This is a genomic window from [Rhizobium] kunmingense (assembly GCF_977018605.1).
Map to the genome: position 1 here is coordinate 3,171,593 of NZ_CDRNXG010000001.1, position 55,269 is coordinate 3,226,861.

The following is a 55,269-nucleotide window of genomic DNA, read 5'->3' on the forward strand; positions in this document are numbered from 1 at the left end:
CGCGCTCGCTTTCGCCTTCCCCGTCCATATCGCCGTCGTCGTCACGCTGATGATGAGCAAGGAGGCCGGCGGCCACCTTCTGGCGCTCAACGTGCTGGCGCTCACTCTGGTCCTCTACAAGAGCAGCATGAAGGGCCAGTCGATCGTCATCGGCAATATCGAGGCGCAGGTGCGCGCCACGGCGCTGGCCGAATCGCTGAAACAGGCCAATGCCGACATCCTCGACGCCAACCAGAGCCTCGAACTGCTCGCCAATCGCGACCCGCTCACCGGGCTTGCCAACCGCGCCGCCTTCAATGCCTCGCTGTCGACCGGGATAGAAGCCGCCCGCCAGAGGCAGGAACGCCTGGCCCTGCTGATCCTCGATCTCGACCGCTTCAAGACCGTCAACGACACGTTCGGCCATTCCGCCGGCGACGAGCTGCTGCTGCAGGCAAGCCACCGGCTGCGCGAGGCGATCGGCGACAGCGGCCTGATCGCGCGCCTCGGCGGCGACGAATTCGCCGTCGTCATCGGCGGCGCCGCCGCCGGTCTCGACGGACGCCGGCTCGCCTCGGCGATCATCGAGCGCTGCCGCGCACCCTTCGTCATCCACGGCCGCCCGGTCACCTCCGGCGTCTCGGTCGGCATCGGCATCTGGCCGGAACATGCGGCCAGCGCCGCCGACCTCTTCGTCTCCGCCGACATGGCGCTCTACCGCGCCAAGGACGAGGGCCGCGGCCTGTGGCGCGAATTCGACCCGTCGCTCAGGACCCGCGCCGAACGCCGCCATCAGATCGAGCAGGATCTCGCCGATGCGATCGCCGCCGGCGCCGTCACCACCGTCTTCCAGCCGCAGGTCGAGCTGAATGGCAACACCGTCATCGGCTTCGAGACACTGGTGCGCTGGCAGCACCCGCAGCTAGGGCCGATCGCCCCACCGGAGATCGTTGCTGCCGCCCATACGGCCAATCTGTCGGAAGCGCTCACCGCCAGCATCGCTACCGGCGCCTGCCGCCTGCTGACGACGCTCCCCTCCCTCGGCCTCCCCGACGCCACGGTTGCGGTCAACGTCTCGCCACGCGAATTCGAACTCTATTCGGTCGCCGATACGCTCGACCGCATCACCCGCGCCCATGGCATCGAGCCCGGCCTCTTCGAGATCGAGATCACCGAGGAGGCGATCCTCGACACGCTGATCGCCGGCGAGCAGCTCAAGCATATCGAACGATCCGGCTACAAGCTCGCCGTCGACGATTTCGGCGCCGGTCACTCGTCGCTCGCCTACCTCGTCACGCTCAAGGTCGACCGGCTGAAGCTCGACCGCCGCTTCGTCGCCGGCATCGAGAAGAGTTTCCAGAACCAGGAAATCGTCGGCGCCATGGCCGGCCTCGGCAAGGCGCTGTCGATGGATATCGTCGCCGAGGGCGTCGAAACCGCCGAGGAGGCGACGACGCTGCGTTCGCTCGGCTGCCCCGCCGCCCAGGGCTATTTCCTCGGCCGCCCGATGCCCGTCGAGGCGATCGCCGGCTGGCTCGTCACCCGGATGCTCACCCCGGCGGCCTGACCCGCATCGACACCAGATCGCCGTTTCCCTTTTGTACTCGTTTTCCGCCGCCGCCCCCTTCACATCCCGGCGGACTCTCTCCATATTCGCCGCATGGCCAGATCCCCGAAGAAATCCTCCTCCGAAAGCTCAAGCGGTTTCGGTGAATCCCCGCAATCCGCCTTCGAAGGCGCCCCACTTGAAGGCAGCGTCGCCGACTGGGTGAAGCAGCTGGAGGCGGAAGCGGAAGCATCCGGCGTCGAGACCCAGCGCGAGATCGCCTCCAAGGCCGGCAAGCACCGCAAGAAGATCGAGATCGCCGCCCGCGAGGAAGCCATCAAGGCCGCCGCCAAGGACAAGCCGAAACCGGCCCAGAAGGCGGGACAGAAAACCGCCAAGAACACCACCGCGTCGAAAACATCGCGCGGCGTCTCCATCGGCGCCTCATCGGACCCCAAGACGCGCGCCGCCGCCGGCCTCAATCCGGTCGCCGGCATGGATGTCTCGCTGGAAGAGGCGGAACATCTCGCCACCGGTGCCGTCACCGCCACGGTCGAGGCCCTCTCCGCCCTGATCGAAAGCGGCAACCCGCTGTTCAAGGACGGAAAACTGTGGACGCCGCACCGGCCGCAGCGCCCGGAAAAATCCGAGGGCGGCGTCACCATCCGCATGGATTCCGAATACCAGCCCGCCGGCGACCAGCCGACCGCCATCGCCGATCTCGTCGAGGGCATCAACAACAACGAGCGTTCCCAGGTCCTGCTCGGCGTCACCGGCTCGGGCAAGACCTTCACCATGGCCAAGGTGATCGAGGAGACCCAGCGCCCCGCCGTCATCCTCGCGCCCAACAAGACGCTGGCGGCGCAGCTCTATTCCGAGTTCAAGAATTTCTTTCCGGACAACGCCGTCGAATATTTCGTCTCCTATTACGACTATTACCAGCCGGAAGCCTATGTGCCGCGCTCCGACACGTTCATCGAGAAGGAAAGCTCGATCAACGAACAGATCGACCGCATGCGCCACTCCGCCACCCGCTCGCTTTTGGAACGCGACGACTGCATCATCGTCGCCTCGGTCTCCTGCATCTATGGTATCGGCTCGGTCGAAACCTACACCGCCATGACCTTCCAGATGGAGGTCGGCGACCGCCTCGACCAGCGCCAGCTTCTCGCCGACCTCGTGGCGCAGCAATACAAACGCCAGGACATCAATTTTATCCGCGGTTCGTTCCGGGTCCGCGGCGACACGATCGAAATCTTCCCCGCCCACCTGGAAGATGCCGCATGGCGCATCTCGATGTTCGGCGACGAGATCGACAGCATTACCGAGTTCGACCCGCTCACCGGCCACAAGACCGGCGACCTGAAGTCGGTCAAAATCTACGCCAACTCGCACTATGTCACGCCACGCCCCACCCTCAACGGCGCCATCAAATCCATCAAGGAAGAGCTTAAGATCCGCCTTGCAGAGCTGGAAAAGGGCGGCCGCCTTCTGGAAGCGCAGCGCCTCGAACAGCGCACCCGCTACGATATCGAAATGCTCGAAGCCACCGGCTCCTGCGCCGGCATCGAGAACTATTCGCGTTATCTCACCGGCCGCAATCCCGGCGAACCGCCACCGACCCTGTTCGAATATATTCCCGACAACGCTCTTCTGTTCATCGACGAAAGCCACGTCTCCGTCAGCCAGATCGGCGGCATGTATCGCGGCGACTTTCGGCGCAAGGCGACGCTCGCCGAATACGGTTTCCGCCTGCCGTCGTGCATGGACAACCGCCCGCTGCGCTTCGAGGAATGGGACGCGATGCGCCCGCTCACCGTTGCGGTCTCGGCCACGCCCGGTAATTGGGAAATGGAACAGTCCGGCGGCGTGTTTGCCGAACAGGTCATCCGCCCCACGGGCCTGATCGATCCGCCGGTGGAAGTGCGCTCCGCCCGCTCCCAGGTCGACGACGTTTTGGGCGAAATCCGGGAAACCGCGCAAAAAGGCTACCGCACGCTCTGCACGGTCCTCACCAAGCGCATGGCCGAAGATCTTACCGAATATCTACACGAACAGGGTGTCCGCGTCCGCTACATGCACAGTGACATCGACACGCTGGAACGCATCGAGATCATCCGCGACCTGCGCCTCGGCGCCTTCGACGTGCTGGTCGGCATCAACCTGCTGCGCGAGGGTCTCGACATTCCCGAATGCGGTTTCGTCGCCATCCTCGACGCCGACAAGGAAGGTTTTTTGCGCTCGGAAACGTCGCTGATCCAGACCATCGGGCGTGCGGCGCGTAACGTCGACGGCAAGGTCATTCTTTACGCCGACAAGATCACCGGCTCGATGCAGCGGGCGATGGACGAAACCGCCCGCCGCCGCGAAAAGCAGGTCGCCTATAACACCGAACACGGCATCACGCCGGAATCGGTGAAAGCCCGCATCTCCGACATCCTCGACAGTGTCTACGAACGCGACCACGTCCGCGCCGACATTTCCGGCGCTTCGGGCAAGGGTTTTGCAGATGGCGGCCACCTCGTCGGCAACAATCTCCAGAGCCACCTCAACGCGCTGGAAAAATCCATGCGCGATGCCGCCGCCGATCTCGACTTCGAAAAGGCCGCCCGCCTGCGCGACGAAATCAAACGCCTCAAGGCCGCAGAGCTTGCAACCATGGACGACCCGATCGCACGAGACGAGGCGAAGAGCCAGGAAGGTGTAGGAAAGAACGGCAAGCGCGCGGCAAACGCGACGCCTACCTCTCCCCTTGAGGGAGAGGATAGTTCGCCCCGCGAGGCGCAGCCGAGTGGATCGGCGAACTTGGCGAGGGGAGCAGACGCGTCCTTTGAAGACGCGGCCAACTCCCTCTTCCGCCGCAACACGCTCGACGAAATGACGGTCGGCCGCACGGAAAAGCCGGTCACCGGCAAGCTGCCCGAAAAGCCGGCCACCGAGCCGGGAAAGCGCTTCTCACCGCTGCTGGAAGGCCAACCGGAACGCGCCGACCGCGACGATCCCCGCCCGATCGTCCGCGGCAAAGTCGGCGCAGGGTCCTACGAGGATGCCGGGGAGCAGAAGCGCAAGGGACGGACGAAGGGGAAGACCGGGCGGCCTGGGCGGTGACGTCACGGGCAGTATAGTTAGAGGCACAAAGGGAATCTGCTCAATTGCTTAAACTTACGAAATGACTCACAAAAAATCTAAGTCGCGCCTTTTTCACGATATTTCGTGCCTTTTCCACGAGTATTCGGAACCTTCTCAATAACTCCGGCAGTAATCATCGAGTGAAAAAGTTTTCTAATAACACTGTCAGACTGCACGTTACAAACCGTACGGGCGGTCGTGTTATTTATTTGCTTATTCTTCTCTAGATATTTTAAAATAAGCTCTTCCTTAGACGCAAGCGGCTCATGCTTTAGACGCACAATGACACTGCCTTCAGTTTCGCTGATCTCCGGCTTACCCAAATTAAGCATCTGCATAGAGCGGAAGGCAGTATTAAGGCCTTCACCTACATCTTTATTAGGAGGGGATGGGAACTTTGCGATCATTCTGACAATTTTTTTATTCCTAGCAAACCTCTGCTTCAGAATATTCTTAACCGTAATTGGCCCAGCCAAACGCCCCGGGCTCTCGACTTCTATTCTATTATCAAAAACACGAATATGGACATAATCATTAATACTATAATCGCGATGAAGAAGAGCATTGCATATCACTTCATGTATCGCTTCTTCCGGATATTTTATGGTGGCCAAACCACCGTCACCCATCATGGGTATTTCCTCAACTTTTTCTTTTGTTTTCAAAACAGCTTTATATATGAGATCATAAATAGGACCCTCGATTGTAGCAGGCTGCCCCTCAAGATCCTCGCGGTCCCCCTCACTCGCCAGAGTTCTATAGCGATAAAGTTTTACAGCCGCCTGCGGCAAAAGCGACTGGGGATTTTCGTCAAAGAGCAATAATGCACACGCCCTAAGACGATCATTGGAGGCAAGCCGCTCCTTTCTAAGAAGATCTTCAAGTGTAGCGTGGGGCACCACGTGAGCCAAAAAATTCTTTGTTAGCGGTGCGTCAGCAATCTCACTAGGCTCCGCCTCTACTGAAGAGTCTTCAAAGCTACGAACTCCCTTTTCCAAAAGCAAAGACTGGCGATCCTGAGGTGTCTTCAGTTCTCTGTAAGCCGCGTTCTGCCGCTTGAAGATTTTCCCGTCAGAAGACTCAACCACAAATGGCGTCTTTTGCACTATGACATGAAGGCAGAGCCCTCCACTTGGGAACTTCAAATACTCCAAATACAAATACTCAACACCATCAGAAAAACGTTTATAAAGCTCCTGAACTAGGCCATTCGCCTCTTCCTGATTTTCAAAAAGGTTTTGCAGCCTCTGGCTTTCCGCTTTATCCCGAATTCCGATATAAAGGTCGCCTCCATCGGCATTTGCAAAAGCACTTAATGTTTTTGTACACTTTGCAATATTAGATTTATCTTTGAAATCACAAAATTGATCTTCATCTTTAGAAAGAAGAGCATCAACTCCATCCGAATTCAACTCTATTACTTACCACATCATATCAAACATCACACCTAAAATTTTTAGCCCAACAGTCACGAAATACCGTAGATCCGACACCAAGTCCAAAGAAACATTTTTCAATATATATTCTGTTTTACAATGACTTAACAGCCTCGTTCGGATGTCTTTTTCATCTCTCTGTTAATCGAACTACATTCTCGCTGATCAGAGCCCCACTAGCGCGTAATGATATTGGATTGATTTCATGCACCTGGTGATACGCAAATACCGAACGAAATACGGCTCACATAGTTTCCGAGATTGCGCCGCCCTCCGAAAATCCGCACATCGATTCAATGAAATCAATGCGTTGCGAGCAGTCTCATCCCCGTCCTTCTAACCTGTGCCTATAATGCCCCCGTTCCGTCGCGGATACACCGGAAGGCGTTCCGGCGAGGCGGGGCCGGCGCTGGTGGTGGGGAGAGGACGTAAATCTCAACCATCGGGGTCCGCGGAAAATGGTCTCCCTCCGGCGACACGGGGGAAGCGGGAACGACGATGGTCATGTCACCCGCTTCTGATGCCCGAACAGCGCGTCGGATGTGCCTGTGCGGCACACAGGGTGGCCCTGGGATGTGGTTTCGCCGGGCGTCATGCCCATCCGTGAAAGCGGAACACCCGGCGGCGGCGAAGTTCTGGTTCTGGCGGCCAGGTCGTGCCGTCGGTGCCGGCTCACGCCAGACGAACACCACGCTCCAAGGCCAAGGCAGAGAGACCGGAGTCGCGGATAAAAACCGCCGAACGGGGCGCTGAGAGGTGCCACATAAAACCAACTTACGAGGCAGCTGTCAGCGCCCCGTCCGTTCGTTGAAAATTCTCGAGATCGCCAAGGGGGCAGCATGTCCGCAGATAAGCGCATACCCGAAACCGGAGCCAGAATCTGGTCGATGACTTGGCGGATGAGCTGGTCGATGACCGGGCCCAAGACCGGGCCGATGATCAGCCCCGCGCCCGAAACGAAGAGCGGCGCCGGGAGCCTGCCGAAGATCGACAACCAGCTGGCCACCCGCACGGCCGAAGCCATGGCGCTGCCGCTGATGGTCTGCCGCCGTCGCTCGTGCCGCCGCGGCCAGAGCTGCCGCTGGCGCTTCATCGCCACGGGCGAACCCTGCTGCCTGCAAAACCTCACCGCCGCCCAGCGCGACGTCTTCAACGAACTCTACCGCATGGCGAATTACGCCCGCTATTGCCTCGACACCCATGCCGAGGAATTCGATACGCCGAACGGCGAGCGCCGCATAAGCGACGAGACTGCCATCGCCATCGCCCGCAACCATTCCGGCCGCTGGAACCCCGCCCGCTGGGACGCCGCCCGCCGCGCCCGCCAAAAGCGCCTGCCGCCCGTGGAGGGGTAAATGGATCGGCTCGCCGATTTTCACGCGGATAGGCCGGCGGGCTTATCCGCCAACCGGCCGGTGACATGCCCTGAGGGCTGGTGGTGCAGGGCCTAACGCGTGGGGTACTGCGTGGGCTGCTGTGAGGAGCGGGCGAACGCCCGCCCCTATCCTCGTTTACGGAACGGTGGGACGCGGCGGTTGCCGGAGAGGACTTCCACCTCGCCGGCGCTTTTCGGTTTGCCGAGCAGAAACCCCTGCAATTGCTCGATACCATCCTCGATCACCATCCGGTGCTGGCCGAAGGTCTCTATGCCTTCGGCGACGACCGGCAGTTCGAGGCTCTTGCCGAGCCCGATGATCGCCTTGACGATGGCGCGGGCGCTGTCGCTTTCCTCCATCTGCCAGATGAAGCTGCGATCAATCTTGATCTTGTCGAAGGGGAAGGCCTGCAGGTTGGAGAGCGACGAATATCCGGTACCGAAATCGTCGATCACCACATGCACGCCGAGCGCCTTCAGCTTCTGCAGCATGGCCAGCACCGTGTCGCGGTTTTCGAGAAGCGCGGTCTCGGTGATTTCCAGCTCCAGCCGCTGCGGTTCCAGGCCGCTGTCGGTCAGCGCCGCTGCCACCGTGCCGACGAGGTCGGGGAAACGGAACTGCACGGCCGAGACGTTGACCGCCACGGCCAGTCCGTCATCCCACTGCACCGCCGTCTTGCAGGCCTCGCGAAGCGCCCATTCGCCGAGCGTGACGATGATGCCGGTCTCCTCGGCAACGGGGATGAAGCTTGCCGGCGAGACCTGGCCGAGTTCCGGATGCTTCCAGCGCATCAGCGCCTCATAGCCGGTGCAGATGCCGTTCGAGGCGTCGAAGAGCGGCTGGAAGACGAGCGAAAGCTGATCGCGCAGCACCGCGTGGCGCAGCTCGCTTTCAATCAGCCGGCGCTGGCGCAGTTCGGCATCCATGTCGGCGGAATAGAAGGCGGCCGTGCCGCGACCGCTGAACTTGGCATTGTAGAGCGCCATGTCGGCGGCATTGCGCAGGTCGTCGGCGGTGCGGCCATCCTCCGGGAAGATCGACACGCCGATCGACACGCCGACGGCCTTGGGGTCGAAGTTGACGTTCATCTCCTGCCGGAACGTGTCAAGGATGCGGTCGGCGAGAAGATAGGCCGCCGTCGGCTGATCGAGACCGGGCTGGAGGATGATGAACTCGTCGCCGCCGATGCGTGCCGGCGTATCGGACGGGCCGATGCAGCGGCGCAGGATATCGGCGACCTTCATCAACACCCGGTCGCCTTCCGCATGACCGAAGACGTCGTTGACCGCCTTGAAGCGGTCGAGGTCGAGCGCCAGTACCGCCAGCCGCTCGTCGGAACTGGTGGCAAGGTCGATGGCGGTTTGCAGCTTTTCGGAAAACATCGTGCGGTTCGGCAGGTCGGTCAGCGCGTCGTGGCGCGCCATGTGCTCGACCCGCATTTCGGCGATGCGCTTCTCGGTGAGGTCGCGGACGGCGAGAACCTGGCACTGGCGACCACGGTATTCGATGGTGTGGACCGCCACTTCGAGGAAGGTTTCGCCCCGCCCCGGTTTCAGCGGACCGCTGATCAGCGGAGCGGCCTCCACGGCGCGGGTGCGCTCCTCGTCGATCAGTGAGATCCCGTCGGCGGCAACCAAAAGGCTGTCGGGCGAGCGGCCGATGACATCGCGGTCGCGCAGGCCGAGCATGCTGGCAAAGCGGGCGTTCGCCTCGATGATCACACCCTCGCGCACGACGGCCAGACCCTCGAGCGTCGCATTGGCAAAGCCACGCAGGTCGGTGAGATAGCGGTCGAGGAAGCTTGCCGTGACGCCCGCCAGAATGATCATGCCGGTGACGATCGACACCGCCCAGACCATCCACAGCCGGCCGCTGTCACCATCGAGCGACACTTCCGGCATGGACGGATCGGGCACGAGCGTGGTGGCCGACATGGCGGAGAAATGCAGGAGGCAGATCGACAGCACGCTCGCCGCGACCGCCGCCCACAGCCCGCGCCGGCCCTTGCGGCGCAGCGACATGCGGAAGGCAAAGGTCAGCAGGCCGATCGACAGGACGGCGGCGAGCGGGATGACGCCGATTTCGTAGCGAATAGCCGCAGCCGCGCGGATCGCCGCCGTGCCGGTGAAATGCATGGCCGCGATCGTCAGCGTCGCGGCAACGCCCGCCAGGACTTCGCCCCAGCGGCCGCCGTCTTCGAGAATTCTGAGGCTCGCCCAGAAGCCGGCGACGGCGATCACGGCGGAAAGAAGGGTGCGGAACAGCTCGAACTCTATGGCGACCGTGCCTTCATAGGCGAGCATGGCGACGAAATGCGTCGCCCAGACCGAAAGGCCACCGGTGACGGCCGCCACGACCAGCCAGAAATTCCGCCGCTTTTCCGTGCACTCCACCGCGCGGCGGTGAATGAGGAAGAAAGCCAGCATGCCGACGACACATATGCCGGCGGCGAGAGCAACCAGGGCGTGGTCATGCTGGACAGCCACGCATTCCAGAACCTTGAACATCAGACGCTACCACATTCGCGCGATGACGGAATTCACCGCGATACCGTCTGGAACATTACGGGTACGCTATTTAAGAAATATCTAATACGAAGCAACGCCAGCGTGTCGTGTTTCGATACACGCAATCAACCCCTCAGTTCATGGGGGTTATCCGGTCGCCCGCTCCACCTGGCGGCCCGCTTCACCATCAAGATCGACGGCGGCGAAGGCGGCGGTGATGATCTCGGTGCCGGCGCCGGGTTTGGTTGCCTCCGACGAGAGGATCTGCCGGAAGCGGCGGGCGCCGGCATAACCCTGGAAAAGCCCGACCATATGGCGGGTGACGTGATGCAGGCGTCCACCGGAGGCGATCACCTCTTCGGCATAGGCGATCATCGTGTCGCGCAGGGCAAGCCAGTCGAATTCCGGCGCCTGCGCCTCGCGGCCGGCGGCACTGTCCAGCATCGCGTCGACGCCGGTCAGCAGGCCGGCATTCTGGTAGGCGGCGCGGCCGAGCATGACACCATCCATCACGGTCAGATGCTCTCTTGCCTGATCGAGATCGGCAATGCCGCCATTGATACCTAGAAAGACATCGGGGTTTTCACGCTTCATCCGGTAGACGAGATCGTAATCGAGCGGCGGGACTTCGCGGTTCTCCTTCGGGCTCAAGCCCTGCAGCCATGCCTTGCGGGCGTGGACCCAGATCGCATCCGCCCCTGCCCCGACCATGCGGATGAGAAAATCCGGCAGCACCTCGCTCGGGTCCTGGTCATCGACGCCGATGCGGCATTTGACCGTGACCGGGACGGACGAAACCTTCTTCATCGCGGCAATCAGATCGGCCACATGGCCGGGATCGCGCATCAGGCAGGCGCCGAACGTGCCGGACTGGACGCGGTCCGAGGGGCAGCCGACATTCAAGCCGATCTCGTCATAGCCGTAATCGGCGGCAATGCGGATCGCCTCGGTGAGCTTTGCGGCATCCGAACCGCCAAGCTGGAGCGCGACGGGATGTTCCTGCGGCGAAAAGCCGAGAAGCCGCTCGCGCGGCCCATGGATGATCGCATCGGCGACGACCATTTCGGTATAGAGAAGCGCACGCGACGAAAGCTGACGGTGGAGGTACCTGCACCTCGAATCCGTCCAGTCGATCATGGGGGCCACGGCGAAGATTTTTTCGCCCGACGTTCTGGCCTTTTCGTAAAAATTCACGTCATTCGCTCCGCGTCGCATCCCTTTATCCGAACAAGGTCCGGCATGATCGCCTGCGTTTATGGCGCGCGACAGGCCGGCGGGGATTTCGTGCATCAATCATCTACGGCCGATATCGGGCAATCGGCCGCCTGGGCCTTGGCCCTTCGGCGGTCCTATACAGCGCAGGGTGTAAAAAAGATAGGTACGGGCCCCGGCACCGACCTTATCGCCGACGGGTGGCGGAAAACCAAGGAACCGGATCGAAGCTTTGCCGTTGATGGATGCAATCCGATGAAACAAGGAACCACCATGGCCCGCGACCTCACCTCCGATATCGACCGTCTCTCCAGCCAGATCGCCGATCTTCGCGCATCCCTTGCCAAGCAGGCCAGCGCGTCGGCCGACGACGCATCCCGCTATATCGTTCCGCGCGCACGGCAGGTGGCCCGCCAGTTCCGCGATGGCGGGCATGATCTTTCCGATGTGGTTCGCCGCAACCCCGGCACGACCACCGGTGCGGTGGTCGGCGCTCTGGCGCTGACGGCGCTGGTGGCGTTTCTGGTATCGAAGTCCGAACGGGGCTGACGATACTTTTATACGCAGAATAGTCTTTTATGCAGGAAGGGCGGCCTAATGGGCCGCTTTCGTCGGTCCGGGCATTCGCGCCCGGTCTGCCCCGGAAAACATGGCGTCAATGAACAGAGGGTTCGTCCTCGCCTTCTTCAAGAAAGCTCTCAAGCCCGTCCTTTTCGGCCGTCGCCAGGAATTCTTCCCAGGCATCCTTGTCGGTCGCAAAGCCCGATTCCCACGTGGTGACGACCTCGGTCTGGCTGATCACTTCCAGCGTCCAGTCCTCGTTAGTGCCGGCATTACGATAGATATCGACCAGAATGGTAATGCCCTCGTCTTCGAACTCGCCGGAAAATTCGGAATGTTCGAGTTCCGGCTCCTTGGTCTTCTTCGGCTTGTTCTGGTTCGGCTTTGGCGGCTTGGACATGAAATCCGGTCCTTCGATGCTCTTCGTCTGATCTGGTCATGGGGTCCGGTCTAGTCATTGGCCGGAATTGGCGGCCAAGGCAAGCCGGGCGTGCCGGCATCCAATATTTCTGCGGCAGATCTTAACCGTTGCGAGAAACAGGCTAGGCTTGACGGCAAATTTGTTGGACAAAGCCTCCGGCATTTCAGTGAATTGAGGATTTTCCATGCGCGCTACCGTGATCCCTGCCCCAGAACCCGTGCTGCTCGATGTTGTCGGCGCGACCGAACAGTTTCCGGTGCGCCGGGTCTACTGCGTCGGCCGCAACTATGCCGACCACGCGATCGAGATGGGGCACGATCCCTCGCGCGAGCCGCCCTTCTTCTTCCAGAAGAACGCCGACAACGTCTATAACGGCGAGACCTTCCCATATCCGCCGCTGTCGTCCAACGTCCATTTCGAGGTGGAACTGGTGATCGCCATGGCGTCCGGCGGCTCCGACATCGCGCCGGAAGAGGCGCTTTCGAAGGTCTATGGTTATGCCGTCGGCATCGATTTCACCCGCCGCGACCTGCAGGACCAGATGAAGAAGATGGGCCGGTCGTGGGAAGTCGCCAAGGCATTCGAGAAATCCGCACCGGTGACGGCCCTCGTCCCGGCGGCGGCGATCGGCCATCCGCAGGACGGGTCGATCTGGCTCGACGTCAACGGCGTTCGCAAGCAGGACGGCGATCTCAACCAGATGATCTGGAAACTGCCGGAAATCATCGCCGAAGTCTCCAAGCTGTTCGAGATCGCACCGGGCGACATCATCATGACCGGCACGCCGGCCGGCGTCGGTGCCATCGTCAAGGGTGACAAGGTCACTTGCGGCGTGGCGGGTGTCGGCGAGCTTTCGCTGACGGTCGCGTAATCGGACTTCCGGGGAGCTGGCGCGATGCCGATCTATGAACTCGGCGATTTCTCGCCCTCACTCCCCGATCCCGGCCGCTACTGGGTGGCGCCGGATGCGAATGTCATCGGCAAGGTGACGCTCGGCGAGGATGTCGGGATCTGGTTCGGCGCGACCTTACGCGGCGACAACGAGCCGATCACGATCGGGGCGCGCTCCAATATCCAGGAAGGCGTGATGGTGCATACCGATCCCGCCTTCCCGGTTTCGATCGGGGCGGACTGCACGATCGGGCATCATGCGATCGTGCATGGCTGTACGATCGGCGACAATTCTCTGGTCGGCATGGGAGCGACGATCCTGAACGGAGCGAAGATCGGCAGGAACTGCCTGATCGGCGCGAATGCGCTGGTGACCGAGGGCAAGGAGTTTCCCGACAATTCGCTGATCGTCGGATCGCCGGCAAAGGCGATCCGGGTTCTCGACGACGAGGCGGCGGCGAAGCTGACCGCATCGGCCGCGCGCTACGTGGAAAACTGGAAACGATTTTCGCACGATCTCAGAGAGATATAGAGCGCTGCTTGACTTCGCCGGCACAGCCGGTTTTCGGCTGTGCCGGAAGCGCTCACATCACGCGGCGCATTTCTCGCACAGGCCGCGGATCTCGATCGTCGTCTTCGACGGCTTGAAGCCCTTCGACTTTGCCCAGTCACCGAGATTGTGATCGACCTTGTGGTCGTGGAATTCGAGAACCTGATTGCAGCTTTCGCAGATGGCGAAGGCAACCGTGCCATGACCATGGCCATGGGCGCCACCGCAACATTCATGCTCGCGGTGGGCACAGGCGACAAAGGCATTGAGACTTTCCAGCCGGTGTACCATGCCGAATTCGGTCAGCTTGTCGAGCGCTCGATAGACCTGAAGCGGCGCGCGAAACCCATGGTCGCGCAGCTTGTCGAGGATCGTGTAGGCACTCATCGGGCCTTCGGACTTCTCCAGAACATCGAAGACCAGCGTCTGGTTCTTGGTCAGGGCCGGATTGACGATCGGGGCGTTCATCCTCGTACTCCCTTGTTGGCTGCGCGTTCGGCGGTGTTGCGGCCGAAGGCTGGAATGAGACTTACGATGAAAAGCAGGAGTGCCGCGACGACGATGGACGGGCCGGACGGCGTGTCATAGGTGAGCGAGCCGAACAAGCCACCGACGACGGCGAGCGCGCCGATCAGCCCGGCGAAGACCGCCATCCATTCGGGGCTGAGCGAAAAGCGGCGCGCTGTGGCGGCGGGGATGATCAGCAGCGAGGTGATCAGCATGATGCCGACGATCTTCATCGCAATCGCGATGACGAGCGCCATCAGCAGCATGAAGAAGAGTTTTGTCCGCGCCGGGTTCATGCCTTCGGCCTCGGCCACGTCCTCGCTGACGGTGGAGGCGATCAGCGGCCTCCAGAGCCAGGCGATGGCCGCGACCACCACCGCGCCGCCGCCCCAGATGAGGGCGATGTCGGACGGTGTGACGGCGAGGATATCGCCGAAAAGGAAGGCGATCAGATCGATGCGGACCCAGGTCATGAAGGCGACGAGTACGAGGCCGATGGCCAGTGCCGAATGCGACAGGATACCGAGCAGCGCATCCGCCGACAGCGACTGACGGCGTTGCAGCAGAAGCAGCATGACGGACACGAGGACGGCGACCCCGAAGACCGAAAGGAGAAGGTTGACCTCGAAGAACAGCGACAGAGCCACGCCGAGCAACGCCGAATGGGCCATGGTGTCGCCGAAATAGGCCATGCGCCGCCAGACGACGAAACAGCCGAGCGGACCGGCGGTGAATGCGACGCCTATGCCGGCGATGAGGGCGCGGGTGAAGAAGTCGTCAAGCATGGCGGCTGCCCTCGCCTTCATGTGCGGCATGACCATGGTGGACATGGTCGCGATGGTCATGGTGGGCGTGATCATGACCATCGTCGTGGCCATGGGAATGGCCTTGGTCATGATCATGGCTGTGGCCGTGGTGGTGACCGTCATCCTTGTGACAGTGGTCGGTGACAGAGCCATCGGCGTGGCGCACGCGGCCATCGGGCAGATGGGTGTGGTCGTGCTGATGGTTATAGACCGCAAGCGCGCGGGCATTGCCGCCGAAGAGTTTGGCGTAGTCCGAGCTTTGGCTGACCACTTCCGGCGTGCCGCGGCAGCAGACATGGCCGTTGAGGCAGATCACCGTGTCAGTGCCGGCCATGACCATGTGCAGGTCATGCGAGATCATCAGGATACCGCAGCCGGTAGCATTGCGGATGGTGCGGATGAGATCGTAGAGCGCCGCCTCGCCGGCGAAATCGACGCCCTGGACCGGCTCGTCGAGCACCAGAAGATCGGGCTTTCGGCCGATGGCGCGGGCCAGCAGCGCACGCTGGAACTCGCCGCCGGACAGATGGCGGACCTCGGAGCCGGCCAGATGCGGGATGCCGGTCGCTTCCAGCGCAGCCATGATCTCCGGCTCCTTCAGCGGGCCGGTCAGCGTCATCAGCCGGCGCACGGTGAGCGGCATGGTCCAGTCGATCGCCAGTTTCTGCGGCACATAGCCGATGCGCAGCGTTCTGGCACGATCGACAGTGCCTTCGTCTGCCTTCAGCACGCCGATCGCCATTTTCGCGGTGGTCGACTTGCCGGCGCCGTTGGGGCCGATCAGCGTCACGACCTCGCCACGGGCGATATCGAAATCGACGCCGCGGACGAGCCAGCGGCCATCGCGGCGAATGCCGGCATTGCGCAAGGATACGAGAGTTTCGGCGCCCTTCCCCTTATCGGGCCCCTGAATGGGCCGGGGTTCGGCAGCGCGGCTGTTCATCAGCATGATCGGCGAATTTTCCTGTTGTCACCCGTCATGCCACACGTTATAGCATAACGCAATTGATGTAATAACATTACGTCTATCAGACAAGGAAGCCTGTCCATGAAATTTGCCGCTGCCCTCCTCCTCTCCTCGGCTGCGATGATCGCCGCTCCGAGCGCCTACGCCGCAGCACCCGAAGTCGTCGTCTCGATCAAGCCGATCCACTCGCTGGTCGCGGCGATCATGAAAGGCGTGGCCGAGCCGAAGCTGATCGTCGATGGCGCGGCCTCGCCGCACACTTTCACCATGAAGCCGTCTAACGCCCGCGCGCTGGAAGGCGCCGACATGGTGTTCTGGGTCGGCCATGGAATGGAGGCGTTCCTGGAGAAGCCGCTGGAGGCGCTGGCATCCAAGGCCACCGTCGTGACGCTGGAAGACGCGCCCGGACTGGAGAAACTGCCGTTCCGCGAGGGCGGCGCATTCGAGGCACACGACCATGGAGATCACGATCACGCCCATGAAGGTGGCGATCATGAGGGCCACGATCATGCCGGCGACGATCATGCGGACGGCGAAAAACACGCTGGGCACGAAGGCCATGATCACGACGAACAGGCTCACGAGGAGCAGGGGCACGAGGGGCATGATCACGGTGCATTCGACACGCATCTGTGGCTCGACCCGATGAATGCCAAGGCATTTGCGGCCGAGATCGAAAAGCAGCTGGTGCAGGCGGATGCGGAAAATGCAGCAACTTACCAGAAGAACGCCGCCGAACTGATGCAGCAGATCGACGCGATGGATGCGGAGATCAAGGCCGAGCTGGAACCGGTGAAGGACAAGCCTTTCGTCGTCTTCCACGACGCCTACCAGTATTTCGAGCACCATTACGGCGTGAAGGTCGCAGGCTCGATCACGGTCAGCCCGGAGACAATGCCGGGCGCGGAACGGGTCAAGCAGATCCACGACAAGGTGACCGAGCTTGGCGCCACCTGCGTGTTCGCCGAACCGCAGTTCGAGCCGAAGCTGGTCAATGTAGTGACCGAAGGCACGCCGGCGAAATCGGCGACGCTCGACCCGGAGGCGGCGACGATTGCCGCCGGCCCGGATCTCTATTTCACCCTGATGCGCGGCCTTTCGACCTCGATGAAGACCTGCCTGTCGCAGTAAGAAACGGATCGATTGGAAAGGGTGAGGACGGAACACCCTCGCGGCCTTTTCCATGACAGCAAACCGGCGGATGTTGGAGACAACATCCGCCGGTTTTGTTTTTCGAGCTACAGGGCCGGGTTAGCGGCCGGCGACGATGCTGGCGATGACGCCGGAGGCAATGCCGACCAGCAGGAAGTCGTTATCGACCTTGACCCAGCGCTGGCCGCGCGGCGGAGCGGACAGGCGGTAGCGGCGATAGTCGCGGATCTCGGCCATGCGGCGGCGCTCGGCGGCCGACATGCGATGGCCCTTGGCCCAGCGATGCTTGTGGACCACGACCCGCTTGTTGACGTGGACTTCCTTGTTGACCCGCTTGTCGACGTGGCGATCTACATGGCGTTCGACCTGACGGCCGCGATCGCGGTCGCGGTCGTGGCGCCAGTCCTGCGCCTGCGCGGCGGTTGCGATCGGGCCAGCCAGAACGGTGGCGGCAAGCATGGCAATGACGAACTTCTTCATGAGCGTTTCCTCGCTTTGAACACGCCCCGAAACTAGTGTTCGCGCGATGAATGCCAAATGAATGCAAGATTAAATATGCGTAATTATACGAGTGACTTGGGAGGCTTCGCTGACATAGATTGTTAACGAATTACGCGCGCCTCCCATATCTCCTCACCGCAGCTTTCGAGGCAGTTACGCCGGTGTCGGGCGTCCGTCACTTGTTGCGCGAAGGCCCTGCCCGTTCGGCAGACGCCGCCCAGATGTTGATATCGGCGTCCTTGGCGAAGCGGTCGATCTCGGCGAGTTCCTCCGCCGTGAAATCACGCCTGTCGAGTGCCTTGACGCAATCCTCCACCTGTTCGGGGCGGCTTGCGCCGATCAGGGCGGTCGTCACGCGGTTGCCGCGCAGAACCCAGGCTAGCGCCATCTGCGCCAGGGTCTGGCCGCGGCGTTCGGCGATCGCGTTGAGGCCCCTGAGGTTGTCGATATTGCTGTCGGTGAGGAAGGCGGGGCGCAGCGACTTGCCCTGGGCGGCGCGGCTGTCATCCGGGACGCCGCCGAGATATTTTGAAGTCAGCATGCCCTGCGCCAGCGGCGAAAAGACGATCGAGCCGATACCGAGGTCTTCGAGCGTGTCGAGCAGCCCGTCTTCCTCCACCCAGCGGTTGATCATCGAATAGCTCGGCTGATGGATGAGGACCGGGGTGCCGAGCCGCTTGAGGATTTCGGCGGCCTCTCGGGTGCGCTTCGAATTGTAGGAGGATAGACCGATGTAAAGCGCCCTGCCCGAGCGGACGATGTGATCGAGCGCGCCGCAGGTTTCCTCGAGCGGCGTATCGGGGTCGAAGCGGTGCGAGTAGAAGATGTCGACATAGTCCAGCCCCATGCGCTTGAGGCTCTGGTCGCAGGAGGCGATCAGGTACTTGCGGCTACCCCATTCACCGTAAGGCCCGGGCCACATGTTGTACCCGGCCTTGGACGAAATGATCAGCTCGTCGCGCAGTCCATGAAATTCCTCGCGCAGGATCTGGCCGAAAGCGAGTTCCGCCGAGCCGGGCTTGGGGCCGTAATTGTTGGCGAGGTCGAAATGGGTGATGCCGAGATCGAAGGCTTTCGTGCAGATATCGACCTTGCGCTGATGCGGCGTGTCGTCGCCGAAATTGTGCCACAGGCCGAGCGAGATCGCCGGCAGCTTGAGGCCGGATCTGCCGCAGCGATTGTAAGTCATGCTGTCGTAGCGACTGCCCGACGGATGCCATGATGTGGAAAACGCCATGCTGAAAAATCCTCCGAATGAAACGGGCGCCGACCTCTTCTCCGGCGCCGACAGTCTTTGTAACGGCTCGGAGGCGAAGCGCCAGTACATCTTTGGCGCAGGGTTCAGTTTGGCAGGGCGATGACACGATTGCCTCCCCGTCCACGTCTTGCGCATGTCTCTTCGAAGGCAGCTGGAGGCAAACACGAAAAAGCCCGGCGTAAAGCCGGGCTTTCGTTGTCTACTATTCTTACGCCCGGATCAGGCGAAGTCGGCGAGGCCGCTGCCCCAGGGGCCGTGGTGCTTGTCGACGCCATCCAGGCGATCGAAGCCGTGGGCGCCGAAGAAGTCGCGCTGGGCCTGGATCAGGTTGGCCGTGCCGCGACCGCGACGATAGGCGTCGAAATAGGTCAGCGCCGAGGTGAGTGCCGGAGCCGGCAGGCCGTTCAGCGCCGCGTAGGAAACGATGCGACGCAGCGCGCCATCGGTTTCCTTGACCATCTGCGAGAAGGCCGGGGTGACGATGAGGTTGGCGACATCCGGGTCCTTGCTGAAGGCCGAGGTGATCTCGTCGAGGAACTGCGAACGGATGATGCAGCCGGCGCGCCAGATCTTGGCGATCGTTGGCATAGGCAGGTTCCAGCCGTATTCCTTCGAGGCGGCCGACATGACGGCAAAGCCCTGCGCATAGGCACCGATCTTGGCGGCGAGAAGCGCCAGTTCCAGGTCGGCTAGGAAGGCCATGCCGTCCTTCGGCTTTTCGACCAGAGCCGGCTTGCCGAGGATCTTTTCGGCGGCTTCACGCTCGGATTTCAGCGAGGAGATGACGCGGCCGGCGACGGCTGCCTCGATCGCGGTCGCGGCAACGCCCATGTTCTGGGCCTCGATGACCGACCACTTGCCGGTGCCCTTCTGGCCGGCCGAGTCAACGATGATGTCGACCATCGGCTTCTTGGTGATCGGATCGACCGCCTTCAGCACCTTTTCGGAGATTTCCATCAGGTAGGAATCGAGACGGCCCTCGTTCCAGCGGCCGAAGACCTGTCCGATTTCGGCAGCGCTCATGCCCAAACCGTCGCGCAGGATGCCGTAGATTTCGGCGATCATCTGCATGTCGGCGTATTCGATGCCGTTGTGGATGGTCTTGACGAAGTGGCCGGCGCCGTTTTCGCCGAGCCAGTCGACGCAGGGCTCGCCGTTGAACTTGGCAGAGATGGAGGTCAGAACCTTCTCGACGCGCTTCCAGCTTTCTTCGGTGCCGCCGACCATGATCGAGGGACCGTGGCGCGCGCCTTCCTCACCGCCGGACACGCCCATGCCGATGAAGGTCAGGTCGCTGCCTTCGAGGCTTTCGAAGCGGCGCATCGTATCGCGGAAGTTTGCATTGCCGGCGTCGATCATGATGTCGCCGGATTCCAGGTAAGGCTTCAACAGCTCCATCTGCTGGTCGACCGGTTCGCCGGCCTTGATCATGATGATGATCGGGCGCGGCGGGCGGATGGACTTGATGAAGTCTTCGAGCGTCTCGCAGGGAATGATCTGGCTCTGGAGATCGCCCGCTTCCGCGTAGAATTTCTTCGTCACTTCGGGCGTGCGGTTGAAGACCGCGATCTTGTTGCCCTTTTCGGCGATGTTGAGCGAAAGGTTGGCGCCCATGACGCCAAGACCGATTAGGCCGATTTCTGCCTGTTCCACGGGATAGCCTCCAATTTGGTTGGAGCTTCTTTTGGCATCCGGGCGGCGAAGGGGCAAGGGACCGATTGCCCAAATCGGCTATATTAGCCGATTGCATGCCGCGTCAGTCGGGGCGATCGCCGCCATCGTCGATGATGCGCCATGCGGCGCCATCGAGATCGTCGTACTGGCCGTTCTTCAGCGACCAGAGGAAGGCCGCCAGGCCGAGACCTCCGAGGAATAGGGCAACCGGAATAAGGTAGATGAGCATGTTCATGCGGCGCGTGCCTCCGGCTCGGTGGTGCGCGCGGAGGCACTGCCCTGCGACATTATGCCTTCCCGGCCGACACGGTTCAGCCGCAGCGCATTGGCGACGACGATGATCGACGAGGTGGACATGGCGACCGCCGCGATCAGCGGTGTCGCATAGCCGGCAAGCGCGATCGGCACGGCGATGATGTTGTAACCTATGGCGAGAGCGAAATTCTCGCGGATCAGCCTGCCGGCGCGGCGGGAAATCTCGATGGCCGAGGTCACGGAATTCAGGCTTTCGTGCATGAAGACGAAATCGGCCGCCTGACGACCGATATCTGCAGCAGTGGCCGGCGCCATCGAGACATGGGCAGCGGCGAGCGCCGGCGCGTCGTTTATGCCGTCGCCGACCATCAGCACCTTGCGGCCTTCACCTGCCGAAGCGGCGCAGTGATCCGCCTTGCCCTTGGGCGAGACTTCGGCCTTCCAGTGGTCGATGCCGAGCTGTTCGGCCAACGTCCTGACGGGAGCTGCCCGGTCGCCGGAGACGACGCCGATCTCGACGCCCTCGTCCTTCAACGCCGCAATCGTCGATGCGGCGTCCTGACGGGGTGCATCCTCGAAGCGGATGACGGCCACCTCGTGGCCATCGCGGGAAAGGACGACTTCGAGGCTGTTATCGTCGGCCGTAGCCTCCTCGCAGCAGGCGAAGCGGCGGTTGCCGAGACGATAGAGACCTTCCGGGCGGCGCGCTTCCAATCCGCTTCCGGGGATTTCGATGACATTGTCGAAGGACGGGAACGGACCGGTGGCGGCCGCGCAGACGGCGCGCGACAAAGGATGGCGGGAATGGGCGGCAAGGCCTGCGGCGAGCGACAGGACGGGGCCTGGGATATCGGCGCCATTGGTGATGCGTGGACGGCCGAGCGTCAGGGTGCCGGTCTTGTCGAAGAGAACGCTATCGATCTGCGCCAGTCGTTCCATCGCCGAGCCATCCTTGACCATGATGCCGTTCTTGAACAGCCGACCGGCGGCAACGACCTGGACGACGGGAACGGCAAGGCCGAGCGCGCAGGGGCAGGTAATGATCAGGACCGCGATGGCGATCAGCATGGCGCGCTTCCAGTCGCCGCCGGCAAGCCCCCAGGCGAGGAAAGCGGTCAGGGCAAGCAGGTGGACGGCCGGCGAATAGTATTGCGCGGCGCGGTCTGCGAGGCGGCGGTAACCGGCCTTGGCGCCCTCGGCGACTTCCATCAGCGAAATGACCTCGGCGAGAAAGCTGTCTTTCGCGGCAGCCGTAACGCGGATGGTCAGTGCGCCGGTGAGGCTGAGCGTGCCGGCATGGACGCGCGATCCGGGGGCGACCGCCTGTGGTACGCTTTCGCCGTTGACGATCGAGACGTCGAGATCGCTCGCGCCCCATTCCACCGTGCCGTCGACGGGAATACGTTCGCCCATGGCGATCGCCACGCGGTCTCCGGGCTTCACATCCTCGACGGGACGGTATTCGCGGCCGCCATCCGCTGCCACGATCATGGCACCGCGCGGTGACAGACGGGCAAGCCCGCTGATCGCCGCCCTCGCCCGATCGCGCATGACATGGTCGAGCGTGCGGCCGATGAGCAGGAAGAAGAGCAGCGAAACGGTCGCATCGAACCAGGCATGTTCGCCGTGATGCATCGTCTCCCACAGCGAGACCACGTAGGAGAGCGTGATGGCGAGCGCGATCGGCACATCCATGTTGGTGCGGCCGCGCTTCAATGCGGCCCAGGCGGAGGCATAAAAGAAGCGGCCGCCATAGATCAGCGCCGGCGCGGCGATCAGGGCGGAAATCCAGTGAAACAGATCGCGCGTGGCGGAATCGGCACCGGACCAGACGGAAACCGAGAGCAGCATGATGTTGGCGGCCGCGAAACCGCAGAGGGCAACCGCGCGGATCAGATCGCGCTGCAGCCTGTCGCCGTCATCGAGCGCGGCGTCGAAGAGATAGGCGTCGTAACCGGTGGCGGAGGCGATCTTTTCGACGAACTCTCCAGGATCGACGGTCGGCGTATCGGCGGCTTGCCTCCAGACGATCGAGACGCGTTTGGTGGAGAGGTTGACACGGGCCTTTTCGATGACCGGGAGCGCCTTAAGAGCGGTTTCGACCGAGGTGATGCAGGCGCCGCAATGGACGCCGGGGACGCTCAGGTCGATCTGCCGTCGGCCCTCGCCGAGGTCGCGGCTGGCGAGCATCATTTCTTCCGAGGAGGGCGCGGTGCGGAGGATTTCGCCTTCCGATCCGGGGGCACAGCAGCTCATTTGACGGCTCCATGAACCGAGACGCGCTCGGCGTGATGAAGGATGCGTTCGCCGCCGCGTTCGGCGACCGTCTCGACGATCCAGTGGCCGGGAAGGATAGCGCGACCGAGTGCGAAGACGCCCTCGCCCTCCCGCGTCAGTTCAGCGGAAAAATCCTGCTTTTCGCCGACCGGGCGCTTGAAATTGACTGTCAGGCGATCGGCCGGTGCCGGCCGGCCGTCGACATCGAGGATCTCGTAGCGGATGCCGGTGGCGGTAACGGCGAGTTTTCCGGAAATGCCGGTGGCCGCGAGCGCACGGGCTTCTGCCACCTTGCCGTTGAACTGCTGGCTGGCGACATAGGTGTTTTCGACAACCAGCCCGCTCCAGGTGGTGACGGCGTTATAGGCCATGTAGAAATTGACCGAGATGATGGTGGCGAAGAAGAGCACCATGACGCCCGCCATGTGCCATCCGGTGAAGACGAATCCCTTTTGCGATGTCGTGGTCATTTCCTGCCTCCCGGTGTGAAGAAATTGGCCGAGTAACTGTTGCTCTCGTGGCTTGCGCGGTCCTCGGCGATAAATCGGAACGTGGTGTCGTCGCGCGCGGCTTCGCGCGGCAGCGTGACATAGGCTTTCAGCGCCATCGTCCTGTCCGGCGGCACCTCGATCGCGAATGTGCGGGCCGGCACGTCGCTTACGCCGATGATCTTCATCGTCGCCTCAGGCACGCCATCGAGCGACAGCATGATGGTGCGCGGTTCGGGGATCATGTTGAGAAGGCGGATCGTGTAGCCGTTGCGGATCGAGCTGTCCGATTCCAGGACGAATTGCGGATTGCGGTCATGGATGACGTTGATTTCCAGCCGGTCCCTCGACAGGAGCGCCACGACGAGGGCCGCACCGACGGCCGACCAGATGCCCATGTAGAGAAGCGTGCGCAGGCGAATGAGGATCCTCCAGTCGAAATGGCGGACCTGATCGACGAAGCCGCCTTCGGGTTTGCGCACCCGTGCTGGGCTGATCGGTGCGGTGCCGCCGCCGGTGGCGAGCGCCATATTGACGTCGTATTCCTCCAGCGTCGCATAGGCGATCAGGCCGCGTTCCCGGCCAAGCTTGTCCATGACGCCATCGCAGGCATCGATACAGAGCGCACAGGTGATGCAGGCCATCTGCTGGCCTTCGCGAATGTCGATGCCCATGGGACAGACCGCGACGCAGGCGTTGCAATCGACGCAATCGCCGACCATTTGGCCAGCCGCGAGCGCCTTCTTGGCGTGGCGGCTGCGCGGTTCACCGCGCCAGTCGTTATAGGTGACCGTCAGCGAGTGCTCGTCGAGCATGGCGCCCTGGATGCGTGGCCAGGGACACATGTAGATGCAGACCTGCTCGCGCATAAGGCCGCCGAGCAGGTAGGTGGTGGCGGTCAGCACGGCGACGGTGGAATAGGCGACGAGCGCCGCCTGCCCGGTGACGAAGTCGAAGGCGAGCGACGGGGCATCGGCAAAGTAGAAGATCCATGCACCGCCGGTGGCGATGGCAATCGCGATCCAGATTGCGTGCTTGGCGACGCGCTTGATGATCTTGTCGACGGTCCAGGGAGCTGCATCGAGCTTGATGCGAGCATTGCGATCCCCCTCGACGAAGCGTTCCACGGCGAGGAAGAGATCGACCCAGACCGTCTGGGGACAGGCATAACCGCACCAGGCGCGTCCGACGGCGGATGTCAGCAGGAAGAGGCCAAAGCCGGCCATGACGAGCAGGCCGGCTACGAAGAAGAATTCCTGCGGCCAGATCTCGATGAAGAAGAAATAGAAACGCCGGGCCGACAGATCGATCAGCACCGCCTGATCCGGCGCGAAGGGGCCACGGTCCCAGCGGATCCACGGCGTCAGGTAATAGATGCCGAGCGTCACGGCCATGATCAGCCATTTGAGATTACGGAAGCGACCTTGCGTGCGCTTGGGAAAGATCTTCTTCCGCTTTTCGTAGAGCGGCTCACGCGGCTGGCCGGGCGGGTGGACCGCCTTGACATCGATACGTTCGACAGATGCGCCGGCGGGGGCGACGCTTTCGGCGGTGTAGAGATTCATGGAACCTTCCTTTATCGGACATCTTGTCCCACCGGGCGCGGCCTGCTTCCTTGACTTAAGTCAAGCGTGTGGCGCGAGGTCGCAACGGTTCGGTACGCACCGGGAAAACACGAGGGAGAGACATGATGACGACGATGCCGGCACGCATCATCCACACGACGATCGCACGGCCATGGCGCGAGGTTTATGCCTTTGCCTCGAAGCCTCAAAACATGCCGCTGTGGGCGGCGGGGCTTGCCGCCGGGCTGACGCAGGATGGTGACGACTGGGTCGGCGATGGCGGGCCGATCGGTGCAATCCGGGTACGGTTTGCGCCGCTTAACGATCACGGCGTGATCGACCATACCGTGACGCTTCAGACCGGGGCGCAGTTCGAGAACGCTTTGCGCGTGGTGCCGAATGGCGACGGCGCGGAGGTTCTATTCGTGCTGCTGCGGCACGAGGGCGTCGAGGACAGCGCCTACGAGGCGGATGCGGCGGCGATTGCCAAGGATCTTGCAACGCTGAAAGGCCTGATCGAGCGGTGATTCTGGCTTGTGGGCCACGGATGTGATAGCTTGTATGCTTGGGTCTGGAGCGCTGCGATGGGCATTCACAAGCTGGAAATCGAGCTGAGCGACGAGTTGCTTAGGAAGGTCGAGCGAATTTCTGAGAAAACCAACTCTTCAACTTCGGAAATCGTCGTTGAAGCCATCGAGAACCTGGTTGAAGATCGAGCTAGCGCGGTAGCCGATATAGCTAAACGTCGCGCGGCGATGAACGGCATATTCGAGCGTGTCTCCAAGTCCGCCCCCGGCCTATCGAAAGAAGAAATAGACCAGCAAATCAGAGACTTCCGAGCTGATCGTGAGCACATCTGACCGCATTTACATCGACAGCAACATTCTCATCTACGCCATAGAGGCCGACGAAAGCGTTGCGGCTTCGGCGAGGGATACTCTGCATCTTCACAACGATAAAGGCGATCGCCTGTATACGAGTGAGATAACGCTCGGAGAATGTCTGCGTGGCGCCCACCGTAAAGGTGTCGTATATATCGACGCTTATATGGATATGCTGATCAATGAGGGCATGTTTACTCTTGAGCCAGTCTCCTTAGACATCATCCGTCGCGCCGCCCTCATCGGCGCAAACCTCAACATGAAGCTCGTCGATGCGATTCATGTGGCGACTGCGGAGGCGTGTGGCTGCAGTGTCTTCATGACGAACGACCGGGGCATTCGCGCCCCGGCCGCCATAGAGCTGCGATATCCGCCAGGGATCGCCTGACGCATCGGCAAAGCTCTACTCCCCGCCCCCCAAGGAATGGACATAGACGGCCAGCTGCTTGACGGTGACGTCGCCGAGACGCGTGGTCCAGGCGGGCATGACGCCGTGTTTCGGCTGGCGGATCTGGGCGGCGATCCCCTCCTCGCCCTCGGCCTTCAGCCAGATGGCGTCGGCAAGATTGGGCGCGCCCAGATCGCGATTGCCCTCGGCGCTTTCGCCGTGGCAGGAGGCACAGTTGTCGGTGAACAGGAGCTTGCCTGGCTCGACCATCGCGGCGTCGCGGGGCGTCCCGGTGAGGCTGACGACATAGGCTGCGACCTGACGGATCTCGTCGGATTGAAGCATGTCGGCGAAGGCCGGCATTTCGGAAATGCGGGTTTCCTGATCGACCGCATCGCGGATGCCATGGGCGACCGTCTGGTAGATGGCATCGACGCTGCCGCCCCAGAGCCAGTCGTCGTCGTTGAGGTTCGGATAGCCTTCGCCGCCGGCAGCACCCGAGCCGTGGCAGGGGGTGCAGTTGACGCGGAAGGCGGCTGCACCGCCGGCGGTGGCGAACTGGTTCATTTCCAGATTGGCGACGATCTCGTCCGGCGTTGCTGCCGCGATCCGTTCCAGCATCGCGCCCTGGGCGGCACGGGCGGCATCCACCTCGGCCGTCAGTTCGGCGCGGCTGGAATAGTTCAGCACGCCCCGCGTCGCATCGTTGACCAGCGGCCAGGCGGGATAGAAGACCGTGTAGCCGAGCGCCCAGACAATACAGGCATAGAACGTCCACAGCCACCAGCGCGGCAAGGGATTGTTCAGTTCGCGGATGCCGTCCCATTCATGGCCGGTGGTTTCGACGCCGCTGATCTCATCGATATGTCTGTCAGCCATGTTAGTCTTCCTCCAGGGGAATTTGGGCCGCGCGGTCGGCAGCGGTGCCGCCGCCGGGGCGAAGCGTGAAGATCAATACGCCGATGAAGAACAGGGTCATGCCGAGAAGGCCCCAGCTATCGGCGAAGTGGCGCATTGCCGTGTAGACTTCCATCTTAGTGCCTCCTCAGCGATAACCGGTGGTTTCGTCATAGGTGGAGAAGTCGACGAGCGTGCCGAGCATCTGCAGATAGGCGACAAGCGCATCCATCTCCGTCAGCTCGCGCGGGTTGCCGTCGAAATCGCCGATCTTGGCCTTCGGATAGCGGGCCAGCAGCGCGCTCGTGTCGGCGTTCGGGTCTGCCTGGGCATTGAGATCAGCTTCGGCCTCGGCCAGCATCTCGTCGCTATAGGGCACGCCGACAGCACGGTTGGCCTTCAGCTCCATCGACACGTCGGTGACTTTAAGTGGCGTTTCCTTGAGGAACGCGTAGCTCGGCATGACCGATTCCGGCACGACGTCGCGCGGTTCGGTCAGGTGCTGGACGTGCCATTCGTTGGAATAGCGGTCGCCGACGCGGGCGAGATCCGGCCCGGTGCGCTTGGACCCCCACTGGAACGGATGGTCGTACATGCTTTCCGCAGCAAGGCTGTAATGGCCGTAGCGCTCGACCTCGTCGCGGAACGGGCGGATCATCTGGCTATGGCAGGTGTAACAGCCTTCGCGGATGTAGACGTTGCGACCGGCGAGCTCCAGCGGCGTGTAGGGTCGCATCCCCTCCACTTTCTCGATCGTGTTTTCGAGATAGAAGAGCGGCGCGATCTCGACGATGCCGCCGATGGAGACGACGAGGAGCGAGCCGACCAGGAGGAGCGTGGCATTGCGCTCGATGAAGTGGTGTTTATCGAGAAGAGACATTCGTCAGCTCCTTATTCGGCCGGCTGCAGGGCGGCGGGCGCGACACCGGGAGTGCGCTCCTGCCGCTCGTGGCCGAGGATGGTCATGGTGATGTTGAAGGCCATGATGAGGCCGCCTGCGAGGTACATGGCGCCGCCGACGGCGCGCAGCAGATAGTAGGGGAACATGGCGGCGACGGTTTCGGCGAAGGAATAGACGAGGAAGCCCTGGTCATCGTATTCGCGCCACATCAGGCCCTGCTGGACGCCGGCAACCCACATGACCGCCGCGTAGACGACGATGCCGAGCGTGGCGAGCCAGAAGTGCCAGTTGACCATGGCGAGGCTGTAAAGCCGGTTGCGGTTCCACAGTTTCGGGACAAGGAAGTAGATCGCGCCGAAGGAGATCATGCCGACCCAGCCGAGCGCGCCGGAATGGACGTGGCCAATGGTCCAGTCGGTATAGTGGCTGAGCGAGTTGACGGCCTTGATCGACATGACCGGGCCTTCGAAGGTCGACATGCCGTAGAAGGCGATGGCAATGACCATCATGCGGATGATCGGGTCGGTGCGGATCTTGTCCCAGGCGCCCGACAGCGTCATCAGGCCGTTGATCATGCCGCCCCAGGACGGCATCCAGAGCATGATCGAGAAGACCATGCCGAGCGTCTGCGCCCAGTCAGGCAGCGCCGTATAGTGCAGGTGGTGGGGACCTGCCCAGATGTACATGAAGATCAGCGCCCAGAAGTGGATGATCGACAGACGGTAGGAATAGACCGGGCGACCGGCCTGCTTGGGCACGAAATAGTACATCATGCCGAGGAAGCCCGCGGTCAGGAAGAAGCCGACGGCGTTATGGCCGTACCACCATTGCGTCAGCGCATCCTGCACGCCGGCGAAGGCCGAATAGCTCTTTACCCCGAGGAAGGAGACCGGCACCGCCAGGTTGTTGACGATGTGCAGCATGGCGATCGTCACGATGAAGGCGAGGTAGAACCAGTTCGCAACATAGATATGCGGCTCCCGGCGCTTGAGGATCGTGCCGAGGAAGACGACCAGATAGGCGACCCAGACGACGGTCACCCACAGGTCCACATACCATTCCGGCTCCGCATATTCCTTGCCCTGGGTGATGCCGAGCAGATAGCCGGTGGCGGCCATGACGATGAACAGCTGGTAACCCCAGAAGACGAACCAAGCGAGATTGCCGCCGAACAGCCGCGCCCGCGAGGTGCGCTGGACGACGTAGAAGGAGGTACAGAGAAGCGCATTGCCGCCGAAGGCGAAGATGACGGCGGAGGTGTGCAGCGGGCGGGTGCGGCCGAAATTCAGCCATGGCTCGATGTTGAGGTCGGGGAAAGCCAGCTGCAGCGCCACGACGACACCGACGAGGAAGCCAACGACACCCCAGAAGACGGTGGCGATCGTGCCGTATTTGATCACCTCGTCGAAATATTCCGTCTTTGCCGGATTGGCGCGCGGGGCGCCGGCCGGCGCAAAGGAGACGCGGCGCAGCATGACGATGCTGCTGATGGCCAGCGTGAAGAACAGCACCCACATGTGGGCGGCAAACAGGTCGTCATGCGCATAGGCTGCGCCGAGCAGCGCCAGGAAGGTCCCGATGACCAGCGCTGCAGTTTCCAATGGGTAGTTCATTGTTGGTTTCCCCCAACGTCCGGATTGTCCGTCGCGAGGATGGAGAAGCTGCAGTTCTCAGCCGAACCCGGACCGAATCCCCCTGCCACCTTCCGTCGCGATCACCGCGACAGATGGCAGCAGCAAGCCGCAGCCGCCTTGATTTGAATCAACGCAGGCAGGGCAGCGATGGAGGAACGTCCGAGCATCAACGGTCGGCACTGTTCCATGAGGGCGCGAGTTGGTGACCGGTCGGCTTGCGGAGGTCGGATTTGAGGCACGACATCAATTTAACCGACGCCCTGCGCGTCGAGCTTCCGGATCATCCGTCGGAGCGCGAACTCATCATGTCCTGGATCGACCGCGCCCATTGCGAGCAGCTTGCGCTGTGCAGCGAGCTGGAAGAAATCGCGGACTCGCTTCCAGCCTCCGTCAACCGGCAGAAATGCATCTATGCGGCCAAGAGCCTCTGTCCGCTGATCCGCAGCGTTCACCACTATGAAGAAACGGTGCTGTTCCCCTATCTGGTGCGCACAGGAACCGCCGTGGGGGAGCTGCAGATCACCCTTTCACGGCTGAAATACGAGCATTTCGAAGACGAGTGTTATGCCGAGGAACTGACCGAAGCGCTGCTTCGCCTCGGCTCCGGCAGTCGCGTCAACGAGGAAGCGGTCGGCTACATGCTGCGCGGGTTCTTCGAGGGGGTGCGACGGCATATCGCCTTCGAAAAGGTGCATCTGCTGCGTGACCACCTGCCGTTTAGCCCGATGACAGAATAGCGTCAGGCCGCCGAGGCGCGACGGCGGCGGTCTTCCCGCTCCTGCATGACAACCAGAGCACCGATCAGGGTCGAAGACCGGGTGATCGGCGACATGCGGCAATGGACGACCATCGTCCTGCCGTCGAGCTTTTCGGCATAAGTGAGCGTCAGGCTCTGGCCGGCAAAGCAGCGATCGAGGCTCGGCTGCAGATCCTGGCGAAAATGATGGACACCGACGAACTCGGCGAAATGGCGGCCGATCAGGGCTTCGCGCGGCAGGTCCATGCGCCGCGCATTCGTCTCGTTGCTGTAGAATATGCGGTAGCCGGGTGCGACGACGACGACGCGCTCGGAAAGCTCGTTCAGCAACGCATCATCCAGATAGCCATCGGCGATCGCCTGCGCAACGTCGACAGGTTTCGGTGTTTCGCCATCCTCTTCCGATCTGGAGGATGGCATATGCTCCATGGCGAGATAACGCTCGACGAGCATCTGCAAGAGGTGGCCGTTGCGGCGGACGCAGCCACCATCGTCGGCTTCCTCGTTGAGCAGGTCGAGGGCGAAACGAAACTGGAGGCGAATTGCCGACTGGTCGGCGCCCTGAGCGCCGAGGATCGCCTTGACGAGCGGATCTATCTCCCGATCGAGCCGGGAAACGGCCGCGTCATCTTCCATGTCGACTGCCCGGCGGAGTTCCGAATATTTCGACCAGAACAGATCAATCAACGCTTTCAAACTCTACCCCTCTGCGCAATGCGAGAAGCGGCACCTTCATCACAAGGCAAGACTAGCCCCAATAAACCCGATTCGAATTAATCAATTCGTCTAAACAACAATATCATTATTCGCCCCCTCTAAAACAGGGGCGCCGTTGGGCAAAACGCCTCAGCGTTCCACGGTCTTCTTGATCGCCCAGCGGTCGTGATACCACAGCCACTGTTCGGGATGTTGACGCACCCAGCTCTCGACCTTGTCGTTGAGCATCTGCGCGGTCGCCTGCACATCGACATTGCCCTTGTCGTCACGCGGGACATCGATACGTGGCTCGATCTCGAGCCGGTAACGGTTGTCGGGCAGACGGATGCAGCGGGCCGGATAGACATCGGCGTCGAACTGGCGCACCAGCTTGGCGAGCAGCGGATTGGTCTTCACCGGCCGGCCGAAGAATTGCGTCGAGAGCCCCTTGCCGAACTTCTGATCGACGAGGACGCCAACACTGCCGCCCGCTTCGAGACGACGCGCCAGCGCAAAGGACGATCCGCCATGCGACGGTACGAGGCTGCCCATGCGGGCGGCGCGGAAGGAGAAGACCTTGTCGGCGATGTAAGGGTTGTTCGGCGGCCGGAAGAGAACCATCACCTCCATGCCGAACGCCTTGCCGGCAACCGGCAGAAGCTCGAAATTGCCGGTATGGGCGGTGAAGACGATGAAGGGACGAGGGTTGTCGCGCAGGTCGACGAAGATCGGTATGCCCGAGACTTCCACCCTGCCCGGCTTTTCCTGTTCCGGGTCGAAATCGAAGAGACGGTCCAGAAAGACGTATTCGGCCGCCATGCGGCCCATATGTCCCCAGCTGGCGACAGCGATCTCTTCAAGCTCTTCCTTAGACTTTTCCGGGAAAGCGTTGGCGAGATTGGTCATCATCAGCTTGTGACGCCACAGCTTCGGGCCGATGTAACGCGCCAGGCGATCGGCGAAGCGGATGGCGGGATCGGCCGGCAGAACCTTCAGCAGGTTGAGCAAGCCGAAGGTCATCTGGGCGACCGACCATTGCTGAAATTTGCGGAGCGTCAGAACGATCCGGGTGATGACCATTTTCACAGGCGTCAGTCCATCCTCAGGACGATCTTGCCGAAGATCTGGCGGCTTTCCATGCGTTCCAGCGCCTTGTCGATCTCCTCGAAGGTGACTTCGGTATCGATGACCGGATGAACAATGCCCTGCGCCATCTTCTGCATGGCGTCTGCCATGTTTTCCATGCGGCAACCGAAGGAGCCGAGCAGTTTCAGCTGCTGCTGGAAAAGCATCATCAGGTTGACGTCGGTCGAAACGCCCGAGGTCGAGCCGCAGGTGACCAGTCGGCCGCCGCGCTTCAGGCAGAACATCGAGGCGGCGAACGTATCCTTGCCGACATGTTCGAAGACGACGTCGACGCCCTTCTTCTTCGTCAGCTTGCGCACGACGCCTTCGAAGCGGTCGGTACGGTAGTTGATGACGTGATCGGCGCCGAGTGCCTTGGCGCGCTCGATCTTGTCGTCGGAGCCGACGGTGGTGATGACTGTGCAGCCGATCTTCTTGGCCAGCTGGATGGCCGCCGAGCCGATGCCGGAGCCGCCGGCATGGACGAGGATCGTTTCGCCCGGCTGGAGTTTTGCGTTGTCGAACAGCATGTGCTCGACGGTGCCGAAGGTGACCGGAGCAAGGGCTGCGGCGACGGCATCGACACCCGGAGGGGCCGGGACGAGCTGGCGGGCCGGGATATTGGCCTTTTCCTGCGCAAAGCCATCGAGGTGGAAGCCGTGGACGCCGGAGACGTTTTCGCAGAGGTTGTCGCGCTTTTCGCGGCAAGGCTTGCAGAGGCCACAGACGCGTGCGCCGTAGATCGATACGAGCTGGCCCGGCAGGACGTTGGAAACGCCGGGGCCGATCGCCTCGACGACGCCGGAAGCTTCCGCGCCGATCGTCAGCGGCATCTTGCGCTTGGCAAAGGCCATGCCGCGCCAGCCCCAGACGTCGATATGGTTCAAGGCGACGGCCTTGACGCGCAGCGTCACTTCGCCTGGACCGGGGGCTTCCGGCTCGGGGATATCGACGGCTTCGAGCCTGCGGTCATCGATCAGTTGCAGCGCGCGCATGTTTTTCGTTTCCTTCCGGATGCATGGGTCAGGTGCAGCGTTCCACACGCAGACGTCATGCTCGGGCTTGTCCCGAGCATCTACCGACCTTCATTCTTATAAGCGACGTCAATAGATCCCCGGCACAAGGCCGGGAATGACGTCAGATCTGTGGCGCAGGCCTTAGACCGGTTCCAGCGTCATGACAAGGCTGGCGTTCTGGCCGCCGAAGCCGAAGGAGTTGGAAAGCACGGCCTTAGGCGCTCCATCGCGCTTCACGTTCGGCACCGCATCAAGAACGATGGTCGGGTCCGGGTTGGTGTAGTTGATGGTCGGCGGCAGGGTTCCCGTCAGCATGGTCTGGATCGAGAACACGGCTTCGACGGCGCCGGCCGCAGTCAACGTGTGGCCGATCATCGACTTGTTCGACGAAACCGGAATTTCCTTCAGGCCTTCGCCGAAGACGGCGGCCATGGAGGAATATTCCATCTTGTCGTTTTCAGGCGTCGAGGTGCCGTGGGCGTTGATGTAGCCGATGCCGCTCTCATCCATGCCGGCGTCTTCGAGGGCAGCACGGATCGTCGCGATCGCAGGGCCGCCATCCGGCGAAGACCGGGTGCGGTGGAAGTGATCGGCCTTTTCGCCGAGGCCCTTGATGATGCCGAGCACGGTTGCGCCGCGCGCCAATGCGGATTCGACCGATTCGAGCACCAGCGTGGCTGCGCCTTCGGCGATGACGAAACCGTCGCGGTCCTTGCTGAACGGCTTGGATGCCTTTTCCGGCGGGTCGTTCTGAGTGGAGAGCGCCGAAAGCAGCGAGAAGCGGACAAGCGCCTCGACGCTGACGGAGCCGTCGGTTGCGGCAACCAGCGCACGGTCGGTGCGACCCTGGCGGATCGCCTCGACGCCGAGCTGGATGGCCGTTGCACCCGAGGCGCAGGCCGTCGACAGCGTCACCGGCAGGCCGCGGGTGCCGAACATGTCGGCAAGACGTTCCGAGATCGAGCCGAACTGCACGGCTTCGAGGAAGACCGGATCCGGGCGTTCGCGCATGGCGGTGAGGAAGCGCTCATAGGCATCGCCTTCGGCCTTCGACGGCGGCGAACGATCGGCAAGCGCGAAACGGTCGTGCCATTCGGGTTCGACCGGCGGAGCGGCGAGGAAGAGCGGGCCGTCGAAATCGCCGGAAAGGCCGGCCTGGGCCAGGGCTTCCTTCGTGGTTTCGCGGGCAAACGCGAAAGAGCGCTCGACGGAATTGTTGGCCGGGACGGCGATGAAATCGACCGTGCCGCTGATGCGGGTCGACAGGCCGTCGGTCGGGAAACGGGTGATCTTGTGGATGCCCGAGGTACCCGATGTCAGCGCCGACCAGTTGTCGGTCAGGCCCTGGCCGAGCGAGGTGATGACGCCCATGCCGGTGACCGCGACGAGCGGACGGCCGAGGTGGTCGGTGAAGCGGTTGTCACTCATCTTGTGCTCCTTCACGCATTCGCCGAGAGGACGGCAACGCCCTCGCCGCGCGTGTAACCGACCGTCGTCACCACGGCGTGGCTTGCAGGTTTCGTCATCGGCTTTTCGTTTGCCGCATCGAAGGCCGGCACGAGGCTCTTGCCGTCGAGCGACAGGGCCGCGAGTGCGAGGCCAAGCGGGAACTGGGCTTCCATGCCATGGCCGGTCGCGCCACCGAAGCCGCGGATTGCAGCACCTTCGAACCGGCTTTCCAGCAGCGCTTTTTCACGGGCTGCGAGTTCAACGAGACCGCTTGCGCCGGAGAAGACGACCGTGTCTTCGCCCTTGAGGTTTTCTGCCGGGCTCGAAAGACGCGTCAGGCGCTTTTCGAGCCTGCCTTCGTCGCGGTTGCCGCGGTCGCCTTCGACGGCATCGATGACGGCGTAGATGTGAGCGCCTCGGCTTTCCGCGCGGGCGCGGCTTTCGAGCACGAGGAAAGCGCCGACCGAACCGGTGACCATGCCGCCGCCATTGTCTTCAGAGCGCGACCATAGCGGCTGCCAGTCACCCGTCGCATGCGCACGGATGCCCTCGACGAGAAGCAGGATATCGGCGCGCTCGGCAATGAAGGCGCCGCCGACGAGGCTGTGGCTCGACTGGCCGGCCTTGATGCGGTGATAGGCGGTCTCGACGGCCGAGATACCGGCCGATTCTTCGCCCATGAAGGTGCGCGAGGAGCCGGTTACCTTGTGGACGATCGAGATGTTGCCGGCCATCAGGTTGGACAACTGGGCGAGGAACAACGTCGGGCGCAGTTCCGTCGTCAGTTTCTCATTGAGAAGAATGTCGCGGTCGTTGCGCTTCAGGGCCTCGTCGACGATCAGCGAATCGACCTTGATGTCGCGCTCCCCACCGCCGGCGGCAACGATCATGTCCATCGACGAACAGGCTTCGGCATCGTCCTTGAGGCCTGCGTCATCGAGCGCGAGACCGGCGGAAAACACGCCGAGGCGCTGCCAGTTTTCCATCTGGCGCTGGTCGCGCTTGACGATCTGGGCAGACCAGTCGATTTCCGGCAGCGGATGGACCGGATAGGGGGCGAAACGTTCGGTGTCGACGGTCGGCCTGGCCGAGGTGGCCTCGGACAGGAGCGCCACATGCGCATCCTTGCCGACGCCTTGGCCGGTGACGATGCCGATACCGGTGATCACAACATCATTGTCAGACTTCATCTTCTGTCCTCTTTCGCGGACTTCGCCCGATCGCCGGGCCTCAAACGACGATCCGAAGCGCGGCAAGCCCTCATGAGTGGCCGCAGCGCTTCGGATCCATATTCTTTTCCGCATGCCGGAATGACAGAAGCGTTACACGCCCCTGCCCCGGAATGCCTCAGCTTCGAACGCCCTGGCTTTGCATGGCGGCGACGAGACCGACCTCTTCCGCCCGCTTGCGCACGATCGGCGCCAGCGGGATTTCGGAAAAGGGCATGGTGCGCAGCTTCAACTGGGCGTCGCAGACCTTCTTGCCGCCGGACGAGATCTTCGCCTTGGTGACGGCATAGCCGGAGCCTTCGTGTTCCAGATAGGCCTCGATGTCGAGCACGGCTTCCGGCTCGACGAAGGCGCGCATCTTGGCGCCATCGACCGACATCAGGAAGGGCATGGCGGCAAAGTCGGTCGCGGCAAGCACGAGCATGCCCGACGCCTGCGCCATCGTCTCGATCAGAAGCACGCCCGGCACGAGCGGCATGCCGGGAAAGTGACCTTCGAACACGGGGCTTTGCGCCGGCACGGTGGAGCGCGCCTTCAGCGTCTTTCCTTCGAGATCGAGCGTTTCCACCCGATCGATCATCTGGAAATATTCAAGCAGCATCTGGATTACGGTCGGGGCTTAGCCCTTGGCCGCCTTCAGCTCGTCGATCTTGGCGCAGAGGTTCTTCAGAACGAAGTATTCCTCGGTCGAAACCTTGCCTTCGTTGACTTCCTGCGTCCACTGCTCGAGCGGGATCTTGATGCCGAATTCCTTGTCGATCGCAAAGACGATGTCGAGGAAGTCGAGGCTGTCGATGCCCAGATCGTCGATCGTGTGGCTTTCCGGCGTGATCGTCTCGCGATCGATTTCACTGGTGTCTGCGATGATGTCGGCAACTTTGTCGAAGGTAGCGGTCACGCCCATATCCTCTGAAATTAGGTAAATCAGGCCCCCACATAGGGAAAACAGTTCCAAATGCCAATGCCTTCGTCAAGCACGGCTAAAATTTGCACCGAAACTGTTGCTCAAACACCGATGTTTCACACCGCAATCGAGTGGCGGCCAAGACCCGTCTCAAGGTAACGGTCGAAGACTGCCGCGATGGTACGCACGAAGGGACGCCCCGCTTCGGTGACCTCGAAGGCGGCGTTGCCGATACGGCAGATATCGTCGGGGTTCCGGTGCGCAAAGGCCCTGGCCTCCATGATCAGCTGGGGGGCGCCTTCGGGGAACTCGGCGAGAATCGGAGCGAAATCGAAGCCGAAGTCGCACATCAGCCGCTCGATGACATGGGCGCGAAGGCGGTCGTCCTGCGACAGTTCGACGCCACGGACGGCGGCCAGTCCGCCACCTTCGACCATGCGTTGGTATTCCCCGGTGGCCGGCATGTTCTGGATATAGCCCTGCGGCAGTTGGCTGATCGAGGATGCACCCATGCCGATCAGCGCATCGGCGGTATCGGTCGTATAGCCCTGAAAATTGCGGCGCAGGGTGCCGGCTCTGGCGGCGATCGCCATGCTGTCGGACGGTCTGGCAAAATGGTCGATGCCGATCGGCTCGTAGCCTGCAGCGAGCAGCATGTCGGCGGCATGGGTGCTCTGGCGGTAGCGCTCACCGATGCTCGGCAGGGCCGCCTCGGGAATCATCGTCTGGTGTTTCTTCATCCACGGCACGTGGGCATAGCCGAACAGGGCGACGCGATCCGGCGAGAGCGACAGGATGTCGGAGACGGTGCGCTCGATGCCCTGCAGCGTCTGATACGGCAGACCGTAGAGAATGTCGCAATTGACGGAACCGACACCCCTCGCCCGCACGGCATTCACGACGGATTTCGTCTGATCAAAGGTCTGGATGCGGTTGATCGCCTTCTGCACCGCCGGATCGAAATCCTGCACGCCGAGGCTGGCACGGGTGAGACCGATCTCGGCCAGCGCATCATAGCGCGCACCATCGAGGTCGTTCGGGTCCATCTCGACACTGATCTCGGCATCGTCCGCGACATCGAACGATGCCCGAAGACAGGCCATCAGCGCAACCATGTCCTGCGGCTTCAGCATGGTCGGCGAGCCGCCGCCGAAATGGATGGCAGTGACCTTGGCACCATCGCCGACCCTTTCGCCGACCGTTTCGATCTCCCTGTGGAGTGCTGCGAGATAGGCGGCGATCGGCTCATAGCGCAGCGTCTGCTTGGTGTGGCAGGCGCAGAACCAACAGAGACGATCACAATAGGGAATGTGCAGATAGAGAGAGAGACTGTTGTCGGAGCCCAGCATCGACAGCCACTGCGAATAGATGTCGCAACCTATGCCGGTGTGAAAATGCGGTGCAGTCGGATAGCTAGTGTAGCGCGGAACCGCAGCTGAATATTTCGCAAGCAATCTCTCGTTCATCGCGCACCTCTTCTTCTTGTGCGTTCAGAGGTAGCGCGGATTATTTCTGCGACTTTGACCTGGATCAAGCATGAGAACGTGTCCTGAACCAAGGTCGGGTCTGAAGCCGCCGCTCGATTGGGGGAAGACCATGGACGCTCAGCTGAAGATTTTCGACGTGCAGGAGATACCGCTCCTGTGCCGCGCCTGCGAGGCACGCCATGGCGGCATCTGTTCAACATTATCGGCCCAGCAATTGGGCGAGCTGAACAAGCATTCGCAGCGCAAGGCGGTGGAGGCCGGCACAGAGCTGATCGGCCAGGGCGAACAGGTCGGCTCCTATTCCAACATCCTCAACGGGGTGGTGAAACTGTCCAAGATCATGGCCGACGGCCGCCAGCAGATCGTCGGCCTGCAATTCGCCCCCGATTTCATGGGACGCCCGTTTCTCGGCGAAAGCCTGATGACGGCGGAGGCCGCGACGGACACGGAACTCTGCGTGCTGCCGAAAAGGCTGCTCGAGCGGATGATCGCCGAATCGCCGGAACTCGGCAACCGGCTGCACAATCAGGCGCTGACCGAGCTCGACGAGGCGCGCGACTGGATGCTGACGCTCGGCCGCAAATCCGCCCGCGAGAAGGTGGCCAGCCTGCTGGTGCTGATCGCCGCGCATACGGACCCCGAAGGGTTGGACGAAAGCGTATTCGACCTGCCGCTATCGCGCGCCGACATTGCCGATTTTCTGGGACTGACGATCGAGACCGTCAGCCGCCAGATGACCAAGCTGCGCAAGGACGGCCTCATCCATATCGAGAACAACCGGCACGTCATCGTGCCGGATCTGGAGCGGCTGGAAATGGCGGCCGGCGGCGACTGACACTCGGACGCCGGCCTTTTCAGCCGATCAGGCCCGAGGCGCCTTGCCCTCGACCAGAACCGTGCGGATCGTGGCCAGAACGGCATCGGCATCGATGCCGGTGCAGATGGTCTGGCTTGGCACACCGTCCCATGCGCTGTCGGCGAACTTGCGGCCGCTATCGGGCGCCTGGATCGTCTTGCCATCGGCCAGGCCGCCACAGACGACGCGGACGGGTCCGGTTCTGACGTCGAAGAGATGCGGTTCGGTGAGATAGACGCAGGCGCAGCTGTCATGCAGGGCCATTCCATCGAGGCCGACGCGCTGGCGGTAGAAATCGATGTAGAACTGCGACAGGTCCGACAGGAGCTGCAGGTCCTGTCCGCCGGCGCCCACCATCTGAGCCATGTAATCGGCCGACATCAGCGTCTTCATCGTCACGTCGAGGCCGATGATCGTCACCTTCCAGGGCGCGATGAAGACCGCGTCGGCGGCTTCCGGGTCACCGTGGATATTGGCTTCGGCGGCAGGCGTGACATTGCCGTTGACGTCAAAGGCGCCACCCATGATGACGACCTCCTTCACCAGCGCGGCAATCTCCGGTTCCGCCTTGAGCGCCAGCGCCAGATTGGTCATGCGACCGACGGCGACGATCGTCACGTTGCCGGGATCGGCCTTGACCATATCGATGATGAATTGCGCGGCCGAACGTTCGTCGAGCGGATGATCGATATCGAGCGGCACGCCGATATTGCCGAGCCCATCCTCGCCGTGGACGAAGGTGGCGAAATGGGCGGCATCGCGCGTCTCGTCATAGGCCGCACCTGCGCCGCGGGCGATCGGGGCGGCAATGTTCCATTTGGCATGCAGGAACTGGGCGTTGCGGGTGGTGATCTCGATCGGCGCATTGCCGAAGACCGTCGTCACGCCGACAAGGTCGATTTCGGGATGCCGATGCAGATAAAGAAGGGCCATGGCGTCGTCCACGCCGGGGTCGGTGTCGAATATGACTTTCTGCATCGGTCTTTCCAGTCTTGCATATGGTGTTACGGCGCGCACCATAGCGGCATTGCCTGCCCGCGCAATGCTGCCGGATGAACTGGCTGTGGGCATTCAAACGATGCGCCGAAAGCGGTGCGATCGTCCCTTGCCGGGCGGCGCGTTCGATGCCAGAAGGCCCCGGCGTTCCGCACGCGCACTCCCTATACCCCTTCTTCCCTGCCCCCGAGTACCCTCCCCGTGCCCGATATCGCTTATGAACTGCTTGTCGTCCTGTTTCTGGCCGCGTGTTTTGCCGGCTTCATCGATTCGATAGCCGGTGGTGGCGGATTGATCACCATTCCGGTTCTGCTGATATCCGGCATCCCGCCGCTGGAGGCGATCGCGACCAACAAGCTGCAGGGCCAGTTCGCGGCCGGTTCGGCGACGATCGCCTATGCTCGCAAGGGGCATATCAACCTGCGCTCCCAGCTGCCGATGGCGGTGATGGCGATGGCAGGCGGTGCGGCGGGCGCTCTTTTAGCCTCGCTCGTGCCGGCCTCGGCGCTTGCGGCGGCAATTCCCTTCCTGCTGGTGGCGATCGCGCTGTTCTTCGCACTGAAACCGAACCTCGCCGACATCGACGGTCACCGCAAGGTGACGCCGTTCATCTTCGGCATGACGGTCGTGCCGCTGCTCGGCGTCTATGACGGTGTTTTCGGTCCGGGTGCCGGGTCGTTCTACATGCTCGGCTTCGTGCTTCTGGCCGGCTACGGCATGCTGAAGGCGACGGCGCATACGAAGCTTCTCAATTTCGGCTCCAACTTCGGCGCCTTCCTGGTGTTTGCCGCGACCGGATCGATCCTCTGGAAGGTCGGTCTGATGATGGGGCTCGGCCAGTTCATCGGCGCGCAGATCGGTTCGGGTCTCGCCATGAAGAAGGGGGCCAAGCTGATCAAGCCGTTGCTGGTCGTTTCCTGCCTCGTGCTGGCAACCAAGCTGCTCTCCGACCCTAACCACCCGCTGCGGATGTGGCTCGGCTGGTAACGGCCGTCTTCAGCCTTTCATTCTGAGCGAGAGGCCGGCGGCGACGAAGAAGACATCGTCGGCGACTGCCGCGATCTGCTGGTGCAGCCTGCCGGCGTGATCGCGAAATTCGCGCGCCATGCGGTTTTCCGGCACGATACCGAGGCCGACCTCGTTGGAGACGAAGACGGTGGTCGCCTTCGAAGACCGTATTTGCGACAGCAGTTCGGCGAAGCGGAGCGGCATGTCCGCCTCCTCCATCATCAGGTTCGTCACCCAAAGCGTCAGGCAATCGACGAGGACGACGCGATCCTTTGCATCGATAGCGGAAAGCGCCTCGGCCAGCCGTATCGGCTCTTCATGGGTGATCCAGGACGGTCCACGATCATCGCGATGGCGGACAATGCGGTCGCGCATCTCGTCATCATAGGCGCGGCCGGTGGCGATATAGTGCCGTTCAAGGCCGGTGGCCTGAACCAGCCGCTCGGAAAACGCAGATTTGCCGGAACGGGCGCCGCCAAGAACGAGCGCGGTTCTGCCGGTCAGGGTCGAGCTTGAAGAGGGGGTCATCGTGAGGATGTCATGGGGAAATGGCCGCGGTCAGGCCAGACGAAACCGGACGATTCGTAGATGTCAGAGGCGTCCGGCCCGTGTTGGGGTTTGTCTGGTTTGCTATTGCGACATCCATGGTGGAGATTCGGCCGACCGATGTCAACAGGCGGCCGCCGCGGCCCCTGAAATACAAGGAGCCCGCGCATTTTGACGCACTATCTTGATTGCGACACGACATGACGACTTGCCGCGTTGTGGAGCGCTTCGCTCAGGCGTATTTGAGCGATCAAACATAAGGCTTCGCGAGATGGTCGCGGCCACCGAGGAAACACCCACATGCTCTACGTTTTCAGGAACAACAAAGGCGTCCAGATTGCCTGGAACTCCGAAGCTCCGCGCGCCTTCCGCGAGGCCCGCACCTCGGACAGCGAGAAGCGTTCGATCTTCGGCTTCATCCGCATATCTAACCTCGGCTGAACACAGGCGGAGAGGCCTTGCGGGGCCTCGTCGCACTCGGCATTTCGAGATGTCAGGAAAACAAAAACAAGGGCGGCCGGTACGCACTACCAAGTCCGGCGCCACTTGCGGACTATCCCGTCCACGGCCGGATCATTAGACGGACATCGTTACCGGATGGTTATTATGGTCGTCCGGGACATGCTTTTGTCGCAAAAACATCTTATTCCTGTCGAACGTCAAAAAAACTTGCAGCGCACACAACGGCGCTAATCGACTATAAAACGTCAAATCTCAGGCGTGACTTTTCCGCCTTTCCTGTCTGCACCGCGTAAAGCGCAAATCCAACAGCGCAGATAGACGGCATTTGACCGCTTTTAGACCTTCCACATCCGACAAATCACGTTCTTCCAACACGTTACGCTGTCCGGAACGATAAGCGTCACTGACAGCTACTGTTGATTTATTTGATTTAGGCCGTACGCTGCCCCCTGCTGAAACGGAAATGCGCACTATCTGCGGCGATGGCCCAGACAAAAAGAAGACGCATCGGGAACAGCCAAACGCAATGCGCGCAGCCTCGGCTGCCTCTGACATGTCTTCGTCATCGGATTTCGCTAGCACCGGCTCCGAACCTGATTTTTCAACAATGAGACTGGGAGGTCTTAACGATGCAAAAACTCCTCGCTTCCACCGCCTTTGCAGCCGGTCTTTATGCATTCGCGGGCGCTGCCCAGGCAGACTGTGGCTCCATCTCGATCGCCGAAATGAACTGGGCGTCCGCGGGCGTTGCCGCCAATGTCGACAAGATCATCCTCGAAGAAGGCTATGACTGCACCGTCGAGCTGGTTACCGGCGACACGATGCCGACCTTCACCTCGATGAACGAAAAGGGTCAACCGGACATGGCGCCCGAGTTCTGGGTGAATGCCGTACGCACGCCGCTCGATGCCGCCGTCAAGGAAGGCCGCCTGATCGAGGCCGCCGAAATTCTCGCCGATGGCGCAGTCGAAGGCTGGTGGATCCCGAAATTCCTGGCCGACGCGCATCCCGACATCAAGACCGTGCAGCAGGCGCTCGAACACCCCGACCTGTTCCCGGCGCCGGAAGACCCATCCAAGGGTGCCGTGACCAACTGCCCGTCGGGCTGGAACTGCCAGGTTTCGACCGCCAATCTCTACAAGGCGATCGGCGCCAAGGACAAGGGTTTCGACCTCGTCGATACGGGTTCTGCCGCGGGCCTCGACGGCTCTATCGCCAGCGCCTTCGAGAAAAAGACCGGCTGGCTCGGCTATTACTGGGCGCCGACCGCCATTCTCGGCAAGTACGAGATGGTGAAGCTTTCCTTCGACGCGCCGCATGACAAGGCCGACTGGGACGCCTGCACGGCTGTTCCCGATTGCGCCAACCCGAAGATCAACTCCTATCCGACCTCGCAGGCCTTTACCGTCGTGACCAAGGAATTCGCCGACAAGGCGGGCGTCGCCATGGATTACGTCAAGGCGCGCAAATGGTCGAACGCTACCGTCAACGGCATCCTCGCCTGGCAGACGGACAACCAGGGCACCAACGAGGACGCCGCCAAGCATTTCCTCGAAACCATGCCGGAAGTCTGGGAAAAGTGGGTTTCGCCGGACGTTGCCGAAAAGGTCAAGGCATCGCTCTGATGCATTACGACACGAATGACGGCGTGCCCTCGCCGTCATTCGCACATTGCCTGCCTTCGTGCACATATCGCGCCTTAGTGTGAGGCATGTCCGCCATTGCGTAATGCAGCCCGTCCGACAGCGAAGACCGCGCGCGAGAGCCATGTCGCAGTGCGGCCGGCGGACCGGCCCAGACCAAAATAAACACAAAGGGGAAAAGCATGGCGATCTGCGAATTTCTGCCCCGAGCCCTGTGTCGGTTCCCGGCGATCAGCGACAGCTATATCCGCGAAGCGCGCCGGGTCATCGACGACGGTTTCAGAGGCCTCGTGCGCGAATATAGCGGCTTCATCGACATCGTGATGCATCCGCTGCAGCTGTTCCTCAACTATCTGGAACGGCTGTTCACCAACTCGCCGTGGTCGATCGTGCTGGTCGTCATGCTGCTGATCGTCTATTTCGGCAGCCGCAGCGTGAGGATCACCATCGGCACAGCGATCGGCATGTTCTTCATCGGTCTGTTCGGGCTGTGGGAGGACACGATGACGACGCTTGCGATCGTCACCGTCTCGACACTGATCGCCATCATCATCGGCTTGCCGATCGGCATCCTGATGGCGCGCTCCGACCGTATCCAGGGTGTCGTCAACCCCATCCTCGACGTGATGCAGACGATGCCGAGCTTCGTCTATCTGATCCCCGTCGTCGTCATCTTCGGCATCGGCAAGGTGCCGGGGCTGATCGCGGTCGTCATCTATGCCGTGCCGCCGATGATCCGCCTGACCAATCTCGGTATCCGGCTGGTCGACAAGGAAGTGCTGGAGGCGGCCGATGCTTTCGGTTCGTCGCCGGGACAGAAGCTGTGGAACGTGCAGATGCCGCTAGCCTTGCCGACGATCATGGCCGGCATCAACCAGACGATCATGATGTCGCTTGCCATGGTCGTGGTCGCCTCGATGGTCGGTGTCGGCGGGCTTGGCCGCAACACGCTGCAGGCGATCAACAACCAGTTCTTCACCTTCGGCTTCCTCAACGGCTTTGCGCTCGTGGCGATCGCCATCATTTTCGACCGCACCAGCCAGGCCTTCGGCAAGCGTCTTCAGCGTCATTCGGAGGTGGTCCATGGCTAGTCACGGCATCGAAATCAAAGGCCTCTACAAGATATTCGGCCCGAATGGGCGCGCGCATGTCGAGGCGGTCAAGAACGGGCTTTCCAAGGCCGAACTCAACGAGCGCCACGGCCATGTGCTGGGCCTGAAAGACATCAACATATCGATGCCGGCTGGCGGCATCACCGTCGTCATGGGCCTGTCGGGTTCGGGCAAATCGACACTGATCCGCCACATCAACCGGCTGATCGAGCCGACCGCCGGCGAGGTCATCTATGACGGCGTCAATGTCTGCGGCATGAGCGAGCGGGATCTTCGCGATTTCCGCCGCCACAAGACGGCGATGGTGTTCCAGAAATTCGCGCTGCTGCCGCATCGTACCGTGATCGAGAACACGGTCTACGGCCTCGACATCCAGGGGATCTCGCGTTCGGAAAGCACGAAGAAGGCGCAGAACTGGATCGAGCGCGTCGGTCTTTCCGGGTTCGAGAACCACTATCCGAACCAGCTTTCCGGCGGCATGCAGCAGCGCGTCGGGCTTGCCCGTGCGCTCACCAACGATGCCGACATCCTTTTGATGGACGAGGCCTATTCAGCGCTCGATCCGCTGATCCGCGTCGACATGCAGACAGTGCTTCTCGACCTGCAGGCGGAATTGAAGAAGACCGTGGTGTTCATCACCCACGATCTCGACGAGGCGCTGAGGCTCGGCGACAAGATCACCATTCTACGTGACGGTCAGGTCGTGCAGCAGGGAACGGGACAGGACATCGTCCTGTCACCGGCCGATGACTATATCTCCTCGTTCGTCAAGGAGGTGAACCGCGGCCGCGTGATCCAGGCGAAGACGGTGATGAAGCCTTTCGACGGATTGGCGGACGGTGTGCGGATCGAAGCCACCACCACGCTCGAAGCCACCGCCAAGGCGATGACCGAGAGCGGCATGGCGAAGGCCACAGTTGTCGACGACACCGGAGCGCCGATCGGCACGCTCGACATGCAGACGATGATCGCCGCCATGGTGACGCCGGCGGGTTCCGACGCATCCAGGATGGCGGCGGAATAAGAGCCGCCGAGGTCGCAGGTTGCGCATGGCATCGCGTTGAAACCCTGTAGGGCGTTCTTTATATCTCGTTATGAGGAACGCCCGCATAGGGTCACCCGCTGGAGGATGCGATGCCGACACCAAATCCACTGACCGATCTGCTTGCCGAAAAAGGTGTTCTTCTGGCCGACGGCGCAACGGGGACCAATCTCTTTGCAGCAGGTCTCGAGGCCGGCGAAGCGCCGGAATTGTGGAACGAGGCGCATCCCGAGCGGATCACCAAGCTGCATCAGGATTTCGTCGATGCGGGCGCCGACATCATTCTCACCAACACGTTCGGCGGCACCCGGCACAGGCTGAAGCTGCATCACGCGCAGGACCGGGTCTTCGACCTCAACAAGCGCGCAGCGGAAATTGCCCGCGCAGTTGCCGATGGTGCGGAACGCAAGGTGATCGTCGCCGGCTCCGTCGGGCCGACCGGCGAGCTGCTGATCCCGCTGGGCGCGATGTCCTACGAGGATGCGGTGGCGGCATTCGTCGAGCAGATGGAAGGCCTCAAGGCCGGCGGCGTCGATGTTGCTTGGATCGAGACCATGTCGGCCGTAGACGAGATCCGCGCGGCCGCGGAAGCGGCGGTGAAGGTCGGCCTGCCCTATACCTATACCGGCTCGTTCGATACGGCCGGCAAGACGATGATGGGGCTGAACCCGAAGGATATTCACGGCGTGGCCGCCGATATCGGTTCCGGTCCGGAAGCCGTCGGAGCCAATTGCGGCGTCGGCGCTTCGGATATCCTGTCGTCGCTGATCGACATGACCGAGGCCGAGCCGAATGCGATCGTCATCGTCAAGGGCAATTGCGGCATCCCGGAATTTCGCGGCTCGGAGATCTTCTATTCCGGCACGCCGCCGCTGATGGCGGAGTATGCGCGGCTTGCCCGCGATGCCGGGGCAAAGATCATCGGCGGCTGCTGCGGCACGTCCTGCGAGCATCTGGCCGCGATGCGCTCGGCACTCGACGATTATACACCGCGGCCTCGCCCGACGATCGAGGAAATCGTCGACAAGATCGGCCCTCTCCGCAATAAGACGGCGAGCGAATCCGGCGGCGATTCCGGCCGGGAACGCCGACGTCGCCGGGGTTAGAGCATTTTTGCTGGAACGGCCTTATCGGCAACGGGGACAAGAACATGACGAGCGTATCGCCGATCGGCAGCAGGGAAACGGTCGCAGAAGGACTGGCCAGCCTTTCCGACGACAAGCAGAACTGGCTGAAGCTTCTGATGGAAAGCCCGGCAAGCGACGAGCTGATGCTGGCCGGCCTGCGTCTCCATCTCGATCAGGCTTCGGAAGCGCCGTTCCTCAATACGCTGAAATTGCAGAAATGCGGCGAATGGCTGGGACACGCAGCCCCCGACCGGATGCAGATCCGGCTTGCGGAAGCGGCAAAATCCAGCCAGCACCCCGCCTATGAAGCATTCCGGCAAGGCCTGTCCCGCTCCGGCGGACTTGAACGGGCCTATCCGAAGGCGCCGGTCTGATCGACCGGCCTCCTTCTTCGCAATCCATCATTCCGCGGACATCGCAGGCGGTCAGGCCGCGACGGCGGCCTCGCTTACGTCATCCAGCAGGAAGAAGGCCGTGATGTATTTCCTGCTGCGCCTTGCACCGCTCTCGGTGACGATCTCCTCGGTGCCGCCATCGGCGGGATGCCATGGATGATAATGGGGGTTGTTGGCGATCAGCGTGACGGCCTGACCGGTCCGCTCTCCGCCCAGCCGATAGCGCGCTTCGGCGAGCGGCCATAGCCATTCCAGATCCTGGTCAGGCAGCCGAACCTTCAAGGCCTTGCGATTGATCGCCTCATGCTGAAGGCCATCCTTGCTGGTGAAAGCCGGCGCTTCCAGCGTCACAGTCTCGGCGTTTTCGAAAATGTAGTCGAATTCGTCGGGCCACATGCGTTTCATAAAATCACTCCTCCCAGGTGTTTTCATCGTTCAGCATTGAAGAATGTAACGCGTCGGCAGGAAGACGCAATGCGCATTTATGACGCGCATCACGCCAAGGCCTGCATGTGAAATTCGATCTGCTCCGGTGGATAACGGTACGTGGCCCCGACGGGACAGGCGTTGCGGGCGAGACAGCCGGCGACCATGCAATTCCCCTGTTCCTCCCGTCGCCCTTTCCCCACGCCGGCCTGCGTCGCAAGGTGGCCACGACAGGCGACGAGGGCGAAATCCGCGGGATCGGGCGCGATGGCCGCGACCGGACAGGCGGTGAGGCAGGGTTTTCCGACGCAAGTCTCACAGACATGTCGCCGCGCGGAGACAGGTACGCCAATCGCCTCCTTGAGGCCGATCGCGCCGCGATAACCGTGCCAGAGGCCGTAGCTTGGATGGATGAGAATTCCGAGCGGCGACGGCCCGATACCTTCCGCACGCATGGCCCATTGCTGGAACGGCTGCCATGGCGGGTCTGATGGGAAATAGGCGGTACCGCCCAGACTTTTTGCGAGTGGCCGGATGACGTGCTTCGACCATGCGTCGAGCGGATCAGGACCGTCATGGCCCTGTCGCCAGCGCGAGAATTCCGGCCAGATCGAGCCGCCGACATTGCCGAGAAGGATCACGGAGGCGGCATGGCTGCCGTCTTCGAGCAATGGCCCCTCGCCTTGCGAAAAATCCACCGTGCCGCGCGTGAGGATGCCGCTCGGTCGCAGGGCCGTTTCTATCTCGCGACAAAGGGAGGACGAGCCGCTCATGCCTCTAGCGCGGCCCTTTATATTCGTAATGCGGACGCCAGACGCTGCCTTGAATGAAGTCTGCGACCTTCCGCGCTCCGCCTTGCTCCCTGGCGGCCTCGGGCTCTCTTCAGGTGAAGGCGTCGGGCATCGAATCCTTGCGGTCCTTGATGAAGGCGAGCAGCGCCTCGTCGATCGCCGGATCGAGCGGCGGCGCGTCATACGCGTCGAGCCAGGAGCGGCACAGCGCATTGGCACGATCCTCGATACGCTTTGCGCCTTCGATCTCCCACTGTTCGAAGGAATTGTTGTCGGCGAGCGGCGAGCGGTAAAAGGCCGTCTGGAAATGCGCCTGGGTGTGGCCGCAACCGAGATAATGACTGCCTGGGCCGACTTCGCGGATCGCGTCGAGCGCCTGGCCTTCGGCCGACAGATCGACGCCTTCGGCCATTTTCTGCATCATGCCGAGCTGATCCTGGTCGATCATGAATTTCTCATAGGACGAGACGAGACCGCCTTCGAGCCAGCCGGCGGCATGCAGGACGAAATTGGTGCCGGCCAGCAGCGTCATGTTGAGCGTGTTGGCCGATTCGTGCGCTGCCTGTGCATCGGGCACCTTGGAGGCGCAGAGCGAGCCACCGGTGCGAAACGGCAGGCCGAGGCGGCGGGCGAGCTGGGCTGCACCATAGGAGACGAGCGACGGCTCCGGCGTGCCGAAGGTCGGCGCACCCGATTGCATCGAGATAGAGGCGGCAAACGTGCCGAACAGGACCGGTGCGCCGGGACGGATAAGCTGGGTGGTTGCGGCACCGGCCAGAACTTCGGCAAGGATCTGCGTCAGCGTGCCGGCGACAGTCACCGGGCTCATTGCGCCCGACAGGATGAAGGGCGAAACGACCGAGGCCTGGTTGTGGCGCGCATAGACTTTAAGCGCGCCAAGCATCGTACCGTCGAAGACCATCGGCGAGTTGGCGTTGATGAGGTTGAGCGTGACGCAATTGTTCTCGACGAACTCGTCGCCGAAGACGAGCTTGGCCATGGCGATCGTGTCTTCGGCGCGCTCAGGCGCGGTGACCGAGCCCATGAAGGGCTTGTCGGAGTATTTGATATGGCTGTAGACCATGTCGAGATGGCGCTTGTTGACCGGCACATCGACCGGCTCGCAGACCGTGCCGCCCGAGGAATGCATCGACGGGGCGAGATAAGAGAGCTTCACGAAATTGCGGAAATCCTCGATCGTCGCATAACGGCGGTTGCCGTCGAGATCGCGGACGAAGGGCGGGCCGTAGACGGGTGCGAAGATCGTTGCCTTGCCGCCGACATGGACGCTGCGTTCCGGGTTGCGGGCATGCCAGGTGAATTCGCTCGGCGCGGTTTTCAGAAGCTCGCGGCACAGGCCCCTGGGGAAATGCACGCGGCTGCCGCGCACGTCCGCGCCGGACTTGGCCCAGAGTTCCAGCGCTTCCTCGTCGTCACGGAACTCGATGCCGATTTCCTCGAGGATCGTGTCTGCATTGCGCTCGATCAGTTCCAGACCCGCCTCATCGAGCACCTCATAGGCGCCGATCCTGCGGGTGATGTAGGGCAAGGATGGACCGGGACCGCCGCCGGTGCGGGCAGCCCTGCGGCCGGCCGCTCCCCGCTCGCCACGACCACGCCGACCGGAGCCTGCGCCTTGATCCGTCTCCTGGCTGATATCGTCCATGATTTTCCTCACCCATGCCGTTTGTTGGCTTCGTTCCTGCATCGCATGCTAGGCCGATGGCGGCAGCCTCTCCTGCCTTCCTGCGTCACGCATTGGCGCGAGACAGACATTCGCGACGCCCCTCGCCCGCAAAGCCGCCTCCCTTGCGACCATTCTCTTTCCGACGCGGTTCTGTCGCTTACGAAAGAAATTGCGAAACAAAATAACGCTAGACATAGTTGCAGGTGTCAATGGCACCCAGGACAACTCAGGCGATTTGGGAAACGCCATCAACGAGGGAAGAGAATTCATGTCCGAAGACGATATCATTCTTTCCGAGCTTTCCGACGACGAACTCGTCCAACAAATGCATGACGATCTCTATGACGGCCTCAAGGAGGAGATCGAGGAAGCCACCAACATCCTGCTGGAGCGCGGCTGGACGCCCTATGACGTGCTGACCCAGGCGCTTGTCGAGGGCATGCGGATCGTCGGCATAGACTTTCGCGACGGTATTCTCTTCGTTCCGGAAGTGCTGCTGTCGGCCAATGCGATGAAGGCCGGCATGTTCATCCTGCGTCCTCTTCTCGCCGAGACAGGAGCGCCCAAGCTCGGCAAGGTGGTGATCGGCACGGTGAAGGGGGACATCCACGACATCGGCAAGAACCTCGTTGGAATGATGATGGAAGGCGCCGGTTTCGATGTGGTCGACCTTGGCATCAACAATCCGGTCGAGAATTATCTCGACGCGATCGAACGCGAAAAGCCCGACATTCTCGGCATGTCGGCGCTTCTGACGACGACCATGCCCTATATGAAGGTCGTGATCGACACGATGAAGGAAAAGGGCATTCGCGACGACTATGTCGTGCTGGTCGGCGGCGCGCCGCTGAACGAGGAATTCGGCAAGGCCGTGGGGGCCGATGCCTATTGCCGCGATGCGGCGATCGCTGTCGAAATGGCCAAGGATTTCATTGCCCGGCGGCACAACAGCCTGGGTGCCGGCGCCTGATGAAAATATTCACCGCGCCGGTTCAGGCGCGGTGAATATCTCGGCCAGGAATGCGCTTAACGGGAAGCCGCGCCGTCTACCCGGCGACCGGCGTCCTGCGTGGCATTGACGGTGTTGGCCGCATCCTGTCCCATGCCGCGGATGGTATTGCCGCAGGACGTGAGGGAAGCCGTGATCGCGAAGAGGGCAGCAGCAAGGGTAACTGTCTTGGCCGTCATGATGGAATACTCCGATGGGTAAGGATCAAAATGTGTCGGAAATTGATTTTCCGGCTATGGAACGTACAAGTCGCGAAAAAGTTCACGTGATCGCGTGCGGCGCGATCGCACGGGAAATTCTGGCCGTTTCCCGACAGCAGGGTCTCGACCATATCGACCTGAACTGCCTGCCCGCCATCTGGCATGCCTACCCGCAAAAGATCGTGCCGGGGCTTGAGGCGGCAGTCGCCGAAGCGCGCGCCGCAGGGTTCGATAAAATATTTTTCGCCTATGCCGATTGCGGCACCGGCGGCGAGATCGACAGGCTTTGCGAGCGCGAGGGGATCGCCCGCATCAAAGGGCCGCATTGCTATTCCTTCTTTTCCGGCAATGACGTCTTCACCGCGAAAGCCGACGACGACCTGATGTCGTTCTTCCTCACCGATTTTCTCGCCCGGCAGTTCCGCGCCTTCGTCATCGAACCGCTCGGCCTCGACCGGCATCCGGAGCTGAAGGCGATGTATTTCGGCAATTACGAGAGGCTGATCTATCTGTCGCAGGAAGAGGACACAGGCCTGCAGGACAAGGCGCGGGCAGCGGCGGATTATCTGGGGCTTGCCTACGAATACCGCTTCACCGGCTATGGCGACCTGAGCGCGGCCATGCGCTCGGCCTGAGGCTATCGAAGCGACGTCGCTTTTGGCCACTTGCGACGTCGTGGCAAGCGCAGACGGGCGGCGTTTGCGGATGCATGCTGACGAGAACGAGGAGGAGTTGAGTTGGCCGATCGCATTATCGTCTATTGGCGGGATATTCCTGCCCAGGTGATCATCAAGAAAGGTCGCCAGACCGCCAAACGCGAGCTTTCGCTGCGCTTTACCGAAGCGATCGACATGTGCGCGATGCGCACGGGCGCTGCGGAAACGGGCGATTATCTGGCGGAATGGCGTAAGGCCGATCCGGTTGCCGTTACCGACGATCTGGAAGTGGAGGCGGACCGCGCTGCCGCTGAGCTGGAAGCCACCTATGACAAGGACAGGCTCGTTGCGCTGGTCAAGGCGGGCGGACGGGACACCGCATGACGCGCCGCGACTGAACGCATTCCTTATTTCCCACAGCCCTCATTATCCCAGCCGGAGACCGCAATGACCCGCACCATCGTCGCATCCGCCACACGGGAAGTCATCATCGGCTTCGACCAGCCATTCTGCGTCATCGGCGAGCGGATCAACCCGACGGGCCGCAAGAAGCTTGCGGCGGAGATGATCGAGGGCAATTTCGACACCGTCATCAAGGATGCGCTGGAACAGGTGGCAGCCGGCGCAACCATGCTCGACGTCAATGCCGGCGTCACCTCGGTCAACCCGAACGAGACAGAACCCGGCCTGCTCGTGCAGACGCTGGAGATCGTCCAGGGACTGGTCGATGTGCCGCTGTCGATCGACAGTTCGGTGAGTGCTGCTATCGAGGCGGCGCTGAAGGTCGCCAAGGGACGGCCGCTGGTGAATTCGGTGACCGGCGAGGAAGAAAAGCTGGAAGCGATCCTGCCGCTCTGCAAGAAATACGACGTGCCTGTCGTGGCCATATCGAATGACGAGACCGGCATTTCGATGGACCCGGATGTGCGGTTCGCGGTGGCGAAGAAGATCGTCGAGCGGGCGGCCGATTACGGTATCAAGCCGCATGATATCGTCGTCGATCCGCTGGTCATGCCGATCGGCGCACTCGGCTCGGCAGGGCTGCAGGTGTTCGCACTGCTGCGGCGCCTGCGCGAGGAGCTGAAGGTCAACACGACCTGCGGGCTCTCCAACATTTCCTTCGGCCTGCCGCATCGCCATGGCATCAACGCCGGTTTCATTCCGATGGTGATCGGCGCGGGCATGACGTCGGCGATCATGAACCCCTGCCGGCCACAGGAAATGGAAGCGGTGCGCGCCGCCAACGTGCTGAACGGCACCGACCAGAACTGCGGCAACTGGATCATGACCTATCGCGACCACAAGCCAGCGGAAGGCGGGATCGCAATGGCTGCCCCCGCCCCGTCTGCCGGCGGCGGGCGGCGCGGAGGCAGGGCTGCCAGGGCTGGTGCCGGCGCGAGGACGGAGTAAGCGAGTTAGAATGGCGGACGCTGCACATATAGATCCCCTCGTCCTGTTCATGCCGTCCGGCAAGCGTGGCCGGTTTGCGGTGGGTACGCCTGTGCTGGAGGCTGCGCGGCAGCTCGGGGTCTATGTGGAAAGCGTGTGCGGCGGGCGGGCCACCTGCGGGCGATGCCAGATCTCCGTGCAGGAAGGCAGTTTCGCCAAGCACGGGATCACGTCCTCGGTCGAGCACATCTCGGCGACAGGGCCGAAGGAGGAACGGTACGACCGGGTGCGCGGCCTGCCTTCCGGACGCCGCCTCTCCTGTTCGACGCAGATCCTCGGCGATCTCGTCATAGACGTGCCGCAGGATACGGTGATCAACGCCCAGGTGGTGCGCAAGGCGGCCGACGAGCGGGTGTTCGACCGCAATCCGGCGGTCCGCATGTGCTATGTCGAGGTCGAAGAACCCGACATGGAAAAGCCGCTCGGCGATCTCGACCGGCTGAAGGCGGCGCTTGCGAGCGACTGGCATTTTGATGATGTGGAGGTGGATTTCCATATCGTACCGCAGGTGCAGCAGATCCTGCGCCGTGGCGAGTGGAAGGTGACGGCGGCGATCCACAAGGACCGCGACGACGAGCGCCCTCGCCTGATCGCGCTCTATCCGGGCCTCAAGAACGAGGCCTATGGCATTGCCTGCGATATTGGCTCGACGACCATCGCCATGCATCTTTCGTCGCTTCTGTCCGGTCGAACGGTCGCCTCAGCCGGTACATCCAACCCGCAGATCCGCTTCGGCGAAGACCTGATGAGCCGCGTCTCCTATGTGATGATGAACCCGAACGGGCGGGCCGCGATGACCGACGCCGTGCGCGAGGCGCTGAATGGGCTGATCGACAAGGTTTGCGCTGATGGCGGGATTGCGCGCGAAGACATCCTCGACAGCGTCTTTGTCGGCAATCCGATCATGCACCACCTGTTTCTCGGCATCGACCCGACCGAACTGGGCGGCGCGCCGTTTGCGCTTGCAGTGTCCGGTGCGGTCGAGGTGAGGTCGTCGGAGATCGGGCTGCCGATGAACGCCGGCACGCGGACCTATCTCCTGCCCTGCATTGCCGGGCATGTAGGGGCCGATGCGGCGGCAGCGACCCTGTCGGAAGGTCCGCACCGGCAGGACGCGATGATGCTGCTCGTCGATATCGGCACCAATGCGGAAATCGTGCTCGGCAATCGAGCGCGTGTGGTTGCCGCCTCCTCGCCGACCGGGCCGGCCTTCGAAGGGGCGGAGATTTCATCCGGGCAACGCGCTGCGCCGGGGGCGATCGAGCGGGTTCGGATCGACCCGGTGACGCTGGTGCCGCGGTTCCGGGTGATCGGCGTGGAGCCGTGGTCGGACGAGCCGGGATTTGCCGAGGCGGCAGACGCGGTGGGCGTGACCGGCATATGCGGCTCCGGGATCATCGAGGTGATCGCCGAAATGTATCTGGCGGGGATCATTTCCGAAG

General features: G+C 62.1%; 56 protein-coding genes (2 of these 56 only partly in view). 24 read left to right on the forward strand and 32 right to left on the reverse strand.

Translation table 11 applies throughout. From position 1 onward, the window contains the following. On the forward strand, positions 1–1,546 hold the 3' portion of the coding sequence (locus AC0JZ4_RS15310; RefSeq protein ID WP_471887213.1) for a putative bifunctional diguanylate cyclase/phosphodiesterase. 440 nt of this gene lie to the left of the window's left edge; the window shows 1,546 of its 1,986 coding nt (coding positions 441–1,986); the start codon falls outside the window, past its left edge; it ends in the stop codon at positions 1,544–1,546. 93 nt (positions 1,547–1,639) lie between these two features. Beyond that, the gene (gene uvrB, locus AC0JZ4_RS15315; RefSeq protein ID WP_471887214.1) at positions 1,640–4,633 is read left to right on the forward strand and encodes an excinuclease ABC subunit UvrB; all 2,994 of its coding nucleotides are present in this window, start codon (positions 1,640–1,642) and stop codon (positions 4,631–4,633) included. 77 nt (positions 4,634–4,710) lie between these two features. On the opposite strand, the gene AC0JZ4_RS15320 is transcribed toward uvrB, so the two are convergent. Beyond that, positions 4,711–6,066, reverse strand: coding sequence for an ATP-binding protein (locus AC0JZ4_RS15320; protein ID WP_471887215.1), 1,356 nt, complete (start codon positions 6,064–6,066; stop codon positions 4,711–4,713). A 935-nt stretch (positions 6,067–7,001) separates the two neighbouring features. On the opposite strand from AC0JZ4_RS15320, the gene AC0JZ4_RS15325 reads away from it, so the two are divergent. Next, on the forward strand, positions 7,002–7,445 hold the full coding sequence (locus tag AC0JZ4_RS15325; RefSeq protein ID WP_471887216.1) for a hypothetical protein: 444 nt from the start codon (positions 7,002–7,004) through the stop codon (positions 7,443–7,445). A 146-nt stretch (positions 7,446–7,591) separates the two neighbouring features. Here the strand turns inward: AC0JZ4_RS15325 and AC0JZ4_RS15330 are convergent, their stop codons facing one another. Further along, positions 7,592–9,973 (reverse strand): bifunctional diguanylate cyclase/phosphodiesterase, encoded by a 2,382-nt coding sequence (locus tag AC0JZ4_RS15330; RefSeq protein WP_471887217.1) that lies wholly within the window; start codon positions 9,971–9,973, stop codon positions 7,592–7,594. Positions 9,974–10,120: 147 nt separating this feature from the next. Beyond that, positions 10,121–11,188 (reverse strand): tRNA dihydrouridine(20/20a) synthase DusA, encoded by a 1,068-nt coding sequence (gene dusA / locus AC0JZ4_RS15335; RefSeq protein WP_471887218.1) that lies wholly within the window; start codon positions 11,186–11,188, stop codon positions 10,121–10,123. Between the two features lie 252 nt (positions 11,189–11,440). Here dusA and AC0JZ4_RS15340 point away from each other — a divergent pair, with 252 nt between their 5' ends. Further along, on the forward strand, positions 11,441–11,734 hold the full coding sequence (locus AC0JZ4_RS15340; protein WP_471887219.1) for a hypothetical protein: 294 nt from the start codon (positions 11,441–11,443) through the stop codon (positions 11,732–11,734). A gap of 106 nt (positions 11,735–11,840) precedes the next feature. On the opposite strand, the gene AC0JZ4_RS15345 is transcribed toward AC0JZ4_RS15340, so the two are convergent. Beyond that, a complete protein-coding gene (locus AC0JZ4_RS15345) occupies positions 11,841–12,146 on the reverse strand; it encodes a hypothetical protein (RefSeq protein ID WP_471887220.1) in 306 nt (101 codons plus the stop codon). Positions 12,147–12,351: 205 nt separating this feature from the next. Here AC0JZ4_RS15345 and AC0JZ4_RS15350 point away from each other — a divergent pair, with 205 nt between their 5' ends. Together AC0JZ4_RS15350 and AC0JZ4_RS15355 are read left to right on the forward strand one after the other, a co-directional pair. Further along, the gene (locus AC0JZ4_RS15350; protein ID WP_471887221.1) at positions 12,352–13,038 is read left to right on the forward strand and encodes a fumarylacetoacetate hydrolase family protein; all 687 of its coding nucleotides are present in this window, start codon (positions 12,352–12,354) and stop codon (positions 13,036–13,038) included. Between the two features lie 24 nt (positions 13,039–13,062). After that, positions 13,063–13,590: a gamma carbonic anhydrase family protein gene (locus AC0JZ4_RS15355; protein WP_471887222.1), complete on the forward strand. Its 528-nt coding sequence runs from the start codon at positions 13,063–13,065 to the stop codon at positions 13,588–13,590. 57 nt (positions 13,591–13,647) lie between these two features. Here the strand turns inward: AC0JZ4_RS15355 and AC0JZ4_RS15360 are convergent, their stop codons facing one another. From AC0JZ4_RS15360 to AC0JZ4_RS15370, 3 genes are read right to left on the reverse strand one after another with little or no spacing between them, the layout of a single operon-like run. Next, positions 13,648–14,064: a Fur family transcriptional regulator gene (locus tag AC0JZ4_RS15360; protein ID WP_346269371.1), complete on the reverse strand. Its 417-nt coding sequence runs from the start codon at positions 14,062–14,064 to the stop codon at positions 13,648–13,650. A gap of 8 nt (positions 14,065–14,072) precedes the next feature. Beyond that, the gene (znuB, locus tag AC0JZ4_RS15365) at positions 14,073–14,900 is read right to left on the reverse strand and encodes a zinc ABC transporter permease subunit ZnuB (RefSeq protein ID WP_471887903.1); all 828 of its coding nucleotides are present in this window, start codon (positions 14,898–14,900) and stop codon (positions 14,073–14,075) included. After that, positions 14,893–15,864, reverse strand: coding sequence for an ATP-binding cassette domain-containing protein (locus AC0JZ4_RS15370; RefSeq protein WP_471887904.1), 972 nt, complete (start codon positions 15,862–15,864; stop codon positions 14,893–14,895). The genes znuB and AC0JZ4_RS15370 overlap by 8 nt, the downstream gene beginning before the upstream one ends. Positions 15,865–15,969: 105 nt before the next feature. Between AC0JZ4_RS15370 and AC0JZ4_RS15375 the strand changes: the two genes are divergently transcribed. Further along, the gene (locus AC0JZ4_RS15375; protein ID WP_471887223.1) at positions 15,970–17,019 is read left to right on the forward strand and encodes a zinc ABC transporter substrate-binding protein; all 1,050 of its coding nucleotides are present in this window, start codon (positions 15,970–15,972) and stop codon (positions 17,017–17,019) included. 120 nt (positions 17,020–17,139) lie between these two features. On the opposite strand, the gene AC0JZ4_RS15380 is transcribed toward AC0JZ4_RS15375, so the two are convergent. From AC0JZ4_RS15380 to ccoG, 7 genes are all read right to left on the reverse strand, one after another. Beyond that, positions 17,140–17,520, reverse strand: a complete 381-nt coding sequence (locus AC0JZ4_RS15380; RefSeq protein ID WP_471887224.1) for an RcnB family protein — start codon at positions 17,518–17,520, stop codon at positions 17,140–17,142. Between the two features lie 196 nt (positions 17,521–17,716). Further along, positions 17,717–18,778, reverse strand: coding sequence for an L-glyceraldehyde 3-phosphate reductase (mgrA, locus tag AC0JZ4_RS15385; RefSeq protein WP_471887225.1), 1,062 nt, complete (start codon positions 18,776–18,778; stop codon positions 17,717–17,719). 240 nt (positions 18,779–19,018) lie between these two features. Next, entirely contained in the window at positions 19,019–20,452 is a 1,434-nt protein-coding gene (gene gndA / locus AC0JZ4_RS15390; RefSeq protein WP_471887226.1) for an NADP-dependent phosphogluconate dehydrogenase, read from the reverse strand. Positions 20,453–20,555: 103 nt separating this feature from the next. Then, a complete protein-coding gene (gene ccoS / locus AC0JZ4_RS15395; protein ID WP_471887227.1) occupies positions 20,556–20,708 on the reverse strand; it encodes a cbb3-type cytochrome oxidase assembly protein CcoS in 153 nt (50 codons plus the stop codon). Beyond that, the gene (locus tag AC0JZ4_RS15400; RefSeq protein WP_471887228.1) at positions 20,705–22,984 is read right to left on the reverse strand and encodes a cation-translocating P-type ATPase; all 2,280 of its coding nucleotides are present in this window, start codon (positions 22,982–22,984) and stop codon (positions 20,705–20,707) included. The genes ccoS and AC0JZ4_RS15400 overlap by 4 nt, the downstream gene beginning before the upstream one ends. Then, positions 22,981–23,475 (reverse strand): FixH family protein, encoded by a 495-nt coding sequence (locus AC0JZ4_RS15405; protein WP_471887229.1) that lies wholly within the window; start codon positions 23,473–23,475, stop codon positions 22,981–22,983. Before AC0JZ4_RS15405 ends, AC0JZ4_RS15400 begins: the two co-directional genes overlap by 4 nt. Then, entirely contained in the window at positions 23,472–25,058 is a 1,587-nt protein-coding gene (gene ccoG, locus AC0JZ4_RS15410) for a cytochrome c oxidase accessory protein CcoG (protein WP_471887230.1), read from the reverse strand. The genes AC0JZ4_RS15405 and ccoG overlap by 4 nt, the downstream gene beginning before the upstream one ends. 125 nt (positions 25,059–25,183) lie before the next feature. On the opposite strand from ccoG, the gene AC0JZ4_RS15415 reads away from it, so the two are divergent. From AC0JZ4_RS15415 to AC0JZ4_RS15425, 3 genes are read left to right on the forward strand one after another with little or no spacing between them, the layout of a single operon-like run. Beyond that, complete coding sequence (locus tag AC0JZ4_RS15415) at positions 25,184–25,585, forward strand: SRPBCC family protein (RefSeq protein ID WP_471887905.1); 402 nt, start codon at positions 25,184–25,186, stop codon at positions 25,583–25,585. Positions 25,586–25,642: 57 nt separating this feature from the next. Further along, entirely contained in the window at positions 25,643–25,918 is a 276-nt protein-coding gene (locus tag AC0JZ4_RS15420) for a ribbon-helix-helix protein, CopG family (RefSeq protein ID WP_471887231.1), read from the forward strand. Continuing rightward, a complete protein-coding gene (locus AC0JZ4_RS15425; RefSeq protein ID WP_471887232.1) occupies positions 25,905–26,327 on the forward strand; it encodes a type II toxin-antitoxin system VapC family toxin in 423 nt (140 codons plus the stop codon). The genes AC0JZ4_RS15420 and AC0JZ4_RS15425 overlap by 14 nt, the downstream gene beginning before the upstream one ends. 15 nt (positions 26,328–26,342) lie before the next feature. Here AC0JZ4_RS15425 and ccoP read toward each other — a convergent pair whose 3' ends face one another. From ccoP to ccoN, 4 genes are read right to left on the reverse strand one after another with little or no spacing between them, the layout of a single operon-like run. Next, on the reverse strand, positions 26,343–27,206 hold the full coding sequence (ccoP, locus tag AC0JZ4_RS15430; protein WP_471887233.1) for a cytochrome-c oxidase, cbb3-type subunit III: 864 nt from the start codon (positions 27,204–27,206) through the stop codon (positions 26,343–26,345). Position 27,207: 1 nt separating this feature from the next. Continuing rightward, entirely contained in the window at positions 27,208–27,360 is a 153-nt protein-coding gene (locus AC0JZ4_RS15435) for a cbb3-type cytochrome c oxidase subunit 3 (protein WP_471887234.1), read from the reverse strand. A 12-nt stretch (positions 27,361–27,372) separates the two neighbouring features. Beyond that, on the reverse strand, positions 27,373–28,104 hold the full coding sequence (ccoO, locus tag AC0JZ4_RS15440) for a cytochrome-c oxidase, cbb3-type subunit II (protein WP_471887235.1): 732 nt from the start codon (positions 28,102–28,104) through the stop codon (positions 27,373–27,375). Between the two features lie 11 nt (positions 28,105–28,115). Continuing rightward, positions 28,116–29,738 carry a cytochrome-c oxidase, cbb3-type subunit I gene (gene ccoN, locus AC0JZ4_RS15445; protein ID WP_471887236.1) on the reverse strand — a complete coding sequence of 541 codons (1,623 nt, stop codon included), beginning with the start codon at positions 29,736–29,738 and terminating at the stop codon, positions 28,116–28,118. A gap of 251 nt (positions 29,739–29,989) precedes the next feature. Between ccoN and AC0JZ4_RS15450 the strand changes: the two genes are divergently transcribed. Further along, positions 29,990–30,496, forward strand: a complete 507-nt coding sequence (locus tag AC0JZ4_RS15450) for a hemerythrin domain-containing protein (protein ID WP_471887237.1) — start codon at positions 29,990–29,992, stop codon at positions 30,494–30,496. 2 nt (positions 30,497–30,498) lie between these two features. On the opposite strand, the gene AC0JZ4_RS15455 is transcribed toward AC0JZ4_RS15450, so the two are convergent. The 8 genes from AC0JZ4_RS15455 to hemN form a co-directional block, all read right to left on the reverse strand. After that, positions 30,499–31,212, reverse strand: coding sequence for a PAS domain-containing protein (locus AC0JZ4_RS15455; protein WP_471887238.1), 714 nt, complete (start codon positions 31,210–31,212; stop codon positions 30,499–30,501). Between the two features lie 150 nt (positions 31,213–31,362). Further along, the gene (locus AC0JZ4_RS15460; protein WP_471887239.1) at positions 31,363–32,298 is read right to left on the reverse strand and encodes a lipid A biosynthesis lauroyl acyltransferase; all 936 of its coding nucleotides are present in this window, start codon (positions 32,296–32,298) and stop codon (positions 31,363–31,365) included. Positions 32,299–32,303: 5 nt separating this feature from the next. Beyond that, positions 32,304–33,332: a zinc-binding dehydrogenase gene (locus AC0JZ4_RS15465; protein ID WP_471887240.1), complete on the reverse strand. Its 1,029-nt coding sequence runs from the start codon at positions 33,330–33,332 to the stop codon at positions 32,304–32,306. A gap of 162 nt (positions 33,333–33,494) precedes the next feature. Further along, on the reverse strand, positions 33,495–34,781 hold the full coding sequence (locus AC0JZ4_RS15470) for a beta-ketoacyl-ACP synthase (protein ID WP_471887241.1): 1,287 nt from the start codon (positions 34,779–34,781) through the stop codon (positions 33,495–33,497). 11 nt (positions 34,782–34,792) lie between these two features. Then, positions 34,793–35,992 (reverse strand): beta-ketoacyl-ACP synthase, encoded by a 1,200-nt coding sequence (locus AC0JZ4_RS15475; protein WP_471887242.1) that lies wholly within the window; start codon positions 35,990–35,992, stop codon positions 34,793–34,795. 157 nt (positions 35,993–36,149) lie between these two features. After that, positions 36,150–36,632 carry a 3-hydroxyacyl-ACP dehydratase FabZ family protein gene (locus AC0JZ4_RS15480; protein ID WP_471887243.1) on the reverse strand — a complete coding sequence of 161 codons (483 nt, stop codon included), beginning with the start codon at positions 36,630–36,632 and terminating at the stop codon, positions 36,150–36,152. Positions 36,633–36,650: 18 nt separating this feature from the next. Beyond that, the gene (locus AC0JZ4_RS15485) at positions 36,651–36,935 is read right to left on the reverse strand and encodes an acyl carrier protein (RefSeq protein WP_103088466.1); all 285 of its coding nucleotides are present in this window, start codon (positions 36,933–36,935) and stop codon (positions 36,651–36,653) included. A gap of 116 nt (positions 36,936–37,051) precedes the next feature. Continuing rightward, positions 37,052–38,401, reverse strand: a complete 1,350-nt coding sequence (gene hemN, locus AC0JZ4_RS15490; RefSeq protein ID WP_471887244.1) for an oxygen-independent coproporphyrinogen III oxidase — start codon at positions 38,399–38,401, stop codon at positions 37,052–37,054. Positions 38,402–38,531: 130 nt separating this feature from the next. Between hemN and AC0JZ4_RS15495 the strand changes: the two genes are divergently transcribed. After that, entirely contained in the window at positions 38,532–39,257 is a 726-nt protein-coding gene (locus tag AC0JZ4_RS15495; protein ID WP_471887245.1) for a Crp/Fnr family transcriptional regulator, read from the forward strand. 27 nt (positions 39,258–39,284) lie between these two features. On the opposite strand, the gene AC0JZ4_RS15500 is transcribed toward AC0JZ4_RS15495, so the two are convergent. After that, a complete protein-coding gene (locus tag AC0JZ4_RS15500) occupies positions 39,285–40,256 on the reverse strand; it encodes a nucleoside hydrolase (protein ID WP_471887246.1) in 972 nt (323 codons plus the stop codon). Between the two features lie 219 nt (positions 40,257–40,475). Here AC0JZ4_RS15500 and AC0JZ4_RS15505 point away from each other — a divergent pair, with 219 nt between their 5' ends. Next, positions 40,476–41,261 (forward strand): TSUP family transporter, encoded by a 786-nt coding sequence (locus AC0JZ4_RS15505; RefSeq protein ID WP_471887247.1) that lies wholly within the window; start codon positions 40,476–40,478, stop codon positions 41,259–41,261. Between the two features lie 9 nt (positions 41,262–41,270). Here the strand turns inward: AC0JZ4_RS15505 and cobU are convergent, their stop codons facing one another. After that, positions 41,271–41,810, reverse strand: coding sequence for a bifunctional adenosylcobinamide kinase/adenosylcobinamide-phosphate guanylyltransferase (cobU, locus tag AC0JZ4_RS15510; protein WP_471887248.1), 540 nt, complete (start codon positions 41,808–41,810; stop codon positions 41,271–41,273). A 318-nt stretch (positions 41,811–42,128) separates the two neighbouring features. Here cobU and AC0JZ4_RS15515 point away from each other — a divergent pair, with 318 nt between their 5' ends. From AC0JZ4_RS15515 to AC0JZ4_RS15540, 6 genes are all read left to right on the forward strand, one after another. Beyond that, positions 42,129–42,269 (forward strand): hypothetical protein, encoded by a 141-nt coding sequence (locus tag AC0JZ4_RS15515; protein ID WP_471887249.1) that lies wholly within the window; start codon positions 42,129–42,131, stop codon positions 42,267–42,269. A 650-nt stretch (positions 42,270–42,919) separates the two neighbouring features. Continuing rightward, a complete protein-coding gene (locus AC0JZ4_RS15520) occupies positions 42,920–43,915 on the forward strand; it encodes an ABC transporter substrate-binding protein (RefSeq protein ID WP_471887250.1) in 996 nt (331 codons plus the stop codon). A 200-nt stretch (positions 43,916–44,115) separates the two neighbouring features. Then, a complete protein-coding gene (locus tag AC0JZ4_RS15525; RefSeq protein ID WP_471887251.1) occupies positions 44,116–45,024 on the forward strand; it encodes an ABC transporter permease in 909 nt (302 codons plus the stop codon). Then, positions 45,017–46,069 carry a quaternary amine ABC transporter ATP-binding protein gene (locus AC0JZ4_RS15530; RefSeq protein ID WP_471887252.1) on the forward strand — a complete coding sequence of 351 codons (1,053 nt, stop codon included), beginning with the start codon at positions 45,017–45,019 and terminating at the stop codon, positions 46,067–46,069. Before AC0JZ4_RS15525 ends, AC0JZ4_RS15530 begins: the two co-directional genes overlap by 8 nt. A gap of 110 nt (positions 46,070–46,179) precedes the next feature. Then, positions 46,180–47,193 (forward strand): betaine--homocysteine S-methyltransferase, encoded by a 1,014-nt coding sequence (gene bmt / locus AC0JZ4_RS15535; protein ID WP_471887253.1) that lies wholly within the window; start codon positions 46,180–46,182, stop codon positions 47,191–47,193. Positions 47,194–47,237: 44 nt separating this feature from the next. Beyond that, positions 47,238–47,588: a hypothetical protein gene (locus tag AC0JZ4_RS15540; protein WP_471887254.1), complete on the forward strand. Its 351-nt coding sequence runs from the start codon at positions 47,238–47,240 to the stop codon at positions 47,586–47,588. Between the two features lie 51 nt (positions 47,589–47,639). Here the strand turns inward: AC0JZ4_RS15540 and AC0JZ4_RS15545 are convergent, their stop codons facing one another. The 3 genes from AC0JZ4_RS15545 to AC0JZ4_RS15555 all read right to left on the reverse strand — a co-directional run bounded on the left by AC0JZ4_RS15545 (position 47,640) and on the right by AC0JZ4_RS15555 (position 50,483). Next, the gene (locus tag AC0JZ4_RS15545) at positions 47,640–48,014 is read right to left on the reverse strand and encodes a hypothetical protein (RefSeq protein WP_471887255.1); all 375 of its coding nucleotides are present in this window, start codon (positions 48,012–48,014) and stop codon (positions 47,640–47,642) included. A gap of 89 nt (positions 48,015–48,103) precedes the next feature. Beyond that, positions 48,104–48,808 carry a ferredoxin family protein gene (locus AC0JZ4_RS15550; protein ID WP_471887256.1) on the reverse strand — a complete coding sequence of 235 codons (705 nt, stop codon included), beginning with the start codon at positions 48,806–48,808 and terminating at the stop codon, positions 48,104–48,106. Positions 48,809–48,917: 109 nt separating this feature from the next. After that, the gene (locus AC0JZ4_RS15555; RefSeq protein ID WP_471887906.1) at positions 48,918–50,483 is read right to left on the reverse strand and encodes a trimethylamine methyltransferase family protein; all 1,566 of its coding nucleotides are present in this window, start codon (positions 50,481–50,483) and stop codon (positions 48,918–48,920) included. 298 nt (positions 50,484–50,781) lie between these two features. Here AC0JZ4_RS15555 and AC0JZ4_RS15560 point away from each other — a divergent pair, with 298 nt between their 5' ends. Then, entirely contained in the window at positions 50,782–51,483 is a 702-nt protein-coding gene (locus AC0JZ4_RS15560; RefSeq protein ID WP_471887257.1) for a corrinoid protein, read from the forward strand. A 56-nt stretch (positions 51,484–51,539) separates the two neighbouring features. Here AC0JZ4_RS15560 and AC0JZ4_RS15565 read toward each other — a convergent pair whose 3' ends face one another. Then, on the reverse strand, positions 51,540–51,701 hold the full coding sequence (locus tag AC0JZ4_RS15565; RefSeq protein ID WP_471887258.1) for an entericidin domain-containing protein: 162 nt from the start codon (positions 51,699–51,701) through the stop codon (positions 51,540–51,542). Between the two features lie 14 nt (positions 51,702–51,715). On the opposite strand from AC0JZ4_RS15565, the gene AC0JZ4_RS15570 reads away from it, so the two are divergent. From AC0JZ4_RS15570 to AC0JZ4_RS15585, 4 genes are all read left to right on the forward strand, one after another. After that, the gene (locus AC0JZ4_RS15570) at positions 51,716–52,357 is read left to right on the forward strand and encodes a DUF1638 domain-containing protein (RefSeq protein WP_471887259.1); all 642 of its coding nucleotides are present in this window, start codon (positions 51,716–51,718) and stop codon (positions 52,355–52,357) included. A gap of 102 nt (positions 52,358–52,459) precedes the next feature. After that, entirely contained in the window at positions 52,460–52,762 is a 303-nt protein-coding gene (locus tag AC0JZ4_RS15575; protein WP_471887260.1) for a virulence factor, read from the forward strand. Positions 52,763–52,825: 63 nt separating this feature from the next. Next, complete coding sequence (locus AC0JZ4_RS15580; RefSeq protein WP_471887261.1) at positions 52,826–53,788, forward strand: methyltetrahydrofolate cobalamin methyltransferase; 963 nt, start codon at positions 52,826–52,828, stop codon at positions 53,786–53,788. Positions 53,789–53,798: 10 nt separating this feature from the next. Then, positions 53,799–55,269, forward strand: partial view of an ASKHA domain-containing protein gene (locus AC0JZ4_RS15585; RefSeq protein WP_471887262.1) — the 5' portion only. Its footprint extends 566 nt past the window's final position; only the first 1,471 of its 2,037 coding nucleotides appear in the window; it begins with the start codon at positions 53,799–53,801; its stop codon lies beyond the right edge, outside the window.

What these genes read in the sequence shown, in the direction of transcription:
- uvrB (WP_471887214.1), top strand. Translation starts at nt 1,640, where the DNA reads ATGGCCAGATCCCCGAAGAAATCCTCCTCCGAAAGCTCAAGCGGTTTC.
- AC0JZ4_RS15325 (WP_471887216.1), top strand. Translation starts at nt 7,002, where the DNA reads ATGACCGGGCCCAAGACCGGGCCGATGATCAGCCCCGCGCCCGAAACG.
- AC0JZ4_RS15330 (WP_471887217.1), bottom strand. Translation starts at nt 9,973, where the DNA reads ATGTTCAAGGTTCTGGAATGCGTGGCTGTCCAGCATGACCACGCCCTG.
- dusA (WP_471887218.1), bottom strand. Translation starts at nt 11,188, where the DNA reads ATGCGACGCGGAGCGAATGACGTGAATTTTTACGAAAAGGCCAGAACG.
- AC0JZ4_RS15340 (WP_471887219.1), top strand. Translation starts at nt 11,441, where the DNA reads ATGAAACAAGGAACCACCATGGCCCGCGACCTCACCTCCGATATCGAC.
- AC0JZ4_RS15345 (WP_471887220.1), bottom strand. Translation starts at nt 12,146, where the DNA reads ATGTCCAAGCCGCCAAAGCCGAACCAGAACAAGCCGAAGAAGACCAAG.
- AC0JZ4_RS15350 (WP_471887221.1), top strand. Translation starts at nt 12,352, where the DNA reads ATGCGCGCTACCGTGATCCCTGCCCCAGAACCCGTGCTGCTCGATGTT.
- AC0JZ4_RS15355 (WP_471887222.1), top strand. Translation starts at nt 13,063, where the DNA reads ATGCCGATCTATGAACTCGGCGATTTCTCGCCCTCACTCCCCGATCCC.
- znuB (WP_471887903.1), bottom strand. Translation starts at nt 14,900, where the DNA reads ATGCTTGACGACTTCTTCACCCGCGCCCTCATCGCCGGCATAGGCGTC.
- AC0JZ4_RS15370 (WP_471887904.1), bottom strand. Translation starts at nt 15,864, where the DNA reads ATGAACAGCCGCGCTGCCGAACCCCGGCCCATTCAGGGGCCCGATAAG.
- AC0JZ4_RS15375 (WP_471887223.1), top strand. Translation starts at nt 15,970, where the DNA reads ATGAAATTTGCCGCTGCCCTCCTCCTCTCCTCGGCTGCGATGATCGCC.
- AC0JZ4_RS15380 (WP_471887224.1), bottom strand. Translation starts at nt 17,520, where the DNA reads ATGAAGAAGTTCGTCATTGCCATGCTTGCCGCCACCGTTCTGGCTGGC.
- mgrA (WP_471887225.1), bottom strand. Translation starts at nt 18,778, where the DNA reads ATGGCGTTTTCCACATCATGGCATCCGTCGGGCAGTCGCTACGACAGC.
- ccoS (WP_471887227.1), bottom strand. Translation starts at nt 20,708, where the DNA reads ATGAACATGCTCATCTACCTTATTCCGGTTGCCCTATTCCTCGGAGGT.
- AC0JZ4_RS15400 (WP_471887228.1), bottom strand. Translation starts at nt 22,984, where the DNA reads ATGAGCTGCTGTGCCCCCGGATCGGAAGGCGAAATCCTCCGCACCGCG.
- AC0JZ4_RS15405 (WP_471887229.1), bottom strand. Translation starts at nt 23,475, where the DNA reads ATGACCACGACATCGCAAAAGGGATTCGTCTTCACCGGATGGCACATG.
- ccoG (WP_471887230.1), bottom strand. Translation starts at nt 25,058, where the DNA reads ATGAATCTCTACACCGCCGAAAGCGTCGCCCCCGCCGGCGCATCTGTC.
- AC0JZ4_RS15415 (WP_471887905.1), top strand. Translation starts at nt 25,184, where the DNA reads ATGACGACGATGCCGGCACGCATCATCCACACGACGATCGCACGGCCA.
- AC0JZ4_RS15420 (WP_471887231.1), top strand. Translation starts at nt 25,643, where the DNA reads ATGGGCATTCACAAGCTGGAAATCGAGCTGAGCGACGAGTTGCTTAGG.
- ccoP (WP_471887233.1), bottom strand. Translation starts at nt 27,206, where the DNA reads ATGGCTGACAGACATATCGATGAGATCAGCGGCGTCGAAACCACCGGC.
- AC0JZ4_RS15435 (WP_471887234.1), bottom strand. Translation starts at nt 27,360, where the DNA reads ATGGAAGTCTACACGGCAATGCGCCACTTCGCCGATAGCTGGGGCCTT.
- ccoO (WP_471887235.1), bottom strand. Translation starts at nt 28,104, where the DNA reads ATGTCTCTTCTCGATAAACACCACTTCATCGAGCGCAATGCCACGCTC.
- ccoN (WP_471887236.1), bottom strand. Translation starts at nt 29,738, where the DNA reads ATGAACTACCCATTGGAAACTGCAGCGCTGGTCATCGGGACCTTCCTG.
- AC0JZ4_RS15465 (WP_471887240.1), bottom strand. Translation starts at nt 33,332, where the DNA reads ATGCGCGCGCTGCAACTGATCGATGACCGCAGGCTCGAAGCCGTCGAT.
- AC0JZ4_RS15470 (WP_471887241.1), bottom strand. Translation starts at nt 34,781, where the DNA reads ATGAGTGACAACCGCTTCACCGACCACCTCGGCCGTCCGCTCGTCGCG.
- AC0JZ4_RS15475 (WP_471887242.1), bottom strand. Translation starts at nt 35,992, where the DNA reads ATGAAGTCTGACAATGATGTTGTGATCACCGGTATCGGCATCGTCACC.
- AC0JZ4_RS15480 (WP_471887243.1), bottom strand. Translation starts at nt 36,632, where the DNA reads ATGCTGCTTGAATATTTCCAGATGATCGATCGGGTGGAAACGCTCGAT.
- AC0JZ4_RS15485 (WP_103088466.1), bottom strand. Translation starts at nt 36,935, where the DNA reads ATGGGCGTGACCGCTACCTTCGACAAAGTTGCCGACATCATCGCAGAC.
- hemN (WP_471887244.1), bottom strand. Translation starts at nt 38,401, where the DNA reads ATGAACGAGAGATTGCTTGCGAAATATTCAGCTGCGGTTCCGCGCTAC.
- AC0JZ4_RS15495 (WP_471887245.1), top strand. Translation starts at nt 38,532, where the DNA reads ATGGACGCTCAGCTGAAGATTTTCGACGTGCAGGAGATACCGCTCCTG.
- AC0JZ4_RS15500 (WP_471887246.1), bottom strand. Translation starts at nt 40,256, where the DNA reads ATGCAGAAAGTCATATTCGACACCGACCCCGGCGTGGACGACGCCATG.
- cobU (WP_471887248.1), bottom strand. Translation starts at nt 41,810, where the DNA reads ATGACCCCCTCTTCAAGCTCGACCCTGACCGGCAGAACCGCGCTCGTT.
- AC0JZ4_RS15515 (WP_471887249.1), top strand. Translation starts at nt 42,129, where the DNA reads ATGCTCTACGTTTTCAGGAACAACAAAGGCGTCCAGATTGCCTGGAAC.
- AC0JZ4_RS15520 (WP_471887250.1), top strand. Translation starts at nt 42,920, where the DNA reads ATGCAAAAACTCCTCGCTTCCACCGCCTTTGCAGCCGGTCTTTATGCA.
- AC0JZ4_RS15525 (WP_471887251.1), top strand. Translation starts at nt 44,116, where the DNA reads ATGGCGATCTGCGAATTTCTGCCCCGAGCCCTGTGTCGGTTCCCGGCG.
- AC0JZ4_RS15530 (WP_471887252.1), top strand. Translation starts at nt 45,017, where the DNA reads ATGGCTAGTCACGGCATCGAAATCAAAGGCCTCTACAAGATATTCGGC.
- bmt (WP_471887253.1), top strand. Translation starts at nt 46,180, where the DNA reads ATGCCGACACCAAATCCACTGACCGATCTGCTTGCCGAAAAAGGTGTT.
- AC0JZ4_RS15540 (WP_471887254.1), top strand. Translation starts at nt 47,238, where the DNA reads ATGACGAGCGTATCGCCGATCGGCAGCAGGGAAACGGTCGCAGAAGGA.
- AC0JZ4_RS15545 (WP_471887255.1), bottom strand. Translation starts at nt 48,014, where the DNA reads ATGAAACGCATGTGGCCCGACGAATTCGACTACATTTTCGAAAACGCC.
- AC0JZ4_RS15550 (WP_471887256.1), bottom strand. Translation starts at nt 48,808, where the DNA reads ATGAGCGGCTCGTCCTCCCTTTGTCGCGAGATAGAAACGGCCCTGCGA.
- AC0JZ4_RS15560 (WP_471887257.1), top strand. Translation starts at nt 50,782, where the DNA reads ATGTCCGAAGACGATATCATTCTTTCCGAGCTTTCCGACGACGAACTC.
- AC0JZ4_RS15565 (WP_471887258.1), bottom strand. Translation starts at nt 51,701, where the DNA reads ATGACGGCCAAGACAGTTACCCTTGCTGCTGCCCTCTTCGCGATCACG.
- AC0JZ4_RS15570 (WP_471887259.1), top strand. Translation starts at nt 51,716, where the DNA reads ATGGGTAAGGATCAAAATGTGTCGGAAATTGATTTTCCGGCTATGGAA.
- AC0JZ4_RS15580 (WP_471887261.1), top strand. Translation starts at nt 52,826, where the DNA reads ATGACCCGCACCATCGTCGCATCCGCCACACGGGAAGTCATCATCGGC.